44 protein-coding genes (1 of these 44 running past the window's edge) are annotated in these 57,671 nt (G+C 40.2%); 23 read left to right on the forward strand and 21 right to left on the reverse strand.

Features of this window, described 5'->3' with window-relative positions; all coding sequences use genetic code 11:
* Positions 1–253: 253 nt before the first annotated feature.
* From KO525_RS13105 to KO525_RS13115, 3 genes are all read left to right on the forward strand, one after another.
* On the forward strand, positions 254–577 hold the full coding sequence (locus KO525_RS13105; protein ID WP_215964278.1) for a hypothetical protein: 324 nt from the start codon (positions 254–256) through the stop codon (positions 575–577).
* A 25-nt stretch (positions 578–602) separates the two neighbouring features.
* Entirely contained in the window at positions 603–1,376 is a 774-nt protein-coding gene (locus KO525_RS13110; RefSeq protein ID WP_215964380.1) for a bifunctional 2-polyprenyl-6-hydroxyphenol methylase/3-demethylubiquinol 3-O-methyltransferase UbiG, read from the forward strand.
* Between the two features lie 87 nt (positions 1,377–1,463).
* Complete coding sequence (locus KO525_RS13115; RefSeq protein WP_215964279.1) at positions 1,464–1,739, forward strand: hypothetical protein; 276 nt, start codon at positions 1,464–1,466, stop codon at positions 1,737–1,739.
* A gap of 175 nt (positions 1,740–1,914) precedes the next feature.
* Here KO525_RS13115 and KO525_RS13120 read toward each other — a convergent pair whose 3' ends face one another.
* From KO525_RS13120 to KO525_RS13130, 3 genes are all read right to left on the reverse strand, one after another.
* A complete protein-coding gene (locus tag KO525_RS13120) occupies positions 1,915–3,003 on the reverse strand; it encodes a DUF917 domain-containing protein (RefSeq protein ID WP_215964280.1) in 1,089 nt (362 codons plus the stop codon).
* 119 nt (positions 3,004–3,122) lie between these two features.
* A complete protein-coding gene (locus KO525_RS13125) occupies positions 3,123–4,400 on the reverse strand; it encodes a cytosine permease (RefSeq protein WP_215964281.1) in 1,278 nt (425 codons plus the stop codon).
* A gap of 62 nt (positions 4,401–4,462) precedes the next feature.
* Complete coding sequence (locus tag KO525_RS13130) at positions 4,463–6,592, reverse strand: TonB-dependent receptor (RefSeq protein ID WP_215964282.1); 2,130 nt, start codon at positions 6,590–6,592, stop codon at positions 4,463–4,465.
* Positions 6,593–6,787: 195 nt separating this feature from the next.
* Here KO525_RS13130 and KO525_RS13135 point away from each other — a divergent pair, with 195 nt between their 5' ends.
* Positions 6,788–7,288: an Lrp/AsnC family transcriptional regulator gene (locus tag KO525_RS13135; RefSeq protein WP_215964283.1), complete on the forward strand. Its 501-nt coding sequence runs from the start codon at positions 6,788–6,790 to the stop codon at positions 7,286–7,288.
* A 216-nt stretch (positions 7,289–7,504) separates the two neighbouring features.
* On the opposite strand, the gene sugE is transcribed toward KO525_RS13135, so the two are convergent.
* Positions 7,505–7,822, reverse strand: coding sequence for a quaternary ammonium compound efflux SMR transporter SugE (gene sugE / locus KO525_RS13140; RefSeq protein WP_215964284.1), 318 nt, complete (start codon positions 7,820–7,822; stop codon positions 7,505–7,507).
* A gap of 387 nt (positions 7,823–8,209) precedes the next feature.
* On the opposite strand from sugE, the gene KO525_RS13145 reads away from it, so the two are divergent.
* Complete coding sequence (locus tag KO525_RS13145) at positions 8,210–10,153, forward strand: sulfatase-like hydrolase/transferase (protein ID WP_215964285.1); 1,944 nt, start codon at positions 8,210–8,212, stop codon at positions 10,151–10,153.
* Between the two features lie 387 nt (positions 10,154–10,540).
* Here KO525_RS13145 and KO525_RS13150 read toward each other — a convergent pair whose 3' ends face one another.
* The 7 genes from KO525_RS13150 to KO525_RS13180 all read right to left on the reverse strand — a co-directional run bounded on the left by KO525_RS13150 (position 10,541) and on the right by KO525_RS13180 (position 16,198).
* Positions 10,541–11,392: a universal stress protein gene (locus tag KO525_RS13150; protein WP_215964286.1), complete on the reverse strand. Its 852-nt coding sequence runs from the start codon at positions 11,390–11,392 to the stop codon at positions 10,541–10,543.
* A 10-nt stretch (positions 11,393–11,402) separates the two neighbouring features.
* The gene (locus KO525_RS13155) at positions 11,403–12,893 is read right to left on the reverse strand and encodes a SulP family inorganic anion transporter (protein ID WP_215964287.1); all 1,491 of its coding nucleotides are present in this window, start codon (positions 12,891–12,893) and stop codon (positions 11,403–11,405) included.
* A 402-nt stretch (positions 12,894–13,295) separates the two neighbouring features.
* A complete protein-coding gene (locus KO525_RS13160; protein ID WP_215964288.1) occupies positions 13,296–13,478 on the reverse strand; it encodes a DUF2496 domain-containing protein in 183 nt (60 codons plus the stop codon).
* A 2-nt stretch (positions 13,479–13,480) separates the two neighbouring features.
* Positions 13,481–13,753 (reverse strand): late competence development ComFB family protein, encoded by a 273-nt coding sequence (locus tag KO525_RS13165; RefSeq protein ID WP_215964289.1) that lies wholly within the window; start codon positions 13,751–13,753, stop codon positions 13,481–13,483.
* 129 nt (positions 13,754–13,882) lie between these two features.
* Positions 13,883–14,797 (reverse strand): histone deacetylase, encoded by a 915-nt coding sequence (locus KO525_RS13170; RefSeq protein ID WP_215964290.1) that lies wholly within the window; start codon positions 14,795–14,797, stop codon positions 13,883–13,885.
* Entirely contained in the window at positions 14,797–15,396 is a 600-nt protein-coding gene (locus KO525_RS13175; protein WP_215964291.1) for a primosomal replication protein, read from the reverse strand. The genes KO525_RS13170 and KO525_RS13175 overlap by 1 nt, the downstream gene beginning before the upstream one ends.
* A gap of 31 nt (positions 15,397–15,427) precedes the next feature.
* Positions 15,428–16,198: a TSUP family transporter gene (locus KO525_RS13180; protein WP_215964381.1), complete on the reverse strand. Its 771-nt coding sequence runs from the start codon at positions 16,196–16,198 to the stop codon at positions 15,428–15,430.
* A gap of 125 nt (positions 16,199–16,323) precedes the next feature.
* On the opposite strand from KO525_RS13180, the gene KO525_RS13185 reads away from it, so the two are divergent.
* The 10 genes from KO525_RS13185 to KO525_RS13230 all read left to right on the forward strand — a co-directional run bounded on the left by KO525_RS13185 (position 16,324) and on the right by KO525_RS13230 (position 29,843).
* Complete coding sequence (locus KO525_RS13185) at positions 16,324–18,756, forward strand: DNA polymerase II (RefSeq protein ID WP_215964292.1); 2,433 nt, start codon at positions 16,324–16,326, stop codon at positions 18,754–18,756.
* Between the two features lie 345 nt (positions 18,757–19,101).
* Positions 19,102–21,783 (forward strand): TonB-dependent receptor domain-containing protein, encoded by a 2,682-nt coding sequence (locus tag KO525_RS13190; protein WP_215964293.1) that lies wholly within the window; start codon positions 19,102–19,104, stop codon positions 21,781–21,783.
* Between the two features lie 126 nt (positions 21,784–21,909).
* Complete coding sequence (locus KO525_RS13195; protein WP_215964294.1) at positions 21,910–22,821, forward strand: class I SAM-dependent methyltransferase; 912 nt, start codon at positions 21,910–21,912, stop codon at positions 22,819–22,821.
* A gap of 45 nt (positions 22,822–22,866) precedes the next feature.
* Entirely contained in the window at positions 22,867–24,702 is a 1,836-nt protein-coding gene (locus KO525_RS13200; RefSeq protein WP_215964295.1) for a putative 2OG-Fe(II) oxygenase, read from the forward strand.
* A 179-nt stretch (positions 24,703–24,881) separates the two neighbouring features.
* A complete protein-coding gene (locus KO525_RS13205) occupies positions 24,882–25,649 on the forward strand; it encodes a DUF3450 domain-containing protein (protein WP_215964296.1) in 768 nt (255 codons plus the stop codon).
* A 6-nt stretch (positions 25,650–25,655) separates the two neighbouring features.
* The gene (locus KO525_RS13210; protein ID WP_215964297.1) at positions 25,656–27,017 is read left to right on the forward strand and encodes a MotA/TolQ/ExbB proton channel family protein; all 1,362 of its coding nucleotides are present in this window, start codon (positions 25,656–25,658) and stop codon (positions 27,015–27,017) included.
* Complete coding sequence (locus KO525_RS13215) at positions 27,017–27,541, forward strand: MotA/TolQ/ExbB proton channel family protein (protein ID WP_215964298.1); 525 nt, start codon at positions 27,017–27,019, stop codon at positions 27,539–27,541. The genes KO525_RS13210 and KO525_RS13215 overlap by 1 nt, the downstream gene beginning before the upstream one ends.
* An 11-nt stretch (positions 27,542–27,552) precedes the next feature.
* Positions 27,553–27,957, forward strand: coding sequence for a biopolymer transporter ExbD (locus tag KO525_RS13220; protein ID WP_215964299.1), 405 nt, complete (start codon positions 27,553–27,555; stop codon positions 27,955–27,957).
* 1 nt (position 27,958) lies between these two features.
* Positions 27,959–28,573 (forward strand): TonB family protein, encoded by a 615-nt coding sequence (locus KO525_RS13225; RefSeq protein WP_215964300.1) that lies wholly within the window; start codon positions 27,959–27,961, stop codon positions 28,571–28,573.
* A gap of 4 nt (positions 28,574–28,577) precedes the next feature.
* Positions 28,578–29,843 carry a tetratricopeptide repeat protein gene (locus tag KO525_RS13230; RefSeq protein ID WP_215964301.1) on the forward strand — a complete coding sequence of 422 codons (1,266 nt, stop codon included), beginning with the start codon at positions 28,578–28,580 and terminating at the stop codon, positions 29,841–29,843.
* A 266-nt stretch (positions 29,844–30,109) separates the two neighbouring features.
* Here the strand turns inward: KO525_RS13230 and KO525_RS13235 are convergent, their stop codons facing one another.
* Positions 30,110–30,616: a diguanylate cyclase gene (locus KO525_RS13235; protein WP_215964302.1), complete on the reverse strand. Its 507-nt coding sequence runs from the start codon at positions 30,614–30,616 to the stop codon at positions 30,110–30,112.
* A gap of 234 nt (positions 30,617–30,850) precedes the next feature.
* Between KO525_RS13235 and KO525_RS13240 the strand changes: the two genes are divergently transcribed.
* From KO525_RS13240 to KO525_RS13265, 6 genes are all read left to right on the forward strand, one after another.
* A complete protein-coding gene (locus KO525_RS13240) occupies positions 30,851–31,165 on the forward strand; it encodes a hypothetical protein (RefSeq protein WP_215964303.1) in 315 nt (104 codons plus the stop codon).
* A gap of 69 nt (positions 31,166–31,234) precedes the next feature.
* Positions 31,235–32,056 (forward strand): DUF692 domain-containing protein, encoded by an 822-nt coding sequence (locus tag KO525_RS13245; protein WP_368668271.1) that lies wholly within the window; start codon positions 31,235–31,237, stop codon positions 32,054–32,056.
* A 35-nt stretch (positions 32,057–32,091) separates the two neighbouring features.
* Positions 32,092–32,877 carry a DUF2063 domain-containing protein gene (locus KO525_RS13250; RefSeq protein WP_215964304.1) on the forward strand — a complete coding sequence of 262 codons (786 nt, stop codon included), beginning with the start codon at positions 32,092–32,094 and terminating at the stop codon, positions 32,875–32,877.
* 83 nt (positions 32,878–32,960) lie between these two features.
* Positions 32,961–33,494, forward strand: a complete 534-nt coding sequence (apt, locus tag KO525_RS13255) for an adenine phosphoribosyltransferase (protein ID WP_215964305.1) — start codon at positions 32,961–32,963, stop codon at positions 33,492–33,494.
* A 12-nt stretch (positions 33,495–33,506) separates the two neighbouring features.
* Complete coding sequence (dnaX, locus tag KO525_RS13260; RefSeq protein ID WP_215964306.1) at positions 33,507–35,855, forward strand: DNA polymerase III subunit gamma/tau; 2,349 nt, start codon at positions 33,507–33,509, stop codon at positions 35,853–35,855.
* 69 nt (positions 35,856–35,924) lie between these two features.
* Complete coding sequence (locus KO525_RS13265) at positions 35,925–36,251, forward strand: YbaB/EbfC family nucleoid-associated protein (RefSeq protein WP_215964307.1); 327 nt, start codon at positions 35,925–35,927, stop codon at positions 36,249–36,251.
* 112 nt (positions 36,252–36,363) lie between these two features.
* On the opposite strand, the gene KO525_RS13270 is transcribed toward KO525_RS13265, so the two are convergent.
* From KO525_RS13270 to KO525_RS13280, 3 genes are all read right to left on the reverse strand, one after another.
* Entirely contained in the window at positions 36,364–37,770 is a 1,407-nt protein-coding gene (locus tag KO525_RS13270; protein WP_215964308.1) for an endo-1,4-beta-xylanase, read from the reverse strand.
* 86 nt (positions 37,771–37,856) lie between these two features.
* Positions 37,857–39,383 (reverse strand): tryptophan halogenase family protein, encoded by a 1,527-nt coding sequence (locus KO525_RS13275; protein ID WP_215964309.1) that lies wholly within the window; start codon positions 39,381–39,383, stop codon positions 37,857–37,859.
* Between the two features lie 105 nt (positions 39,384–39,488).
* The gene (locus KO525_RS13280; protein ID WP_215964310.1) at positions 39,489–42,950 is read right to left on the reverse strand and encodes a TonB-dependent receptor; all 3,462 of its coding nucleotides are present in this window, start codon (positions 42,948–42,950) and stop codon (positions 39,489–39,491) included.
* Between the two features lie 393 nt (positions 42,951–43,343).
* Between KO525_RS13280 and KO525_RS13285 the strand changes: the two genes are divergently transcribed.
* Positions 43,344–45,353 carry a carbohydrate binding domain-containing protein gene (locus KO525_RS13285; RefSeq protein WP_215964311.1) on the forward strand — a complete coding sequence of 670 codons (2,010 nt, stop codon included), beginning with the start codon at positions 43,344–43,346 and terminating at the stop codon, positions 45,351–45,353.
* A gap of 97 nt (positions 45,354–45,450) precedes the next feature.
* A complete protein-coding gene (locus KO525_RS13290) occupies positions 45,451–46,602 on the forward strand; it encodes a putative glycoside hydrolase (RefSeq protein ID WP_215964312.1) in 1,152 nt (383 codons plus the stop codon).
* Between the two features lie 148 nt (positions 46,603–46,750).
* On the opposite strand, the gene KO525_RS13295 is transcribed toward KO525_RS13290, so the two are convergent.
* The 6 genes from KO525_RS13295 to KO525_RS13320 all read right to left on the reverse strand — a co-directional run.
* The gene (locus tag KO525_RS13295; RefSeq protein WP_215964313.1) at positions 46,751–49,027 is read right to left on the reverse strand and encodes a BspA family leucine-rich repeat surface protein; all 2,277 of its coding nucleotides are present in this window, start codon (positions 49,025–49,027) and stop codon (positions 46,751–46,753) included.
* A 277-nt stretch (positions 49,028–49,304) separates the two neighbouring features.
* Positions 49,305–50,801, reverse strand: coding sequence for a tryptophan halogenase family protein (locus tag KO525_RS13300; RefSeq protein ID WP_215964383.1), 1,497 nt, complete (start codon positions 50,799–50,801; stop codon positions 49,305–49,307).
* Between the two features lie 90 nt (positions 50,802–50,891).
* The gene (locus KO525_RS13305) at positions 50,892–51,926 is read right to left on the reverse strand and encodes a cupin-like domain-containing protein (RefSeq protein ID WP_215964314.1); all 1,035 of its coding nucleotides are present in this window, start codon (positions 51,924–51,926) and stop codon (positions 50,892–50,894) included.
* 57 nt (positions 51,927–51,983) lie between these two features.
* A complete protein-coding gene (locus tag KO525_RS13310; protein WP_215964315.1) occupies positions 51,984–52,718 on the reverse strand; it encodes a SapC family protein in 735 nt (244 codons plus the stop codon).
* Positions 52,719–52,855: 137 nt separating this feature from the next.
* On the reverse strand, positions 52,856–55,918 hold the full coding sequence (locus KO525_RS13315) for a TonB-dependent receptor (RefSeq protein ID WP_215964316.1): 3,063 nt from the start codon (positions 55,916–55,918) through the stop codon (positions 52,856–52,858).
* A 745-nt stretch (positions 55,919–56,663) separates the two neighbouring features.
* On the reverse strand, positions 56,664–57,671 hold the 3' portion of the coding sequence (locus KO525_RS13320) for a glycoside hydrolase family 43 protein (protein WP_215964317.1). Its footprint extends 21 nt past the window's final position; 1,008 of the gene's 1,029 nt are visible here — the last part of the coding sequence; its start codon lies off the right edge, out of view — the gene reads right to left on this strand; the stop codon is at positions 56,664–56,666.

Below are 57,671 nucleotides of genomic sequence, written 5' to 3' on the forward strand. Positions count from 1 at the left end.
AGAAAAACAAATTAGCGAGTAAAAAAGGCCAAAACGCTTTTGTTCATAGAAACAACAAGTTAACGATATAAATGGTTGCACAAGCGACACGGGATCGCTCGTGCTATTGACACGGTTTGTCTAATGGGTGACCCCACTGGTCGGTTTATTAACGTTGGTAAGTGGCAATGAATTAAATAATTTGCTACTAATATAATCATTGTTAAAAGAGGAAAGTTTCCTCTGTTTAAGCTGTCATACAGCATGAGAGTGAATGGACATAAAAGAGTATATTGAATGTTTCGACGAAATTTCCCACTTAAGTAGGGATAAACAGTTTACCGTGCTTGAACAGGCTCGAGACGAAATTCAATCAAACACTTCATTACCTAGTTTTGCATTTATTGCGTTTATTGTGCGAGTCAGTTTTATCTTTTTATTCTTAGGTGCCAATTATTTCCTCTGGGAGCTTTCGATTTTGAAATTTGTTGTTTCGGTGCTGTTAGGCTTACTATTTGCCAGAGTTCTTGTTTCTGAAATTAATAGCCGTTTAATGCAGAGAGGGCTTAAACGAGTACTGCGCAAAAACACCGTTTGACGACTAAATTGGTATACGGATGAAATTGGATTATTTGAGTATAAATAAACAAGCGTGGGACAGAAGAACGAAGGTTCATGTTGAGTCTGAGTTTTATGACGTTGCGTCATTTAAAAATGGGAAATGCTCGTTAAATCCAGTTGAGTTGAATCAAGTTGGAAATGTACAAGGAAAATCGCTACTTCATCTACAATGTCATTTTGGTCAGGATACCTTGTCATGGGCGCGCTTGGGGGCGGAAGTTACTGGTGTAGATTTATCTGCTGATGCAATCGAGCAGGCAAACTTTTTGAAGCAATCGTTGGGCCTAACAGCCAATTTTATAGAAAATGACGTTGTTCAATTCGGTCGTGAAAACTCCCAACAATTTGATATCGTATTTACGTCATACGGTGTGCTGTGCTGGTTATCCAATTTAACGGATTGGGCGCAAACGATTTATAGTTCATTAAAACCCGGTGGTGAGTTTCACCTAGTTGAGTTTCATGCTTTTAATGACTTGTTGTCGGGTTATTCTTATTTCCCTAATGATGCGCCTGATATCGAAGAAGAAGGTACTTATACCGAAAACTGCGACGGTAGTCGCTCAACCATTGTGACCTGGCCGCATTCCATTAGTGAAGTTATCAGTGCTTTAATTGTTGCGGGATTAACAATAGAGTCTTTTTCTGAATACCCTTTTAGCCCTTATAAATGCTTTGATGGCTTAGAGTTAGTACCAGATTTAGGGTATCAAATGTTGCATAAGGGTCAGCAGGTTCCATTATTGTATTCAATTAAAGCAAGAAAAACCGGATAAAACACTGTCGGTGAAAGCGACTGACACTAATTTTAGACGGCGATAATAAGCCCTTAAGGGCGATTTCAGTTGTTCACGAGGATTATAGTGTCAAATATTAACGTTGTATTAATTATTACAGTGGCTACATTTTATAGCGTGGTTACAAGCGCTTCACCAACATCTAATGAGTTTGTGCCTTGCAATAAATTAGCTGTGGCCACGTTGCAACAATGTTTAGATAATGATGCCGACCGCTGCTGGTTTAAATCAAAAACTAAATATAAGTCATGTCGAATAGAAGTGATTGAAAATCATGTTACTGACGCTGAAAAAATAACAGCGGAGAAACAACAAATAGATGACATTAAGAAGAATATTTAATGAAGCCGGTGGGGACGAGCTCTTCGACAATACTTGGTAAGTGAATATCTAATTGTGTTTATCTGGACATTCATGTGTTTACAAATGTTGAAATACCCTAAAATAATTTGGTTTTTTACTTGAGGGCAATCAAGGTTTGTGTTGTTGGTTTAACTATTATGGCTTAAATATACCGCTAGATAGCGGGATTGTAATCTGTTTGAAGACCCAGATATTTAGGGCCAAATACATTAAGACCTTTCTCTGTTGTGAATTCTTTTGGGGCCGGCAGAATAACAATTGCTACATTCATACCATTGACAAAGTTAGGGTTGGTAACGGGTTCTAATTTGTCCATGTCTAGGCAGCAAATTAAGTCTGGAATAGTGACATCAATTTTGCCATCAAGTGTTGCCGATAAGTTTTCGTTTTTAACATTAACCCGATATTGCCTACCTGCAAACTCACCTTCGCCAGCGATGTTAAATGAGCCAATTGTAAAGCCTTCGATAGTACTGAATTCGAAGTTAGTTACTACCCCTCTAAAACGTACTATTCCCTTACCAAATTCAGCGACGCGTGTCGCAATGTCTATGTTTTGCTCTTTGGCATATCGGTAGGCTTCGCCAATAGCCAAAGCTTTTGAAATTGTCCCCTTGATTACAGCATGTTTCATAATTGAAACCGGTAGGGCGTGATCGATAGCGGCTATGTCGTTACGACTAACCATAGCTAACGCACGGACAATGCTTTCAGCCCTTTGATCATCTATTACATTTTCGCAAATAAAACATTCACCAAATTCGTTTGCTGTAATAATTGGTGCGGCTGGTAAATTGTTTAGGTAATAAGTTGAATGTGTGATTTCAGGTACGGCTCTTCCTGCAGGATCTGCGTCCACTATCACGCCATCTATCATAGCAGCGAGATAAAATGATATTGCCGTATTGGAGCCACCTAACTCGCAGCAAATAGTGCCGTGAAACTGAGCACCTGTGTATTCCTGCAATCGTTTAAATGCAGTCATAATCGGTGGTTGCTTCGACTGGGGTAAACCTTGGTATGTATCATCTTGCTCAATCGCTAGTGCGCCTAACATATAAGGCGTACAAAGCATTTTGTCATCGTCTAACTGATCAATGTCGACAAGTTTGAACTCTTTTCCAGCGGCAAGTGCTTTTTCAATAAACTCAAAACCTTCAGCAAGTTCACCACCACCACCAGTGCCTAATATTGCACAGCCATAGAGGATGTCTGATATTTGTTGTCTGTTAAGGGTTTTCATATAACTCAGCTTATAAATTCTTAAATTGACAATATTCTACATAGCGCGAAAAAATTAAATGTTTGAAAATACGACATTGCACAAACGAAAATTTTTACTATTCACGTACTATAAAAACATTAATTAGTTTGATGATTAAATTGGCATAAGAACCAGTAAACACCTGCCGAAATAACAAAGGCGTCAATTGCTTCAACACCGGAAAAACTTATCCCACTTTGGTTTGATAAATAGGTCGCGACTACGCCAAACATCCAAGCCGTAATTGCCGAAACGTTGAAGTCTTTTATGTCGGAAAGCTTTTCAATCTTATAAATACGTTTTTGATTTATGATAAAAAAGTCAACCACATAGATAGCGGCGACTGGGGTAAATATGATGGCTAAACTGAACAAAAAGTCAGTGAATGAATCTAGTAGATTTAGAGTTGACGCTGCGGTTCCAAATAGACCGGCAATAACAACCAGTTTACGTTCGGCAATTTTGGTAAACACAGAACTTAATCCTAGGCCAATACTGTATAAATTAACAACATTGGTGACCCAGCTAGAGATAATGAGCAACGTAAATGCAAAAAATCCTAAACCTAAAGTGAGCATGACATTGAGTACGTCAGATTCCATTAATAAGATCCCTGACATCGCTGAAACAATATATACAAAGCTGCTTAGTCCAAGAAAAGGAAGAAAAGAAGAAATCGCCGTGTCTTTGTTTGTTTTGGCAAACCGTGTAAAGTCTGGCATCAAAACAACACTGACAATAAAACTTCCCACGACCGCTGAAACGGCTTCGCCAAAACTAAGTTCATAGGGAATGAAAGTTGAAGTACTTGTTGGTCCTTGCCAAGTTAAGGTTTGATACAACATAAACACTAAAATTAAGGCTAGGATAGGCACAAATAAATTGGAGACTTTTTCGAGTAAAGTAAAACCCCAAATTGTGGTAATGGTAATGATGATACCTAAGCAAATCTCTAACAACCAAACGGGCGGGGAAAGATCAAACTCCTGTTGTAACAGGGCTAAACTGACTTCACTAAAGAGGTCAATGTTTACGCCATACCACCCAAGTAAAGATAGAACAAAAGCAAAAGAAATTAAATTGGCTCCCTTTATGCCAAATACAAACTTCATTGTCATATAAGAGGTTAATCGGTTATAGCGGCCAAGTAACCCGGTGACATAACCTAATATTGATAAGATTAAGCCACCAAGAATGAAGGCCATAAGACTGTCTTTAAATCCTAATGAGGTGCCTATCTCTAACCCTGTTATTAAACCGGGAACTGCAAATGCCAAATTACCGTTAATCATACCAATGCCGACACCTCCAACTGTTTTATTTAGTGGAACCGGCGTCGTTGTATAATTTTGAATTACGTCATCGTGTTTTGCCATTTGGCCAACTTATTAATATAAAGTCCTCATAAGAGGACTTAAGTTTTCGTTAAAGTTCTTAGTTAAAAGCTATAGCTGGCTTCCATTACGATACTTCTAGGTTTGTTCGGTTGACGCGCTAAATCAGTCACACCATCGGCAAACAAAAAGATATCTTCAATAGTACGTTCATCAGTTAAGTTCTTTGCTGCTAATTTTATTGTCCATGAATCTGAACGAATACCAATTGAAGCATTAAAAAACTGATCCGAAGATGACGTTACATCCGGCATCTCGATATCGAACGACTTAGGGCCTTCACCATAAAAGTTGCCGTGAGCAAAAAGCTGCCAATTGGCATTCAGCTCGGTTTCATAGTCAGCTGAAAAAGAAAAGTTATAATCAGCCACATAAACCTGAGAGTATCCCTCTAATTCAGGACGGTCTGAAAATTCAACAATTTCCGAATTAACCTTACCTAAACTGGCTCGTAAATTTAAGTTCTGGCTAACTTTATATCCAAGTTCAAACTCAAATCCAGACGTTTCTACGGTGTCGATACCCAAGTTTTCTAAGGTGAAGGTATCAACATTAAACTGAGTAATTTGAGCATCTGACTGTGCGATGAAAAATGCCGCGCCGTTAATTGTCAATCCGTCAAATATAGTAGATTTGAACCCCGCCTCGTAGCTGTCGGAAACTTCTTTATCAAATGTTCGGCTAATCCCTTCGGCAGGCTCATTAAAGCCGCCACTTCTAAAACCTTTTGAGTAACCAGTATAAATGAGTACGTCTTTTTGTAGTTGATAACCAATTGTTATTTTAGGTTGCCATTGCGCAAAATTTTTTTCTGCAAAAGTATCTGCTTGGTAGTTCGGATCGTACGATTGACGGTCGTCTTGGTCAAAACGCAGAGCACCAGTGAGCTCCAGTTTGTCGGTAATGTCGTAGTTAATTTGACCCGCGATACCGTATGCTTTGCTTGAATTAATATCGGCAATTGTTAAGTAAATTTGGTCGGCTGGAAAATCAGCAGCAAACAGAGAAACATCGCCCTCAAAGTCATCATAAAAATTGACGGTATTGTCGCGTTCTCGATCTTGATAAAAAGCAGCGACAGACCAGCGAAGTTGTTTATCATTGTTTGATGTAAAACGAGATTCTAAGGTCGTTGATTCAACCTTAAAATGGCCTCCGGTTGCAAATGGCGCTCGGAACCAATCAGGTTCGTCAATATAGGTAGGATCTGCTGAATAGTCACCATCGTAAAAGTGTTCATCATCAGATGAATTGTAAGCTGCGATAATTTCGAAGGTACCGAGTTCGAACTCTTTATTTAATTTGGCGCTAAATTCAGTCACATCACGTTCGTCAATATTGTTAACGTTTTGTGAAGTCTCAATATCAAAATCTTCTTTGTTGTGCTCCGAGACATTTTGATAATAGGCAAATCCAGCTTCGGTTGTGGTGTAGCGTCCTTGAAGGCTTATTTCACTGCCATACAATCCTTCAAATTGTACTTTACCAAATACCCCTGTCTCTTCTAGAAAGTCGCTTTCTTTATTTAGGAAAGTATTTTTAATCTGTCCATCCGTGCCCTTTGTATATGCACCAACCCTAAAATAACCATCAGTATCTTTAGTTAAGCCACCAGAAATTGTCGTCCCTAAATGATATGAACCCGCATTACCAATTGAGGCTTTAACATTGCCTTCCAATTCGTCATAGCCATCTTTTGTGGTGATCAAAATCGCCCCACCGACAGCTCCACGTCCATATAAAGCGCCTTGAGCACCACGCATGACTTCAATGCGTTCAATATCCACCATTTCTTGGTTAATAAATTCAATATCAGAGGCCGTTATACCGTCGACTACATAAGCAATCGGAGGATCGCCAACTTGAGGAGTCACTAGCCCGCGAATCGTTATTCGAGACAAGCCAGGTCTAAAGTTGTCTAGTTGACCTAAGTTAGGCGTCAAATTTGCAATATCACTAAAGTTTTTAATATTAGCATTTTCAATTGTGTTGCCTGAAATTGCGGTGATTGAATCCGGTACGCTTTGAATGGTTTCAACGCGTCCACGAGCTGTTACTGTAATCTTCTCAATATCTTGCTCAGCAGAGGTTTCTTGTCCCTGAGCTAATGCGGGGGTTGATATTGAAAAACTAACAGAAGCGGCAAGTAGCGAAAGGCGATAGTTATTATTCATGTTCATTTCCAACTTAAGGCTGATTACTTGTGGTTATTTTTTATCTAATTAGTATTAAACGCCTTATTCACAAAATAATATTTTGTATTGCCCACTAATTCTGTACATTATTTAGCGCCTATTACGCTGCAGCTACAAAAAATTGCCATTTAAGCTGATACCATCTCGTCCTTACCATATGGAATAAGCAAACTTATGAAAAAATCTATTAAAATAGATACGTATAATAAAAAGATTTTGGCGACCTTGCATTTGCAAGCTGATTTAACCAATGTTGAATTAGCTGAAATCGTTAATTTGTCTCCTAGCGCTTGTTTTCAAAGAGTTAAATCTCTAAAAGAAGCGGGGTACTTCAGAACTTTTCATGCTGACGTCGACTTAGACCAAATTTGTGAACATATATTGGCCTATATAGAATTTACTTTAGACGATAATAGCGCGCCACAAATCCGAAGGTTTACTTCCGAACTTGAACAAATACCAGAAATTATGGACTGCATGCAATTAAGTGGAGATGTTGATTTTATCTCACTAAGTTGCTTTCCAAACCTTAAGGCGCTCAATGATACGTGCAATGTATTATCGGAAAATAGTTCTCTTTCAATTAAACGAATAAAAACGAGAATTGTTTTAGAAAGAACAAAATGGTTTTTAGGATACCCGTTGGAAAAGCTCAAGTGGTTAGATGAACATTAAGCCCATTTGAGTTGTGCAAACGCCGCAGCGTTAACGACTTCAAAAATAATGAGTTTAAATACCAACCCTCATAACCCAACTGGTTAATAATGAGGATTGGCATCAAAGCGAGTTTTATAAATGAAAGACATTAAATCCAAAATCGGAGGAATTTGGTTAACTCCCGCTCTAAAAGCGAGGACTGTTTATCTTTTTAATGTAAGTTCTTTAATCCAGTTAATTGTGGGCGAGCTTAAGACCGACAATTCCGGCGCATATTAACCCTAAGCTCACTAGCTTTAGTACGTCAGTCGACTCATCAAATAGCAATATGCCAAATACAGCAGTGCCGACAGCGCCAATACCTACCCATATCGCGTAGGCTGTGCCTACTGGAAGTATTTTCAATGCGATACCTAATAATAAGAAGCTGGCGATAAGCGAAAACATAGTGCCAACCGTCGGCCAAAGTTTTGTAAAACCGTCCGTATATTTTAATCCAATGGCCCAGCTAATCTCAAATAAGCCCGCAATGAATAAAATTATCCAACTCATAAATACCTCTCAAATAGTTATGGGGCCGTCCCCTAATGAAATTTGAGAGGTGAGGTCGTCCTCACTTCGTAACCGTATGAGCCTGCAGTATAACTCATGTTTAGTAAATTATTTAGATTAGAAACCTTTGCGAGTTTTTCAGCTATCTTCAATTTTGTTGCCTAGATATTAAGATTTTTCTCTGATTTAACTCGAAAAATGTAGGTCAAATTGATTTTAATACAATAGCATTTTTGTCTTTTTACCGGTTACTAAAGGGAGTGGCATCATTACGCTGCACGCAATAAAAATTTTCACCATTAAGTTTTATTATGGTTTTTGATTTGTGGATTGTTTTAAAACTAAGCATAAACAATTACGCTCCCCCAACTGGTATATAACTAATCCATGAAAAATTTTAAACGTGTTTTGAAAATTACGTCAGTTTTCTCGTCTCTGAGCTTGTTACTTATTTGTAAAATGGGTTTTACAGCGCAACGACCCAATATCTTATGGCTGACCTTTGAAGATACAAGTGCCTATGAATTAAGCCTCTATGGTAATAAAGATGCAAAACAGCCAAATATTGATGCTTTGGCAGCGAGTAGTCTGGTTTTCCAACAAGCGGCGTCAAATGCACCGTATTGTTCGCCAGCAAGGTCGACGTTAATTTCGGGAAATTATGCCACCAGTTATGGTGCCGACCATCATCGTGCCGCGGTTGATGCAAGTCCGAGCCGAATGTATTTCCCAAGCTTATTAAAGGATGCGGGTTACTTCACGAGTAATAACAAAAAACGTGACTATAACGTTAAGCTTTCTAAAACAGAGTTGGCACAAATTTGGTCTGAGTATGACAAAAAAGCGACATATAACAGCCCAAAACGAAAATCAGACCAACCCTTTTTCTCTGTTTTTAATGGCCATATGACACATATGAGTCGTTTGACGTCCTATACTACTGCACAACGTCGAGATTTTAGTCAATCTGCAGGTGTATCAAGCGAAGCTAAACCTGGCTACTTACCTGATTTACCAGAGGTAAATTCTGATCATCAATTTCACTTAGAAGGTGTTGTGGATGTTGATAGTTGGGTTAAGTTTTTTATAGATGATTTAAAAGCAAAAGGTCTGTATGAAGATACGATTATATTTGTTTATTCTGACCACGGCGGAAGTTCACCGATGGGCAAAGGATTTTTGTCATTTAGACACTCACTGCAAGTACCTTTGGTGATCCACGTGCCAACTAAATTTAAGCATCTCGTACCGACTAATGTTGAGGCGTTACAAAACAAGCAAGTCAGTTTTGTCGACTTTGGACCTACGGTATTAAGTTTAGCGGGCATACCAACCCCAAAAGAAATGCGTGGTCAGGCGTTTTTGGGCGAACTTGAAAACCATACAAGGCAATACAATCATAGCTTTAGAACCAATCAAGAAGACCATTTTGATCCCTGGCGTGGGGTGAGTGATGGTCGCTATCATTTTATGCAAACCTATTTGAAGCGCAAGCCTATAATGCTTAGAAATGATTTCCAATGGGGCATGCCGTCAAACATTGCACTGGATGAGTTTGCCAAGACCAAATCGGGTCAAGTGTTTAGAAGAAAATATTATAGTTTCAAACGCGGTGAGTATCTCTACGACACTAAAACCGACCCTTTGGAACAAACGCCGTTAAGAAATCTCACTGCGGAACAAATTGCGGTTCATAGCAAACTGACTGCGCAAGTGAGTCGTTTTATAAGAGAAACAAAAGACTTAGGCTTTGTGCCTGTGGAATTCAAGAAAGACAAACAATTTGAGCAATGGTTGGCTGCTGATTTCAATTACAATAAGCTTTATGATCTTGTCGAACTCGTCTCGACAGTTTCGTTAAATAATGTACCTGAGCTTACCAAACTGATTGATGACAAGTCGCCAGTTATCCGTTTCTGGGCGGTTCAGGGGTTTGCTGAACTTGCTGCTCAAGGTGTTTTGAAAAGTGTTCCAAAACGCTTTATTGAGGTGGCTAATAAAGATCATTCGGCGGTAAGTGCAGTTGCTCTTGAAACGTTAGTGTATTTAGAGCAAAAAGGAGCAGTGGAGGCATTGATTAAAAATGATTCTAAACTTCAAAAGCGTTCTGCCTTAGAGACAATTGCCTATCTTCGTCCAGAGTTATTGTTGTCACATGTAAGACGTCTCGAACAATCCAATTTAAATAAAACGACAGTAAAGGTGATTAAGTCGGCGCTTGGTGTTATTAAAGCCACCGCAATTGCCTCTAAAAAACAGCTTAAAGATGGGATCGCAGTGAACAAAGAGCGACGAGAACTCTACCCACTACCGAGTGTTAAGCAGAAATAAGAGTTATTTGTTGTAAGTCTTGAGGGCAGAAGCCACATAAATAGTACGTTTCTATGTAAGGTTTACGTATTTAATATGTGGCTTTTACCGTTTTTGGCGCGGGTTAACTGAGCATTAATAATATCGATTTTACTGAAAGCTTATGTTGAAAATTAGCAGTACATTAATCTAAGTGGCTAATATTGAGGGTGCAGTAATTCTGGAAAATGTATCTGGGCTCATTGCCTAAATTACCACCCAATCAACTGTTACTAACTCAACTGCTACTAACTCAACTGCTACTAACTCAACTTGCACGGGGTTTCCATTGCTCACCTTAACTCTTAAGTAACAATAAATGTGCCTTGTTTAAGACACATTTAATTACTCAAACTCTAGCTAGTAAGCTTAACGTAAAACAATTAAAGGCACGGCGATACGTTCAAGCATTTTAATTGTATTACTACCAACAAAAAATTGGCGTAGCTTTGAGTGGCCAAATGCCCCCATCACTACGAGGTCAATTGCATTTTCAACTTGATAGCGCAACAGCGTTTCATTGATATTACCTTCTAATACCGCCGTTGTTACGTTTAAGCCTTTGTCCTTGAGTCTTTTGGCCGCCGAGTTAAACTTATCTATTAACAGTGGTTCATTGTTTTTTATCGAAACGAGGTGGCAGTCTATTCCGTGCAATAACCCGCCGTCGATTACTTTTTGTAGCGCTCTATCAGCCGTTTCTCGTCCATCATAGGCGATCATAAATGACTTAGGTTCCACAAACTGTTCAGGCACAACAAATACGGGGTCGCTGGCTTTACGTAAAAGGGTTTCAAGATGTGAGCCTAACGCTTTAAAATCGCCTTCATGTTCGGCTCCTTTGCGTCCAATGACAATGAGACGTGTTTGGTCTTCAAGACTCATAATTGCATCGACAATATCTCCATGTCGTTGCGCTTTCTCAATGTTTACAACACCACTTGAGCGCGCTGCCATTGCCGCTGAATTTAGAAGTTCATCGCCCAATTTAACAGCAAGTCTGCTTTTTTGTTCATCGAGCTCAGTCATTTCCTTTAATAACTTGGACTGTGCACCAAGGCCAATCGCGCCACTGTAGTCATCGGCTCCATGTTGTTGCTTTTTTTCCAGTGTATGCAAAAAAGTTAGGGTTTTATCTAACTTTTTTGCTGCCCATGTTCCAGCATTTACAACCGATGTTGTTATAGCTGAACCATCAATACATGTAATTATTTTTTCCATTATAATTTCCTTAGTGTCCACCTAGTAACTTATCAACTTCATTTGGATCATTATGCACACCAAATTTGTCGACAACGGTCTCTGTTGCTTCATTCATGCCTATGATATTGACAGTCGCCCCTTCTCTTCGAAATTTGATGACGACCTTATCCAATGAAGATACTGAGGTAATATCCCAAAAATGTGCATGGGTTAAATCAATAATGACAGTACTAACTACTTCTTTAAAGTCGAAGTAATCGATAAATTGCTCCGCGGAGGCAAAGAAGACTTGGCCTTTAACTTCATAGGTGCGAATTCGTTGGTCTTCGTCAAAATTTGACTTAACCACCATGAAACGTCCAATTTTATTAGCGAAGAATAGTGTCGCAAGCAATACGCCAATAAAGACACCTATCGCAAGATTATGGGTCATAACGACCACAACAACGGTGGTTATCATAACAATATTTGATGACAGTGGATGTTTCTTCAGATCGGTAATTGACGTCCAGGAAAAAGTCCCTATCGAAACCATAATCATTACCGCAACCAAAGCTGCCATAGGAATAAGGCGTAACCATTCATCCAAAAAGACGACCATTACCAATAGAAAAGCGCCGGCAACAAAGGTTGATAATCGGCCTCGGCCCCCAGATTTAACGTTAATAATTGATTGACCAATCATGGCACAACCGGCCATGCCACCAAACAGTCCTGCGCCAATATTAGCTATGCCTTGACCTTTACACTCTTTATTTCTATCACTCGTGGTGTCTGTTAAGTCGTCAACGATTGTCGCTGTCATCATTGACTCAAGTAAACCGACAACGGCAAGGCCCGCAGAATAAGGGAAGATAATCGCTAGTGTTTCAAAGTTAAGAGGTACATCAGGCCATAAAAAAATAGGCAGAGTATCAGGCAGTTTCCCCATATCACTCACCGTTCGGATATCTAATCCCATGATCACGGATACTATCGTTAATGTAACAATACACACTAGAGGAGAAGGAATCGCTTTACCGATTACAGGTAAGTAGGGAAAAAGATAAATAATCATTAAGCCTGCGGTCGTCATGGCGTAAACATGCCATGTAACATTGGTCAGTTCGGGTAACTGGGCCATAAAGATCAAAATAGCGAGTGCGTTAACAAACCCTGTCACAACTGAGCGAGAAACAAAGCGCATCAACTCACCAAGGCGCAAAAATCCCGCCGCTATTTGCAATATACCGGTCAATAACGTTGCCGCGAGTAAATACTCAAGGCCATGTTCTTTGACTAGTGTAACCATAAGAAGCGCCATTGCACCTGTGGCTGCCGAGATCATACCCGGTCTTCCGCCGACGAAGGCAATTACGACAGCGATACAAAAAGATGCATACAATCCAACCTTAGGATCGACCCCTGCAATAATTGAGAAAGCGATAGCTTCAGGAATAAGGGCAAGCGCCACTACTATTCCCGCAAGCACATCACCGCGAATATTAGAGAGCCAGTCTCTTTTAATATGTTCAAGCATGAAAAATAACCTAATTGAAATTATCCTCTAAAATGAGGAATAAAAATTTAATGAAAGATGCAAACAAGTCTCGCGTTTGACGCGATAATCAGAGCTCTAAGACGAGCAAAAGGTAGGGGGATCTTATGGTGGCGTAAGTTTCAAAAAAACCTCTATACAATCAAAATTTTACTCATTGTATATTACTTAATCAGTAGTTCAATTCACATTTTATATTTATTGGTAATTAAATACGTAAAAGTTGCATAACTGCTGCTATTTTCTGAGATTAAACAAAAAAAATCCATCAATTGAATTTTAAGGTTATTAATTCACAGAGTTAGAAAAGTGAATCCTATTGGTAATTTTAAAACATGATAAATGGACATATATGATAATAATTATCAGCTATGTCCGTTTATTTTATTTCTGAATGGCTTTTTGTTGCAGATCTGACTTTACAAGTTCAATTGCGAGCAGGGCAACGTCAATATCGACTTTATTGTTTTCGAGAAGAAAAATTAAATCCACTGCCAGTTTCACGTGATCAGGAGCGTCCGCCAATGCATCGGTCTTAACCTGTTGTTCTAGTTGCTCTTCTAACACTTCTATTGATCTCGCCTTTCTCGTGAACTCATAAATTCAAGTGCACGTTCGATAGACTCTCGTACATTCATTTCCATTTCAAACCGTTCTGCAGCTGGTAGGTAGAAAGCCATGTCGACTTCATGGCGAATATATTTAGAAGGCAACTGGTTCAAAACGATACAACATAAATCGGACAAAAATTCATAATCAAATTTTTGATCTAACTTGTGTGCATTGATGTAATCAATTACCAGCTTTTCATAATAATTATGAATGTCGTCACTCATTTGCATAACGTGTCCTTAATTTAATGAAGATTAAAACCTTGTATCCGTTAACTTTAGCATCGAATAATTTGTTGTGACAATGCTTTGGCAATTTAGCCGCTATATTATAAGTTTTGGCAACCGATAAAGTGCGTGTTAAGTCGCGGTGAAGACATCAATAGCACTGCGAATGAGTTGCATGTGAACTTGGGTAAGTTTCGCGATATCTCGTTGATACCCACCACCAATTACCGCCATGATGGGTAAACCCAATTGTTTTGCGCGATTAAATACAAACTGATCACGCAAATAGATACCTTGGGTTGAAATGTTCAATAAGCCTAAGTCATCATCTTCATGGATATCAACTCCTGCGTCGTAAATGATATAGTCAGGTTTAAAACTTTGCACTGCAGCGTCGAACGTTTCTTCTATTATAGGAAGGTATTCTGTATCACCGATGTGGCGGTCTAAACCAAGATCCCAATCACTTTGTTGTTTGCGCGTCGGGAAGTTTTTTTCACAATGAATAGAAACCGTAAATATATTTGATTCATTTTCTGCGCACACTGCGGTGCCATCGCCCTGATGAACATCACAATCAAATATGAGGATGCGTTGAGCAAGATGATTATCTAAAAGGTATTTTGCAGCAATTGTAAGGTCATTAAATACACAAAAACCGGAGCCAAAGTCTGGGTGAGCATGATGGTAGCCCCCAGTACAATTGATGGCGATACTATGTTTTAAAGCTAGCTTAGCCGTCTCTAATGTCCCGTTAACGGCGGTTAAAGTTCGATTGACAAATTGTTGTGACCATTCAAATCCAATGCGTTTCATTGCTTTTGGTGATATTTGACCGCTGATGAAGTCTGCGACATATTGCTTAGTATGAATGGAACACAATAGGTCAGGACTGATATAACCCGGTACGGGGTTGCTGACGAGTTTATTAGGGTAAGTGGCAAATGCCGTATCGAATAACGCTTGGTATTTTTCGATTGGAAAACGGTGTCTTTTAGAGAGGTCGAGTTGGCTATAAATTGGATCGAAAACAACAGGAAGTTGCATTAATATTGCCTTTCGTCGAGTTTTTGAATTTGTTCTTCGATTTTACTGATTGCTTGACGGCAACGCCCCAATCGTTGGTGTGTGACTAGTACGTCATCTTGTAAAGTTTGGCGCTGAGCTTGCCCTGAATATTTATTAAGGGTTTGTTGTTTTTCGGCTACCATATCGACTAAACGTCGTTCAAATTCTTGTAATTTTGAAAGCTCTTCATAAAGTGAGCGACTCGATGCGCGGGCCTGTTTGGCAAATTGCTTCACTTTATTTATCTGTTTTCTATGTGTGGCGTTATACGTTTTACTTTTGGTATTAAGAACAACAGAGTTGAGTAGCCCACGAAAACAAGAAAACTGATCGGCGACTCGGACAGAAAGATGTTCCATCAGTTGTACGTTTTGAATTGACCCCAACTTTTTGACGTTATTTTCGAGTTCTAATACGTAGTCTTTTAATTCATCTGAACGTGTGTAAAAAGTTGTAGAATTAAACAGATCATTTTTAGCAAACCATTTCTCGGGTAAAATAGATATCGCATTGAGTTGCTCTTTTAACGACTCAAATTGTTGACACAATATTTGATAGTTATTTGTACTTGAATTCATACGAACCAAAAATCCTACTTATTCTTAACAATTAAAACCAAGCGTCAAATGCCAACTTCAATGCCATGCAACTCACAACCACGGTAAATAGTGGGCGAATAAATTTATTACCAAAGTGGATTGCTGAATGTGCGCCAGTATAGGCACCGATCATTAAAAACAAGCCCATGGAAATCCCAATAAACCAGTTAATGTAACCTAAATAGATAAATGTCACGAGGGAAAAGAAGTTACTAATAAAATTCATTGAACGGGCGACACCCGATGACAGCAATATATTCATTTTGTACAAATACAAATTACTGACTGTCCAAAAAGCGCCGGTACCAGGTCCAGCAAAACCGTCATAAAACCCGAGTGTGAATCCTTGGCTTGCCTGCTGAGTTTTTAATTTGGGTGTTTTATCAGGGAGTAAGTTGTGTTTCACTGCCGCTGTCCGATTAAATAAGGCGTAAAATGCACTAAAGCCGATTAAGATCGGAAGTAATTTGTTCAGTATATTTGGATCTAAATAAGAAACCGCAACAGTACCGACAATTGAGCCAATAGCAGTATACCAAAAACTTATTTTCCAAAACGAGGGATCAAAAAGTCGCTTCTTATAGAAGGTATAGGCCGCCGTTAGGGAACCAAAAGTAGCGGCAAGTTTATTTGTACCTAAGGCGACATGTGGTGGTAATCCACTGGCCAGTAGTGCTGGAACAGTAAGTAAACCACCGCCTCCAGCGATAGCGTCGATAAAGCCAGCGGCAAAGGCACATACGACTAAAATGAACAGTAGACTTGTCGACAACCCTGTCATTTCAGTCAACCAAATGGAAATCTCCAAACTATTTCTCCACGAAATCTACCTATTGCACCTTGATTGAAACAACAGCTTGTCTTATAAAAGCAGGATTATAACGTCATCTCAGTTGAAAATGTATCTTGGGCTCAAATCTAATCGGTTCACCTTATGCAATTTGTAAAGGTAGTTTACTAACACGCAATCAGTATGACCGTGACGGCCGTTGTATCTTTGAGCTTTGGATAAAGTCTAATGAGGCTAATATTCAGCTTATTATTACCGACGAACGTCCGGTCTGTTTTGCGACTCTACAAAACGTTAAGTTATTACAAACGGCATCAACTGCCTTGTATCCCTCTATTGAATTCACTCAGGTGAAACTTAAGACCTTTGCTGATGAAGACGTTTATGCAATTTACGTAAATTCACTTAGTGAGTTTTATCAGCTGCGACAATCAGCGACTCAACAAAGTATTGAACTACTAGAGGCAGATGTAAAACCGGTAGACCGCTATCTAATGGAGCGGTTTATTCAACTCGGTGTGACTTTTACGGGGGTTGAAGTGTCAAGTAAAGGCAATTATCAACGCTTTGAACAAGTAAAAGTAAAATCGAGTCGAGAAGCTTTCCCTATGCTTAAAGCGATGTCCATAGATATAGAGTGTGATGAAAATGGCTATCTTTTTTCTATTGGTATTCATGCTTTTGCCAAAGACAGTAATGATGAGGATTTTACTAAGGTCCTCTACAATATTGAAGATTTTGCCTCAGGTATTGAAACTGATAACTCGTTGCCCTACGTTGAATGGTTACAAGGTGAACGCGCGCTTTTGCAACGTTTAAATCAAATTGTAATGGAGCAAGACCCTGACTGTCTTATAGGTTGGAATTTTGTTGCCTTTGATATCCATGTGCTGTCACAAGCTGCGACACGAAATCATATAAAGCTTAAGTTCGGGCGAGATAATTCACGATTGAATTATTCAGCACGTCGCGCCGACGATGATTCGAGAATGCCTGCAAGGGCTTATGCGGCAGGAAGGGTAGTTCTAGATGGCATCGAAGTGATGAAAAACGCAACGTACCATTTTAATAGTTTTGCTCTAGATGCGGTCGCGTCCGAACTATTAGGTGAACGAAAACTCATTAGCAATGTTGACGGATTGGATAAACTGGCTGAAATTAAACGCCAATATAGAGAAGAGCCATTAGCCTTAGCCAAATATAATCTTCAAGATTGTGTTTTAGTATCGAAAATATTCAAACAAGAGAAGTTGCTCGAATTTTTACTCACACGCTCGCAATTAACCGGATTAGAGTTAGAACGTTTAGGTGGTTCGGTCGCGGCATTTACTAATTTATATCTCCCGCAAATTCATCGTAAAGGTTGGATAGCGCCTAACTTAGTTAATGCTGAGGACTATTTGCACAGTCCAGGCGGTTTTGTCATGGATTCGAAACCAGGCATGCACGACGACATCCTAGTTTTTGACTTTAAAAGTCTGTACCCGAGTATAATTAGAACCTTTAATGTTGATCCGATTGCTCTGCAAGAAGGGGTTAGGTTACCTGAAGCAGAGGCGATTCCAGGCTTTAGAGGCGGTCAATTTAGTCGTGAAACGAGTATATTGGCCACTATCGTAGATGATTTGTGGACTGCACGTGAAAAAGCTAAAAAGCAGAATAATACGGTTTGGTCTAATGCGATAAAAATCATTATGAATAGTTTTTATGGGGTATTAGGTTCTGCAGGATGTCGTTTTTATGATACGCGTTTAGCGAGCTCAATAACGATGAGGGGTCATTGGATTTTAGCCCAGTCTAAAATTTGGTTTGAAGAAAAAGGACTCGATGTTATTTATGGAGATACTGACTCTATATTTGTTAGCTTGCATGGCTCTAATTTTGAACCCAAAGATGCAGTTTCATTAGAACAAGAACTAAATACTTGGTGGGATATAAAAATTCAACGAGAGTTCAAATTACATAGCCGACTTGAAATTGAATTCGAATCGCATTTTAGTCCGTTTTTTATGCCAACGATTCGAGGCATGGAAAAAGGATCAAAGAAACGTTACGCGGGTATGAAACTGCAAAAGAATGCAGATCCAATATTGGTATTCAAAGGAATGGAATCAGTGCGCAGCGATTGGACCGATTTAGCTAAGGAATTTCAAACCAAACTGTTTCAATTGGTATTTAATAAACAACCCGTGACTGACTACCTTAGGTCGATAATTGCAGAGTTGTTTTCAGGTAACCTAGACAATAAACTGGTTTATAGAAAAAAAATTCGGCAACACCTCAACGAATATGTAAAAACAACTCCGCCTCAAATAAAAGCAGCCAAATTGGCAAATAATCTTTACGGCCACCCCAAATACCGTAGAGGTAGCGTTATACCTTACGTTGTGACGATAAAAGGGCCTCAAGAGTACACTAGCTGCGATAACCCTTTGCATTATCAACATTACCTGGAAAGGCAGCTTTTTCCAATTGCATCGGCAATACTAGAAAATATTTCCCCAAGTGAATTGTCTGTCTTTGACCGTCAGATGACGCTTAATTGGTAGCAACGCACCATATATTGTATATCATTTCACTTTTGTCGACTTTTTATTCACTAAATGAATAACTTATTCGTAACAAATAATTGCGCTTAATTATTTGTTATTAAAAAAAATATACATTTTATTACAAAATGTTACCAATCGCCTAAAAAGTATACTAATTTTGCGTTGCGGTGGTTGACCTGTGGAAATATAGAGGTAATATCGAGACCGTTTGCTGCCCTTTGATTGCGCTTTTATCAATTACTGATTGATTATTGTTCAATTACTGGTCGGAGCCGTTACGGCTAAAACTTATAATTCATAAAAAAATGAATCACTAATAAAGTGGTCCAGGGAGAAAACTTCATGTTTACAAATAACAAACTAGCTAAGTCTGTTCGCTTAGCAATCATGTTTGGTGCTGCAGCTACAGCACTACCTGCAACTCAAGCGTTCGCGGCTGAAGAAGAAGCTGAAGAAGTTGAACGTATTGAAGTTACGGGTTCTCGTATCAAACGTACCGACCTTGAAGGTGCTTCACCAGTTAACATCATTACTGCTGAAGACATGAAAGTTGAAGGTAACTTCACGGTAGCTGACGCACTACGCGGCAGTTCATTCAACTCGTTCGGTTCGTTCTCTGAGAAATCTGGTAGTTCTGCACAGTCTCAAGCAACATTAAACCTACGTGGTGCTGGTTCTAACCGTACGTTAATCTTGTTAGACGGTAAACGTCTTCCAGGTTCTCCTACTTTAGGCGGTCAATCTGCTAACCTTAACGCAATCCCTATGGCTGCTGTTGAACGTATCGAAATCTTAACAGATGGTGCTTCTTCAACTTACGGTTCTGACGCGATTGCTGGTGTTGTAAACATCATCTTGAAAAAAGATTACGAAGGTCTAACTGTTAATATCGGTTCTGGCTGGCGTACACGTGATACTGATGTTGGTGGTACTCCAACTTCAAACGAATTTTCAATCATTGCTGGTTACAGCAACGATAAAGGTAATATCACTTTCTCATTCGACCATCAAAAACGTGAAGGTATTTCTGATGGCCAACGTGCATTCACAGCTGCACGTGCTGAAGATTTAGATGGCGATGGCGACATCGAAATCTATTCTGATGAAACAGACGGTTGGTCTTACTACGGTGCAAGTGTGTTTGATCCAGCTTTCGATACACTATACTCATCTCCACTTTGTGATGATTTAATTGCTGAATACGGTGAAGATACATTTAAAGAATTTGACGGAACAACTGCATGGGGCCCAGGCTCTACAGTTTGTGGTTTCGCATATGCTAACGTATCTTATAACCGTGCTTCTATCGACCGTAACACTGTATTCGTAGACGCAAACTACGAAGTAGCTGAAGACGTTGAATTCTTCACTCGTGCAATGTTCGTTCAAAACAAATCTTTCGGACGTTATGCTCCTCCAGCGGCTCCATGGGAAAATATGTCAGCTGACAACCCACATAACCCTACTGGTTTAGATGGCGCTTACGGTCTATTCCGTTGGGTTGGTATCGGTAACCGTGACGGTAACGTTCATGATTACAACCAAGATTACTTAATGGGTCTACGTGGTTTCTCTACCATCGCTGGTTTGGATGTTGACTGGGAAGTTTACTACCATAAAAATGTAGCGGACAACAAATCTGTTGGTCAATACTACTTGTCATACGGTGGTCTAGCTTACAATGAGAAAAACGACATTGATTTAGGTTCAGAACAGGGTATAGCTAATATGAAAGCTACTACACTAACTGAAGATTCTTCAACGTTTGACCAATATTATGCTGGTGCTGGTTTTGATGCATTCGAACTACCTGGTGGCCAAGTGGCTCACTACATTGGTATGGAATACATGGAAATCAACTTCGCCTCTATCTATGACGGTCAGTCTGCTGCTGGTCTAGTTGGTGGTTCTGCTGGTAACTCTGCTGAAGGTATGCGTGATATCACTGCATTCTTCTACGAAGCAGCATTACCTGTAACTGACGATGTTGAAATGAACATTGCTGCTCGTTACGATGACTACTCTGACTTTGGTGATAACCTTGCACCAAAAGTATCTGTTCGTTGGCAAGCACTTGACAACTTAGTTGTACGTGCATCTTACTCAGAAGCGTTCCGCGCACCTGGTTTGGATGAACTTAATGCGGCGACTACGTTCTCTGCTGAAGCAGCAACGGATTACATCAGCAACCCTGATGCAGCTGAGCGTCAATATGATACTTACTACAAATCTAACTCTAACTTAGGTCCTGAAACATCTGAGTATATGAACTTTGGTGTTGCATACGACATTACTGATGACTTCGCTGTTAAAGTTGATTACTTCAACTTAGACATCTCAAACGTTGTTCAAACTAAAACTGTTAACGGTCTTATTAATGACCAAGCAAATGGTAACTTAACGCCATTAGCACCTGGTGCAAATACGGACAATGAAACGTTTTATCTAATCCGTGCCGGTGGTTCTTTAACTGGTAACATCCTAGAAGCTGGTACTGGTTACTTCAACGGTGTTGGTTTCGGAATTGAAGGTGTCGATTTAACGTTCACTGGTAATATCGAAACAGATTTTGGTGATTTCAGCGTTAATGCTGTAAACAGCTTTATCTTAGATTACGCTACAGACAACGGCGGCGACTCTGTAAACACAGCTGGCTGGTCTGGACAACCTGATCACCGTGCAGTATTTACATTCGGTTGGGCTCTAGATGGACATAGTGTTACTTGGAACACTAACTACATCGCAGATACTTCTGAAGATGAGCAGTTAATTACTAAAGATGAAGCTGGCGCTGACCTAGCTGAAGACGATTGGTACTACCAAACGGAAGGTAAACTTGACGCTTGGATTATCCACAGCCTTAACTACTCATACAACATGGGTGATTACGGTCGTGCATCACTTACTATCTCTAACTTAACAGACGAAGATCCAGTATTATCTTCAGCTGGTGTGTATGAGAACCCGGATTTATATAATAACTTCGGTCAAGACGTACGTGTAAGCTACACAATCAGCTTCTAATATTGATTTAAAAGCGAATAATATTGAAAAGCCGATTCTTTGAATCGGCTTTTTTTATGTATTATTATTATGAAATTAGACAGTTAGTCGTAAAGTGTAACTACAAATTTTAGATGATTGGACAATATGCAAACGCAAAAGTACTGGGATAATTATTGGCAACAGGGCCATATTACGTCATTTGGCAATGAAATTATGGGGACGTACAGTGGCGCGATAAAACACTTTTGGCAACGTTATTTAGGCGATACTCAACCGAACACAAGATTGCTAGATATGTGTTCTGGGAATGGCGCACTGCCTATGTTGTTTCTGCAGTTTCAGCCAAAATTATCGATAGTTGCTACGGACTTAGCACAACTAGATGAAGCGAAACTTGAGCAGCAAGTTAAGCGTCAATTTCCGGCATGCGAAATAGAATTTAAGAGCCGTGTTGATTGTACGGCACCAAATTTAAACGGGGACAAATTTGACATAGTGACGAGTCAATTTGGAATTGAATATGCGCCATTAGAGCAGGTTATTCCGGCGGCCTATGATTTGTTAAATAAGCACGGCAAATTTGCAATTATCACCCATGTTTATGATTCGCGTTTTATCAAGCAAAATACTGTAAGTTGGGCGTTTGTAGGGGAAGTTAGAAAATCTGGGTTAACTGACATACTTAGGGCGCAGATTGCATTGGAAGATAATAACTCACCTGAAAAAGTGAGGGTTTCACATCAATTACAAAAAGTGACAGCGAATCTTAAAGCATTTGATAATGTTGAATATGGCTTGCTCAATATAGATGGTTTTATACAGATGTCGTTAGGCATGCAAGACAGCAACAAACTTGAACAACTCATCGCATTATTTGATAACGAAATGTTAAATTATCATTCTAGGTTGTCTGAATTGGTAAAAGCATCACGTACAGAAGAGCAACTTTCAGAAATTGTTACTATGGCATCAAATTGTGGGTTTACTTTACAACAAAGTCATCGGGTACAAGATCAAACTGGCATTCTTGGACACGGATTTGTTTTTATAAAATAGCTTCTGTTTTATTATAGTTATAAATTACTAAAGTTCGAGGTATCCATGAACACCCCACACATTCGACAACAAATTGCTCAGTTCTTTCAATTTGTCAAACAGGGGAAGTACGGCGACGCTGCACAGTTTGCAAGCTTACCTCACATCCAGAGTATCAAAGACCCACAAGTCCAGCATGCGCGTGGGGTGACGTTCCTAAACATTGGCTATGAGCAACATGCACTAGACGCTTTTTTACTTTTTTTAACAATGGCGCCTGAACATCATCCTATTCACAATATTGTTGCCGATCTTAGCGCCAAGCAGGGCAAATATGAGCTGGCCAACACCCACTTTGCAAAAGCAACAAATTTGGCAAGTCATGTATATCAGTACTGGTTTAATTGGGGCCTTTGTTGGAGTCTTCAAAACCAACATGAGTTAGCGAAAGCGCATTTTCTTAAATCACTGGCAATTGAGCCAGGCTTTGCGAAAGCCCGTTTTGAACATGCAAAAGCCTGCCTTGCACTTAAAGATTATGTTGGCTCGGAGCAAGCTTTAACAACGCTTTTTAATCAAGAAACTCAGCAACCTCCTTGGAAATGGCATTATGTTTATGGTCAAGTACTTGAGGGACTTTGTCGAACTGAAGAGGCAAGTAAGCAATATCAGGCTGCCTTGAGCCTGAGCGTCAATGACCAAGAGTCAGATGTACTTTATGAATGTCTTGCATTGTTGCATGTGAAGCTTTGTGACAATGAACAAGCACTATCTTGGTTAACGAAAGGGGTTGAAAATCACCCGACTAGTCGAGTTCTGCATAAATTGTTGTCTAATTTAAAATATGAAATGAACACACCTAATCCCCTTCGTAATTATGAATCAGTCTCTGTGAACAACTTTAATACTGAGTTACAACATGATTATGTTTCATTATTGATGTCTCAAGGTAAACTCGATGCGGCAAAATCTGCACTAGCTAAATTTAAGCGTAATAAACCCAAAACCAATGCATTTACCAATCTCGATTGTCAAATAGCAATCAAAGAACATAGGTACGATGAGGTTTTGTCGGCCGTACCTACGACATTGGATATGAATAACCCCGGGGCCAGGCAACTTTGTGAGTATTATACTTTAGCTAATCTGGCATTAGGAGATTACGTTACTGCGGGTAAAAAAATCGATTTATTACTCGATGCAGATGCAACGAATCAATATTATTTGGCGTTAAAATCGACAGAATTAAAGTTAACTAATAAAGATGCCTATGAACAGCTGATAAATTTTCATTCATTAGTAAGTTTTTGTGAAATTTCTGTTACGGCCGATTATTCTTCAATTTTAGACTTTAATGAGCAACTTATGGCGGCATTGAAGTCTATCCATACGATGCAAAAACAACCATTAGGACAGTCAGGTAATGGTGGAACTCAAACCCCTGGTTACTTGTTTGACCATCCACATAAAGTTATTCAAGATTTAAAAATATCCCTCCGCAATTCATGCTCAGAACACCTTTCAAATATCAGTAAATTACCTTATTTGGAACATCCTGCGTTAACTCGGTTTAGTGATCAGTTTAATATAGTAACTGCGTGGTCTATGTGGCTTAGAGACGGCGGTTATCATGTTCCCCACTGTCACCCTAAGGGGTGGTTTAGTAGCGCATACTATGTCAACACACCGGAGTGCATCACTCAGGGCTCTGAACAGGGGCAAATTTACTTCGGGAAACCTGGAATTGTGACTTATGATGAGATAGTCGAAGACTATGCGTTAACACCTAAAGCGGGCCACCTAGCATTGTTTCCATCTTACTATTGGCATGCAACTAAGCCATTCGTTAGTGATACGCCTCGTGTGGTTGTCGCCTTTGATATCCTACCAGTAGTCAAGTGAACAATAAGTAGACGGTTCAGGTAGAATAACGAAAATATTAAGTAAATCGGGCGATTTTGTTAATTGACATTACAGATTATGTTTGGGACACTCGATGGTCGATATTCCGTGACTTTAGTCACTGAATGGAGAGTAAAAACTCTAAAAGAGAACTTAAACACATACATTGGTTGGGAACTATGTCAAAGATGAAATTAAGTCTAGTCGCGTCAGCGTTAGTAGGGGCGGTAGCATTTACCGGATCTGCTTTTGCAGCGGATCCACTAGAGAAAATTCACGCAGCAGAACGCGTTATTCACAAAGCAGCTGCTAAATCTCAAACGAAAATTGACGCGATTCAAGAACAGACTCAAGATCTGGTTATTGAATATCGTAGCGTCGTTGACGAAATGGAGATCAATAAAGTTTATAATGATCATGTTGCGAAATTAGTAGCAGCACAAAACGACGAAATTGCTTCTTTGGAAGAGCAAATCGCTGAGATCGAAAATACAAAACGAAATGTTGTTCCTCTGATGTATCGAATGATTGATATGTTGGAAAAATTCGTAAAAGCAGACATTCCGGTTAAATTGGAATTGCGCACACAACGTATTGAACGTTTACGTGCAACCATGGTAAACCCTAACGTAAGTACTTCTGAGAAATATCGTCAGGTACTTGAAGCTTACGAAATTGAAAAAGATTACGGTAGTGCTGTCGAAGCATGGCAAGCAACTGAAACGTTTGATGGCAAACAAATTACTGCTGACTTCGTTCACGTAGGTCGTATTTCATTAGTTGCACAGTCTAAAGATCTTAAGAATGCATGGGTGTGGAATAACACTTCTCGTTCTTGGGAAAAATTAGGTGACGAATACCTAAAAGATGTGACTAAGACAATCCGTATGGCTCGTAAACAAGCGCCATTAGATCTAATTAAACTACCAATTTTTGCTGCGGAGTAATAACACATGAAAAAGGTATTTAATTCATTGGTTTTAGCCGCTGCTTTAGCAACTGCAGGTATCGCAACTCAAGCGAATGCAGCAGGCGAGCTAGACAATTTATTGCAACAAGTTAAGAAAGACCGTATTTCAGAAGGTCAACTTAACAAGAAGCGTGAGCAAGAGTTTTCTTCTGCTCGTGCTGACAAACAAGCATTGTTGAAAAAAGGGCAAGACGAACTTAAAGCTGAGAAAGACCGTGGCGACCGTTTGCAAAAGCAATACGGACAAAATGAGAAAACGTTAGCTGTTCGTGCTCAAGAATTGAAAAATGCAGAAGGTACTTTGGGCGAAATGTTTGGTGTTGTACGTCGTGCAGCTACTAATACAATCGGTTCAATTACTGCATCTAACATTTCTTCACAGTATCCTGGTCGTGACAAACTTTTAGCAGAACTTGCTGAAGCTAAAAAACTTCCTACGACTCGTGAATTAGAAGAGTTATGGATTGCATTACAAACAGAAATGACTGAATCAGGTAAAGTAGTTAAGTTTGAAACTGAGGTTTCACAACTTGCTGGCGGCCAAACAGTTGAAACTGTTACTCGTGTTGGTTCATTCAACCTTGTATTAGACGACGGTAGCTACGTTATTTATAACGACGCAACTGGTAAAGTTCAACCTTTAGGTAAGTCTGCTGAATCTCACTTCCGTTCATCTGCTAAAGAATTAGCAAGTGCACCAGCGGGTTCATTTGTACCTTTCTATGTTGACCCTAGCCGTGGCGGTATCTTGCGTCTTAACACGCAAAAAGCAACTTTAGAAGACCGTTATCACCAAGGTGGTACTCCAGGTTACGTAATTACAGCGGTATTGGCTATTGGTTTCCTAATTGCCCTATTAAGCTTGTTCACTACGTTAACTGAAGGTTCTAAGATGAAGAAGCAGCTTAAAGATACTTCAAATCCATCTGAGAATAACGCGTTAGGTCGTATCTTAAAGATTTATCATGATAACCGTGGTTCAGATGTTGAAAATCTAGAACTTAAGTTGGATGAAGGTATTTTACGTGAAACGCCTCGCATCGAACGTGGTATCAACACAATCAAGATCCTTGCTGCTGTAGCGCCTTTGTTAGGTCTATTAGGTACGGTAATCGGTATGATTGAAACGTTCCAACAAATTACGTTATTCGGTACTGGTGACCCTAAACTAATGGCTGGTTCAATCTCTATGGCACTTGTAACAACTGCTATGGGTATCATTGCTGCACTACCACTAATCTTTACACACAGCATCGTTGCTGCACGTGCTAAAACTATCATTCACATCTTAGATGAGCAAAGCGCTGGTATCATTGCTGCTCATGCTGAGAAGGAGAAAGCCTAATGATATACCTGATGGGTCTATGGGAATCCGTCAGGGATTTTATTGGCACTGGCGGCTTTGTTTTATACTTTGTCGCAATCGCCCTACTTGTTATGTGGGCGTTAATGATGGAGCGTTGGTGGTTTTTGACAGTTGAGTTTCCAAAATTGCGTGATTCTATTATTGCAAGATGGGATGCTCGACCAGACACGACTTCATGGAGTGCACATAGGATCCGTGATGCTTGGGTTTCTGAGGCATCCGAACTATTAAACGCAAGAATGTTAATTATTAAAACTCTTGTTGCGATGTGTCCGCTGATTGGTCTATTAGGTACAGTAACCGGTATGATTACTGTATTTGACACAATGGCGTCGCAAGGTACTGGTAACCCTCGTTTGATGGCTTCTGGTATTTCAATGGCGACAATCCCGACAATGGCGGGAATGGTTGCTGCGCTATCTGGAATCTTCTTCAGTACGCGTCTTGAAACAAGAGTTAAAGTGGCAAAAGAAAAGCTAGTTGATAGCTTGCCACATCACTAGGAGATTGAACTATGGCACGTAAACAACGTTTTCGTGAAGATGATGATGCCGCAATTGATATGACTCCGATGCTAGACATCGTATTCATCATGTTGATATTCTTCATCGTTACAACGTCATTCGTGAAAGAAGCTGGTATTGAAGTAGTTAAGCCAAAAGCAGCTGCCTCAAAGCCAAACTCTAAAGGCAACATATTTATCGCGATCAAAGCTAACGGCGAAGTTTGGATGGACAAACGTCTAGTCGACATCGAACGTGTAGCTGCAAATATCGAGCGTATGTTGGCTGAACAACCGACTGAATCTATCATCGTGCAAGCAGATAAAGAATCTAAACACGGTGTTGTGGTTAAAGTAATGGACGCTATCAAGTCGGCTGGTGAACTAAAAATCATCATCGCAGCGGAGAAGAAATAGTATGTTGAGATTGATTGCATCACTTGCGGTTGGTGTAGTAATCACATTCGGCTTGTTTGTTGTTATGGCTGAGCTTATCTCTGGAGGTGCAAAATCCAAAGATGAGCAACGTGAGAACATCATCGTTGAAATAAATACTACTCCGCCGGAAAGTAAAGCGCAGCAGCGGAACCGTGTTCCGCCGCCGCCTCCGCCTCCGCCTAAGCAGCCGCCTAAGCCGCAAACGCCTGAACCTGAACCTGAAATTTCTGACAGCACCAGCATGGGTATTCGTATGCCTACTGTTGATGTCGGTGGTGCAAGTGCAGGACTAAGTGGTCCAGGTGCATTGGTTAGAGATGGCGACGCTACACCTATTGTACGAATTGAACCAAAATTCCCGACTAAAGCTGCCCGTGATGGTATTGAAGGTTGGGTTAAGTTGAGCTTTGAAATTAACAAACTTGGTGGTGTTGAGAATGTCGAAATTATCGACGCTGAACCCAAACGTGTTTTCGACCGCGAAGCAAGAAAAGCGCTACGTAAGTGGAAATACAAGCCAAAAATGGTTGATGGAAAACCTCAGCACCAAACTGGTTTAAGTGTACAACTAGACTTTAATTTGGGAGGAGGTTAGTAATATGAATAACACATTGAAACTAGTCCTTTCAGCTTCATTAGTTTTAGGTGCACTTGTTGCTCCTAAAGCTAAAGCAGCGGTTCCAGCTGAGAAAGCTGAATTAGTTCAGCAACTTAAGAAACAACGTGGTGGTAAAGCGTTAGGTCCGAGAATCGGTAAGAAAGTCCAAAAGGCTTTTGAGTTGTATTCAGCGGATGATATTAAAGGCGGTTTAGAAATCCTTTTAGAAGTTGATGCTAAAGATGATTTCGATAAAGCCTATATCGATCGTTTTATCGGTAATATGTATGCGCAGGAAGGTCAAGTTGACCTTGCGTTAAAACACCTTAATAGTGCTAAAGACATCGACGAATTACCGTTTGATGATCATAAAGGCGTGCTTAAGCTGATTGCCGATTTATCGATTCAAGAGAAAAAATATGAAGATGCGTTGGTAAATTATCAAGCGTTTCTTGATTTTTCTCATGACGAAGATCCGAACGTTTACTTGCGTATCGCAAATGCACATTATGAGTTGAAAAACTATGATGCGGTACTTGCACCAGCAAGAAAAGCGATCACTTTGTATGAAAAACCAAATCAAAACCCGTATGTGTTAGTTATGGCGTCTTACTACGAACGTAAGATGTATCCAGAAGCGACGAAAGCGGTTGAAGACTTGGTTAAAACTTTCCCTGACAATGCTAAGTGGTGGACTCAATTAGGCATGTTTTACATGTTAACTGAGGATTACCAACGTGGATTGTCAACAATGGAAGTTGCTCATAAGCAAGGTTTCTTAACTACGCAATCTCAAGTTAAACAGTTAGCACAACTTTACGCATCTAATGGCATTCCTTATAAAGCTGCCATTATTCAAGATGAGTTTATCGCTAGTGGATTGATTAAGAAAACAGAACAGACGTTGTCAGTTATGGCGAGTACCTATCAAAATGCAAAAGAGTATGCGAAAGCAGCGAAGTATTTTGGTGAAGCCGCTAAGATTGATAATGACGCAGACTTGTACCGTAAGCAAGGCACAGCGTATATGGTAATGGAACGTTTTGATAAAGCTGTAGAAGCTTTTGATAAAGCGCTTAAATTTGGCATAAAACGCAAAGGTCCTGTCTATATGGGTATAGCAGAAGCACAGTTTTATTTAGAAAACTGGAAAGAGTCCTACGCGGCTATCCAAGAAGCTAAAAAAGACAAAAACTCTGCTAAATCAGCTGCAGGCTGGGAAGGTTATATTAAAGACACAGCAAGCCGAAAAGGCACTGTTCTTTAAATACGTTTTCGTAAAAAAAAACCGCCTCAAGGCGGTTTTTTTGTATCTAAAGCAAACAAATTTTAGTTTAGCTATTTTTAGTATCCGACAGTCCAATATTTTTTAGTATCCGACAGTTCAATATTGTTCGCTATAAACACGACAAACCACAAACAGCCTTGCGGTGACTTTTATTTTTCGGGAGGATTAGCCCCGTCCTAAGTATTCAATTATACCAATCTTCACATTTAAATCGTCAGTTCAGTACGTTGGCCGAATCATGACAATTAATGTAATTTATAATATTGCAACTCGCATGCGTTTGGTCCCTTGCTTTCTGCTTTAAACGTTAAATCCTCTGTCAAATTAAACAGTTGTTCCAACTCTATGTCGTTATTAGGTAAAACGTTTAATGCACCGATAGAAAAGTTAATGTTAATACCTAGTTGGACGAGTTCGGAAACGCAATCAGTTAAGATCCTTTTAGCGACAGTCTCGGTGCCGTTTTCATCTAAATTAAAAAGCCCGATGGCAATTTCATTGTCGTGGAAGCGACAAACTAAATCAGTTGAACGTTTAGTTGAGTTTTCTACATGTTCGGAAACAACTTTAAACATTTTACGGTCGAGTTCTTGATTTACATTAAGATGGGTATGGATGATCATAATCGTGAGAGCGTCTTTTTCTCGCATCATTCTATTCCATTCTCGTTGGAATACCTCGGCGAAGTAGGCTTCACTATATAGACCGGATAGATTGTCACGAAATGATGTTTCTAATCTGCTAAAAATCATAGTGTTTCTTCATTTGTATTACTGGTATTTTTGATTATAGTTGCTAATTGTCATTTGTTGGTCAATAAAATATTAGAGTTTTGACTATTTTTATTGAAATAAAATGGATAACCGTCAGGTCATCTATGTAAGCAATGTTGAAAGGCGATATTATTTGTCGTTAACATTATCTATTATTAGCTCAACATAATCGTATTTTTGTAAAACAGCAAAATTCGAACTAAGGGGAACTCCATGAAATTGAATAAAAAAATGACACTCGCTGCAATCGGTGTGGCTGCACTCGGAACTTCAGTTGTCGGTAATGTCCATGCTGCGGGTTTTCAAGCAGTAGACATGAAAGGCGGCTATGAAGTCCAAACATTTGAAGCTAAATGCGGTGAAGGCAAATGCGGCGGCGATAAAGCGAAAAAAGAAGCTAAATGTGGCGAAGGCAAATGCGGCGGCGACAAAGCGAAAAAAGAAGCTAAATGTGGCGAAGGTAAGTGCGGTGGCCATAAAGCGAAAAAAAGCGATAAAGAGGCCAAATGTGGCGGTACTCAAGCTTAAGTAATTTAGGCAATAGTATTAGTAATGAAATAAGAGCCAGCTAGTCTGGCTTTTTTATTGAGGTGAAGTGTGGAAATATCTGGTTCGGGTTTAGGATTTAGACGTGGAATGGAAAACGACCTCACAACAATCGTTGAGTCGAATGTTAATTTTGTTGAGGTAGCGCCGGAAAACTGGATGAGACTCGGTGGCAAGTTTCAGCATACTCTGGCGGAAGTAAGTCGTAAAATACCATTAACGACTCATGGACTAAGTCTGTCAATAGGCAGTCCTGACCCATTGGATATTGAGTTCGTTCGTGAAGTTAAAACCTTTATGAACAAATTTAATGTCCGTCATTACACTGAGCATTTAAGTTATTGCTCAGCGAATGGCCATATGTACGACTTAATGCCGATCCCATTTACCGAAGAGGCTGTTCGCTATGTTGCGGCACGAATTCGACTCGTTCAGGACGTGTTAGAACAGCAAATAGCCATAGAAAATGTATCTTATTATTTAAAAACGGGTCAGGAGCTTTCTGAATCTGAGTTTTTGAACGCTGTGCTGGCGGAAGCGGATTGTAAATTACTATTTGACGTTAATAACGTATATGTCAATTCAATTAACCATAAGTACAATGCAAAAAGTTTTATTGACAAGGTTCCGTCAGAACGAATTTTGTATGGCCATATCGCTGGACATTATGATGAGGCCGTCGATCTCAAAGTCGATACTCACGGCGACGACGTTAAACCCGATGTATGGGCTTTACTTGAATACGCTTATGCAAAACACGGTGTTTTTCCTACGTTATTAGAGCGTGATTTTAATATACCTCCAATGTCTGAGTTATTAGTTGAAGTGGATATGATTACGGCGATTCAAAATAAATTTAAACGCACGTTATAACGCAATTATCAAAAGCACTAAGGGTGAGTTTTTAAATGACTAAGTTAACCGAGGCTCAGTTACATTTAGCGCAACAAATAAGAACGGGTGTTACGCAAAGCAATAATAAAGATGAACAAAGGCGCGTCGAGATCTATCAAGAGTTATTTTTCAATAATCTAGAGGATTTTTGTGCCACTACCTTTCCCGTTTTAAAAAGCACTATGGGCACAAAAAAGTGGCTTGCACTTGTTCGGTCATTTTTTATTGAACACCAATGCGAAACGCCTCACTTTATAGAAATAAGTGAGGAGTTTTTAACGTATCTTGCGCAATCACCTGGGACTTTAGACGAGCCATGGATGCTTGAACTTGCGCACTATGAATGGGTGGAGTTAGCAAGTGCAACTGCAATGGGTGACTCGGGAGAAGATGTGGTTTCCGATAGAGAAGCGGTTGTTGCTGAATTTGATCAAGAATTAGTAGCGGTTGGGCAATTTTCACAATACTTGGTTAGCATACCTGAATCTACTTGGCCACTAGCTTATAATTACCCAGTTCATACTATTTCGGCAGATAACAAGCCCTTAGAGCCGACACCTACGTACATTGTGGTTTATCGGGACCCAAGTTACGAAATTCAATTTGTTGGCACTGACGCGCTTACCGTCCACTTGATGACATTTATTCAGCAACATAACCAAGTGAGTTTCACGCAATGTATCGATTTTTTAACGTCGGACGCAATTCAACTAGAGCAGGGCGGTGCGCAACAATTTGTGCAACAGATGTTTGCCGAATTTAATCAACGTCGGGCGATAACGTTAACCTTACAAATTTAATCTTAAAGTTTTGTTCAGTTTAGTGTTTTGCCTTCTAATCCAATCTGTCATACTGCGATAAGTAAATATGAGTTGGATTAAAAATGTCAGACATAATAAAAGACAGTATTAAAACCATTCCTGACTACCCGAAACCGGGCATTCAATTTAGGGATGTGACCTCGTTAATGCAAAACCCTGTCGCGTTTTCGGCGACAATTGATAGGTTTGCAGCGCAATATCAAAATAGTGGGTTCACTGCTATTGTCGGAACGGAAGCGAGAGGTTTTATCTTCGGAGCACCATTAGCTTATAAAATGAACGTACCGTTTATCCCCGTTCGAAAACCCGGTAAGTTGCCTCGTGACGTTATTTCTCAGGCATACATACTAGAATACGGTGAAGATATTTTAGAATTACACACAGACGCCTTATCTGCCGATGATAAAGTATTAATGGTTGACGATTTATTAGCGACCGGTGGTACGATTGAAGCGACAACCAAGTTAATTCGAAAACTGGGTGCGCACGTTGAAGACGCGTGTTTTGTCGTTAACCTACCTGAGTTGGGCGGTGAGAAACGTCTGACTAACTTGTCAGTTAATAGTTTTTATTTAACTGAATTTGAAGGCGAATAAAGGTCTATATTAATGAGCTATCAGGTACTGGCAAGAAAATGGCGACCAGCAAAATTTGCTGAATTAGTTGGCCAAGAACATGTAAAGTCGGCGTTGATCAACGGTTTAACAAATCAAAGATTACATCACGCCTATCTTTTTACTGGTACCCGAGGCGTAGGCAAAACCTCTATAGCACGTATTTTTGCAAAAAGTCTTAATTGTGAAACGGGCATTACCGCGGAACCATGTGGTCAATGTGCGACTTGTGTTGATGTTGACGCCGGTCGGTTTGTCGATTTAATCGAGATTGACGCTGCATCACGAACCAAAGTTGGTGATACTCGTGAAATATTAGACAACGTACAATATGCACCTACTCGTGGTCGTTATAAAATATACCTTATCGACGAAGTTCATATGTTGTCCCGCCACAGTTTTAACGCTTTATTAAAAACGTTAGAAGAGCCACCAGAACACGTTAAGTTTTTACTCGCGACAACCGATCCTCAAAAACTACCCGTCACCATCCTGTCTCGTTGTTTGCAATTTAATTTGCAGGCCTTAGACATAGTGCAAATCGAGCAACAACTACAATCGATTTTACAGGCAGAGCATATTCAATACGAAGCACCTGCACTGACATTAATCGCAAAATATGCCCATGGTAGCATGCGAGACGGGTTGAGTTTAACCGACCAAGCGATTGCACAGTCGGGGGAAAACCTCACGCTGAGTATTGTCCAAAGTATGTTGGGTACCGTTGATATTGCCTGGAGCCAAAATGTCTTTACCGCGATTTTGACGGGCAATGGCGAACGTTTAATTGAAGTATTTAACCGACTTGAAAAACAGCGCCCAGACTTTATTAAAGTCCTTGATGATATGTTAACGCTTTGCCATCAGATAGCGATGGCTCAGGTGTTGCCAGCGGCGGCAAAATTGAGTGTCGAAAATGAGGCTTTTGTGCTAAAAGTTGCACAAAATATTCCTGCAGCTCAAATTCAAGTTTATTATCAATTGCTACTTCAAGGTAAGAAAGACTTACCGCTAGCGCCTGAGATCACCCGTGGTTTTGAAATGTTGTGTTTGCGATTATTGGCTTTTAAACCAGTTGAAGCAGCAAGTGTTACCACAAATGAGCAACCTCAGGTTGAGTCACAGGAAAGCGTAAAAAAAAACCTTGAATCTTCATTAAGTGATCTTTTAACTCAACCACTACCAGATGAAAATAAGCCTTTGGAAGTAAGTGAACAGTCACTTACATCAACTCATCAAGGTTCAGTTAATGCTGTACAAAAGCCGTATGAAACTCCAGAAATAAGCCCTAAAATTGTCACAGCGGTTGAACCTAAGGTTGAACAGAAAGTTGATCCTCAAGAATTAGCCGCTAATCAGCAACCCCCAGTTGATAATGAGCAGGGCAATGACCTTCAGTCTACGCAAACATTTAAAAATCAAGAACGTGGTCAGGAACAGAAGCAAACTTCAGCACAAGCAGCAACACAACCAATTGTTGACCCTATACTAGCAGGCTATGAAGACTACCAACATATCTCTAATCAAACGGCTGAACAAGAGCACGAACTACTCTCGCAACAAGCATTTTATCAAGATATGGCAGAAAGTCAGGGTTTTGACCCAAGTTCAGAGTTTCAGCAAGGGGCCGCTCATTTCCCTGAGCAATCATTAGGACATATAGAACCACCACCTCAAGAGCCGTCAGTAGTCGCACAAATGCCTCAATCAAACAGTGCACTTAACTCTACTTCAGAATTAGAAAACCCAGTAATGGCTATTTTGGCGAATCGTGGGTTACCAACAAATTTGGCTAATGTTGCATCGAGTGTGCAAACCGCTGCAATTGAAAAACTCGAGAGCAATAGTTCGGCGCAAGAACCTCAACAAAGCCAAGAGCAAGTCCCGGTTGAAAAAGTCATTGAAGAGAAATTAGAAGAACTACCTGACCTAAAACCAATTGAGCACGACGAAGTTAAGTTCGCCCATGAAGTAGACGAATGGGCGCGGATGATAGAGGTGTCAGATTTAGCCGGATTAGGACGACAGTTGGCCCGCAATGGCGAAGTTAAAATTGACGGCAATCAAATTGAATTAACAGTTAAACAAGAATTTGCGCATTTGTTAAACGAACGATCAGAAGCAGAACTCACAGACGTGGTTTCAAGATTGTCACCAGCGTCTAATTTTGTTATCAATAAAAGTGAAATTACCCAAGCGTCACCCGCTGATATACAGAAAAACATTAATGTAAATCGACAAGAGCGTGCCGAACAAAGTATTGCCGAGGATGGTTTTGTGCAAACCTTGTTAAACGAATTTGGCGGCAAGATAATCCCAGGTACGATAAATCCGGTTTCTTAGTTCACAAACTTGAAACCAAAATTTTTGACCACATTAACAGTGGAATAACGACATTCAGAGGACAGACCTATGTTTAAAGGTGGAATGGGCAACATCATGAAGCAAGCCCAACAAATGCAAGAAAAGATGCAAAAGATGCAACAAGAAATCGCTAAGATGGAAGTTGTTGGCGAGTCGGGAGCAGGTCTGGTTAAAGTTACTATGTTGGGCAGCCACAATGTTAAACGTGTGGAAATTGACGACTCTTTAATGGAAGACGACAAGGAAATGATTGAAGACTTGTTAGCTGCTGCGGTAAACGATGCAGTGCGTCGTGTTGAAGAGATGAATACAGAACAAATGGCGAAAGTCTCTGGCGGCATGGGCATGCCTCCTGGTATGAAGATGCCGTTTTAATAGTATTAATTAGGCAGTGAATTTCCAGCTGTTTTGACAGTTAGAATAAAAAGCCGACGTAGGAATTGATTTTCTACGTCGGCTTTTTTGTGGGTGCAATACCATCTTATTTTTATGCTTTACGTTTTGTGATTACAAGCCTTGTTAAGAATAGCGATAATAGTAAAGACCATGACATTGAGCCGCCAGAACTAGAAGATGATTCTGGCTCTAGTTCAGGCGTCACAGCTTCTGTGATATCGATAATGTTGACTGTAACGGTCACTGCTAATGTCGAGCCAAAGTCACCCGTAGCCGACACCGATAAAGTGTAAGAGCTAGTTGATTCATAATCTAAACTACCAGTAGAACTTAATGTAATGTTACCTTCATCATCAATAACAAATGGAGATGTATTGTTATTAATAGTGAAGCCAGTAATCACATTTGTCGTGTCGGTAAAGGAGAGTTGGCCGACAGATGCTAACGCTGCTGCATCTTCTTTAATGGTAAACATTTGGTCGGCATTTATGGTTGGGATATCGTCGTTGATATAGGATTTAAGCCATAGTAAAGCTGGGCGTTCATTACCACTTTTGTCTATTAAGTAGGCGCCTTCAGCATCACGCCACAAGCCTGGACGCCAGCCCCACAAGGTAATGCCTTTTACGGCAGAATGGTCCCAAAAGATAGGGAATAGGCGTTTATATGACGCTAACTGGACAGCGTCGTCGGTGCCATCTATATCCAGCTCTGTGACATAAATATCTAATCCGGTTGCGGCAAGTAAGTCTAGGTTATTTTTGAGATTTGAGCTCGCCCCTGTTGTTGAGAATGCGTGTGCTTGAAAGCCTACACTGTCAATTAGGTCACGTTCTTTTAGCAAGTTAACTATTTTTACATATTCTTTTGTGAGATTGGTTTCATTGATAATGCCGTATTCATTGATCAATAAATTACTGTCTGGAAAGTAATGACGGGCGAGTTCGAAGGATTTTATGATCCAGTCGTAACCTGTTGTTCCGTCGCCGCCTAATGCTTCGCTGTAATTTGCCGCCGGGGACGAACTAAATCTTGGGTTGTCACCATTTGGTGGCGCATTCAGCGGCTCATTAACAACCTCGATAAAATCAATGTCACTATATCTATTTGCCAACGCAGCAAACCATTCTTCAATCTCTGCAAGTTGTTCGTCTTTAGGGAGTGTATCCATCCAACCGGGTTGTTGGTTTCCCCAGATTAATACATGAAGTTTAAAAGGGATATCGTTGTTTACTGCCAGCGCATAAGCCTTATCTAGCTCGTTCCAGTTCATAACGTCACGAGTTCGTTCTACACTGCCCCATTTTCCGGCGTTTTCAGGTGTAACTTGATTCCAGTAGTCGGCAAAGTCTTGCACCTGCGCTCCGGCATAGACATTACCTAGAAATTTAGCATTACCCTCGGCGATTGGTGGCTTTGAAAGTGCATTGGCATTTAGCGCCAATAACAAACATGAGGCTGAAACTAAACCTAACGTCTTTTTGATGTTTTTTAACATACGAATAAACTCTTACTGCGTTGTTGATTGAATTCCATGATTTCGTATTTACAGTAAGAGTGCTATTGCGTTTGACCCGCATAGTATTATGATTTTTCGTTGTCCATTTTTGGTGCCAAGCAGTGCTGATGAATAAATTCCTGTTGTGTTGGCATAACCTCAACAGACTTTGTAATAACACTTTGAATAAAGGTTAATCTTCGTTCAAGTTCTTCCTCTGGAATTGAATCTACAAGCGGGTGGTAACCCTTAGGGTGGATACGTTGCCCATGAAAAACTTCAAGCCAACTTGTTGGGTTAAACAATTCCATATTATTGCGAATGATATTGCCGTTAGCACTAAATTGATCAATTTTTTGTTGCAGACTATCCGGGATCGACATTGTTCGGCAGTGGTTCCAAAATGCCGAGTCATCACGTTCTGTGGCTTTATAATGAAGGATGATAAAGTCTCTGATACTGCAATATTCAAAGTCGGTTTGTTGGTTGTAGGCATCGATGTCATGTTGATTAAATTCGAGATCAGGGAAAAAGACCATAAGCCTAGCAATCGCGGTTTGCACTAAATGAATATTAGTGGACTCTATGGGTTCAAAGAAACCGCTAGATAAACCGATAGCAACACAGTTTTTGTTCCATGATTTTTTACGTCGTCCGGTGGAAAATTTTAATAATCTTGGTTCGGCCAGCGGTTTGCCATCCAAGTTATTCATTAATATATTGCGTGCTTCCTCGTTACTCATAAACTTACTGCTAAATACATGACCATTACCTGTACGATGTTGAAGGGGAATGCGCCATTGCCATCCAGCCGTATGGGCTGTCGAAGAGGTGTAGGGCTTTAACGGCTCAGTACGTTCGCACGGCACGGCCCATGCGCTATCGCAGGGTAGCCAATGGCTCCAGTCGTCAAATCCCGTTTTTAAAGCTTCTTCTATCAGTACGGCTCTGCCACCTGAGCAGTCGATAAATAAATCACCTGCTACCACTTCGCCACTTTCTAGTACAAGTGATTCAATAAACCCGTCACTTTCGCGAAGACGCGTTTCAACCACTTTTCCTTCTGAGCGTATAACGCCGCGTTGTTCAGAGTACTCACGTAAAAATTTCGCATATAATCCGGCGTCAAATTGGTAGGCGTACGCAATGTTCGACAAGGGCGAATTGCCAGCGTCGATTGACCGCATAAACTTATTTTGATGACCTGCGATGGTGTTTAAGGAATAGGCTCCAATATCCGGTACTTTGTTTTTCTGGCGCATTTTCCACCAATAATGAAAAAACGGAATACCGTCAATGTTCTGGCCAATTTCACCAAAAGCATGGGTATATTTGTCGCCAATTTGACCCCAGTTAACAAACTCAATTCCGAGTTTGAATGTACCTTGAGTGCGTTTAATAAATTCATTTTCGTCGATACCTAAAGTCCGATTAAATATTTGGATTTGCGGTATCGTTGCTTCGCCAACACCTACTGTGGAAATATCATCAGACTCGATTAAGCGGATATTGCAGTAGTTTTGTTTTAGTAATTTGCCCATGGTGGCAGCTGTCATCCAACCTGCAGTACCACCACCTAAAATAATAATGTTTTTGATTCTTTTATCGGACACGTTTGAAACCTTTAGTAATTCTATTAAATGAATTTTTTCATTATTTATAACACAAAAAGCACACCCTAGGGTGTGCTTCCATGAACAACTAATTCAATGTTTGAATTAGAACGTACCTCTAACAATGAAAGAGTAACGTCGGTCATTAACTAACCATGAGCGATGTAGTTTCAACTTGTTATCAACTTGCATATACGTTTCAGTTTGCGTATTTAACAAGTTAACACCTTGAACACCGATTTTAAGTTGGTCATTGATTTGATAGAAAATCGAACCGTCCATATACCCAGAGTCACCCGTCCAAACCGGTAATTTACTGATTGTATCGCGCGACGTTACAAGGTACTCAGAGCGCCAGTTGTAAGCAACACGAGCTGACCAATCGTCTTTTTCATACATCAAAATTAAGTTCGCTGTATGTTCAGATTGACCTTGCAGTGGTAGTGACGATTGCAATGCATAGCTCTCGCTACCTACGTTGCCGTATACATACTCTAAGTTACCGTCACCGTTTGTATCACGTTTGTCGGCATCATCTATCTTACCATCTTGGTTAAGGTCTTGAGCATCACCAATATCTGTGCTGTCTAAGTTAGCGTTTGGCGTTCCTTCCGTTTTAATATACGTATAGTTTGCTTGCATTCCTAAGCCGCTCCACGCACCTGGCAACATATCGAAGAATTGTTGATAGTTAATTTCAACACCTTTCATCGAACCTTTGCCGCCATTTGTCGGGCCACTTACGTCAACTTGCTGAGTAACGCCTGTTTCTGGATTGGTAAATTCTCTTACCGTGCCGCCATTAATAAAGAAGTTGGTTAGATCTTTATAAAAGAACGAGGTGGTTAAAGAACCAACGTCATCGTAATACCATTCGAATGACGCATCCCACTGTACTGATTCCATTGGTTTTAAGAATGGGTTACCTGATGATGCTGTCCAACCGTTAATTCGGGCACTTTCAGGGTCGATCATTAAGTTTTGTTCTAAATCATTGCCGCTCGCATCAACCGGTAAACCGGTTGTAGAATCTGATGGGGCGTCTGGATGCGGATTTTCTGCATTCCAATAGGCCGGCAATCTGTCGGCTTCTAAGTTATGACCCAAAACACCAATCGTTGTATTGTTTCTCAAGTTACCAATATCTGGCAATGCAATGGCTTTTGACACGGCAAAACGTGCAAGTAGATCGTCTGTTAATTCAACTTTAATGTTAAAGCTTGGTAAATATTTAGTGTAACTTTGTGATGCTTCATTAGGCACTAATGCACCATTTGCAAAGTTTCTAAAATCTTCAGACATATAGTTAATTGTTTGTTCTAAGAACCGAGAACTTGTTGCAAATAAATTGTAATCTTCAGGATTATAATTTAATGGATCCCAACCTTCAGGTGCAGGATATTGAGTCAGCTGCTCAGGAAATGACGTAGTACCACGAGTGGTATTTTCAATTCGAACTGCACGCAAACCAATGTTACCGGCAACACGATATTCCCAGTCGTCATTTTCGAAATCTAAACGAATATAGGCTGCTGTATTGCCTTCAGATGTATAACTGATCTCTTGTGGTAAGAATTGGTTCGTTAATGAACGGCTTGAACAGTCATCTTCGTATATACGAGATGCGGCTGGTCTAAAGTCGCCACAACGGTCTGAGTACATTGGCTCTAAGATAACCCCCCAATTTTCGTAATTGTTGGTCATCGCATTTGCCGGATGAAGGGCAGTATTTCCACCTTGAATTGTGGCAGTACCGCCGCGGAAGAAATTACTCCAATCGACAACTTCATGAACTTGACCAAGCTGTGCTCTACCGGCAATATCATCAATTAGCGGATCATCTAAATAAACCGGATTAGCCCAAAGTGCACCTAATGAGCCCCAGTTGTACTTACTGTATTTGACTCTTTGTTCACGTTCAGCACGACGAACACCAAATTTCAATTGAACAAAGTAGTCACTGTCGAGCGAATAAGTTGCATCAATACTTAGCGCATTTGATACCCCTTTACTGCGTTCGTAATGGTCCATCGCCGCAGCAAAATGGTATGAAGTTAATTCATTAAAGTAGTTGTCACCACGATAGTCGACACCAATAGCATCCACTTCTTCTTGCGTTGCAGCTGACCAAGGATTGATCATTTCAAGATTTGGGGTACTACCAGTGGTATCCCAATTTTGATTCGCGTGGGTCATAAACATAAGTTTCATGTCATCATCTGTTTTTTCAGCAACAATGTGTTGGAAATCAAAAACGAGTGACAAGTTGTCCGTCGGCGTGTATTCAACTTTAAGTGAAATGTCGTCGACTTCTGTACGTTGCTGCTTAATTCGGTTACCAGTATTGAATCTGAAACCAAAGTTTTGAACTTCACCACCAGGCGAACGTTCGGCGTCGCCGCGCCAACCACCAGATGTATCGGTGATACTGCCGCTTTCATAAACACCGTCGTCATCAAATTCAAACTCAGTACCTGGAATTGCGCCTGCTCTATAATCGCCAGGTTGCCATTCTGAATTTATGTTATGTTCATTCCAAGATAAGACAGAATCAGAACGCAAAAACTGCACAGTTGCTTTAAGTGAGCTATCTTCACTTTGCCATTGTAGTGCTGTTGCAATACCTGTTCTTTCACGAGTATCTTGTTTCATGCTTAAGTTAGCACTTGTTGGTACTAAGACACCTTCATCACCAATTTGTACACCGGTTGGCGCATATTTGGCAAACGAACCGTCATAGATATATGGGTTCGCGACTTCCATCCCGTTTAAACTACTTAACGGTCTGAATTCAAATACATTATTTTGAATGCCGTGGCTGTCAGCTTCTAATCGAGACTTAGAAAAGTTAATTAAAAAACCAAATTCACCAAGTTCACCTTTATCCCAGCGATCGCTGTATAATCCCGAGAAGGTTGGGGTGGTTTCTTTAGCAATATCACCACGTGTCCAATCGGCAGAAAACGCCAATTGGCGACCCGCTTGGTCAAATGGACGACGGGTGCGCAAACTAATTGTTCCGGCAATGCCGCCTTCAATCATGTCAGCCGTTTGGTTTTTGTATATATCAACACCGGCCATCATTTCAGGTGGAACGTCTTGGAAGCTTAATCCACGGCCTGAGTCGGCGGTAAAAGAATCTCGACCATTAAATTCGCTTCGAGTTTGAGTCATTCCTCGGACGACTGCACCAGAACCTTCAGAGCTAAAGTGATCAGGGTCGTTTGATGCCGCAAAACGTTCAATCGATACGCCAGGTAAACGTTGCATTGCTTCTAAAACGCTTCGGTCAGGTAAAGAACCGATATCGTCAGATGTAATGGAATCGACAAATGTTTCAGCATTACGTTTTAAATTTTGCGCGTTAAGTAAGTTGCTCCTCATGCCCTTTACTTCGATGACTTCTACATTGTCTTCAGCTTCTGTTTTTTTCTCTTCTTCTTGACTGTAGACATTTGTACTTAAGCTCATAATAGCGATGGCTATTAATGACTTTTTAAATATAGGTATTTGTCTTTGAATACCCTTTGAATTACGACCAACGTGCCCCATGCTTTTGCTCCACATTTTAGCTTTATTATTTATTATGACGGATACATTTTATTCATATTTTGCAGGTGACATTTATTGTCTCTACTTTTAGCAAATTATCGCTAACGCCCAACAGAGCTTAACAGATAAACCTTTAATACAAATTTCTTAGGTGTATTTAGGTACTTATTTACCAAATAGTCAATTGAACTATAAGAAAACGCAAATTAAAAACAATATATCGCAAGATATACTTATTTTTGTCACTCGCTGGGGATGTAATTTACCGACAAAATTAGGTCGATTTATTATGTTTTTGAGTTTGAAACTTGTCTTTTTTTTTAATCCTGATTATCGCTATACCTTTTCTAAATTCATCTCTATATAGTTTGAAAAGACATAATTATAATAATATTTGTGAGTAGAAAAATGATAAGTACAAATTATAAAATTGGTTTATTGAGTTCTTTAATCGCATTGTCAATTACAGGTTGTTCTCTAGAATTGGAAGATGAGGAAATTAATGTAACCCCGCGTTATGCTGATGTGGTTATTGCACCAGTTAGTGATGACGTAGACACTGGAGCGGGCTCTGACAAATTATCGTTAGATAATGCAGACTTGGAAACCGGTAGCACCGACCCATGGTTCGGGAACGGTCCAGCTGTGTTGACCATCGAACAAACTGAAGTCAAAGCAGGGTCATTTAGTTTAAAAGTAACCGATAGAACAGATGGATGGAATGGTGCCGCTATTTCCTTTGGCGACAAGCTAATTGTCGGCCACACTTACTCTGTTTCTGTTTGGGTTAAAATGGCAAATGTTGACTCATCTAATGTTTCATTGACAGTCAAAGTCGCGGACGACGATGGTGATCATTATAACGGTATAGGGTCAACGATAGCGACAAACACCGATTGGGTTGAGCTAACGGGTGAATATACTCATGCGCCAATAGGAACTGAAACTGCAGAACCTTACATTTATATCGAAGGTGCAGACGCTGGCGTTGAATATTATGTCGATTCGTTAGTGGTTATCGATAATGATTTCGAACCAGGTGGCGCTGTAGATACGAGCGTCGCACTTGATAACTCAGGTTTTGAGTCTGGCGTTCAAGCCCCGTGGACAACTCAAGGCGATGCGATGTTAACGCTTGAGCCGACAGAAGTTAAAGAAGGGAGTTTTAGTGCGTTGATAACCGGTCGTTCTTCAGGCTGGCATGCTCCTATCTATACAATTACAGACAAATTAGTTGTTGGCGACACATATTACTTTTCAATATGGGTGAAGTTAGTCGAAGAGACAGCGGAAAACATGAAGTTAAGTTTAAAAGTTGTTGATGACAGCGGCGATAACTACATAACAATTGCCAATGCATCGGTTGATAATACGGCATGGGTTGAATTAACCGCCGAATATATTCACGCGTCAGATGGTCCTGAAACACAAGTGATTGTTTATGTTGAAAGCGACTCTCCAACAGCATCTTATTATATAGACTCACTAAAAATTGATGGTGAGGCCGTAGTCGTTCCAACCAATATTTTACCAAATGGTGACTTTGAATTGGGTGCCGGTGACAGTTTTGAAAACTGGGGGGCTTGGAATGGTTCAGTAAATGTTACTGCTGAAACAACTGATGTTCATGGTGGTAACCGCGGTGTGAAAGTGGTTGGTACCGGCACGAATCCTTGGGATGTACAATTAGGAAGTGACGCTGTAGAAACAGTTGTTGGCAATGAATATGTGCTTTCAATGTGGATTAAAGGGGAAGAAGACGGAGGTGTAGTTCGCTTCTCTACAAGCAGTGAAGCTGGTGCACTTTATGGTGCTGATGAAACGATTGGGACATCATGGCAACAAGTGACCTGGACATTTGCAGCGAACGATGTTGCAACTCAAGTTGTTCTGGATTTAGGAGCGTCTGCAGTTACTTATCTAATTGATGATGTTGAACTTATTCCTGTTGCAGCCGAACCGGCTTACATGTTATCGGCTGATACAGTCTTGTTAAACGGTGACTTAGAACTAGGTACAGAAAATGACTTTGATAATTGGGGCAAGTGGAACAATGGTGATGGCATTGTGCAAGAACTTACTGAAGTTCACAGTGGTGCACGTTCAGCCAAAGTGACTAATGGCAGTGACTTTAACGCCGAGTATCAATCGCAACTTGTTAGTGATGAAACCACTTTAGTTGTCGGCACTACTTATAGTGCATCGGTTTGGATAAAAGGAACCGTTGATGGCGAAGTTCGTTTTTCTACCAATGAAACTACGCCGCAATATGGCGCTACAGCTATGGTTACCGCTGATTGGTCTCAAGTCGTTTGGGAGTTTACCGCAACTGAGGAAGTGACTAGGCTCGTTTTTGACTTAGGTAAAACGCCAGACGCAGTTTATTACGTCGATGACTTTGAATTAGTGGCTAAATAGTCAATTGGCTATTTAGCCCTAATACATAATCATAAAAACTCTTAATTTATTAGTAAATTAAGAGTTTTTTTACTTTATCAAGAGAAGAGATGATCTTATGAATCAATACAAACAAAAGTTAAAGCGCGCAGCTCAAAATATTTCATTGGCTATAATGTTTGGCATTTCTTGCTTAATAACTGCGCACGCCGCTGATTTCTCAATTACGGTAAAAACCAAGACAATAAATGGCGACCAGTACAACAACGTTGCCACAAAAAGTATTACGGGAGACCACTGGGAGCTAATTTCAGGGCACTATAAACATAGTAACGACAAAGACCTTGCCAGTCCGTATCTGTATATCGAAGGGCCCAACAAAGGCATCAATTATTATATCGACAGCCTCGTAGTGGTAGATTTAAATTCAGAGCTATCTGGCTCGGCAGAGAATCTAACCGATAATTCAGGTTTGGAAACCGGATCTGTGTCACCTTGGTTTAAAAATGGTGATATAAAATTAGCCCTTGAAAATGCAATTGTTAACGATGGTAAGTACAGTTTAAAGGTCAGTCAACGAACCGATAATTGGAATGGGGCCGCAATCGCGTTTAATAGAGCTCTAATCAGCGGTCATACTTATAAAATATCAGCTTGGGTTAAATTAGCTAAATCTGAGGCCACAGTAAAAACCGTGCAAAAAAGCAATCCTTCCTCAGTAAACAGTAATTATGTTTATTTTACCGACGGTAAACCAACAGGCGAATGGGGAATAGTGCTCGGCGATAGCAGTGACTGGACAAAAGGCATCAAAAATAACACCGGGTCATCAGCCGATAAGCAACTAGCGGTAAAACCTGCAACGTATAAAGTGGCTAATGATGCGATAAATATCAAGTGGGCTCGTAAAAAAGGCAAGGGGCAGTTTGCGATTTACGGTGCAAACATTGATCTATCTTCGTTGCAAGATTCAGTGGCTTTAACGATGGAAGTTAAAGTCATCAGAAAACCTAAAAAGAGCGTCCAGTTTGGTCTAGACTGCGGATATCCATGCCGTGGTGAAATGAACATTCAAAAAATGTTTAGAGGTCTACCAAAAGGTGAATGGGTGACGTTTCCTATTCCACTCAACTGTTTTGTCGCCCAGGGGCTTGATGCCAGTAGAATAAATGGCCCATTATTGATCGCGTCCGACGGTTCATTTGAAATTGAAATCGCGGATGTACGCATGGAGCAATTACCTGAGGGCGCACCAACCTGCGCAAACTAGATAGCTTTTAATTAGATTCGCTGAGTATTGACGTTATGTTCAATACTCAGCATCAGAGGTTTAATAAACCAACCAACATCAACTCACTTATTAACATCAAAGCGTTTGACGGTAGATGTTAGGCGTTCAATAAACATCAAACTTAACGTTAATTAAAGGGGTTGAACTCAGGCGGTAGCGTGCCGCAACTAAGGGTAAACATAGCACCTTCTTCATAGGGTTCGCCGAGTACGGTTTTCTTAACTTGGGATACTACCCAACCACTGATATCTTGCTTAAAGCTAGAGTTACAGAACATTTTATTCATAGACCAGACACTAGACACATCCCACGAACCAATATTTTGGTTGAATTTAGATTCGGCAAACATGCTATACGCTCGATTCAGATTAGAGACATCCCAAGAACTAATATCTTGATTGAAAACAGAACGTTGAAACATACTTTCCATATATTTTACATTAGAGACATCCCATAAGCTGATGTCTAGGTTAAAAACTGACCCTAAAAACATTGAACTCATATCAGTTACAATAGAAACGTCCCAAGAGCTTATGTCTTTATTAAAAACAGAATCTTGGAACATACCGTCCATATATTTCACATTAGAGACATCCCAATTTCCAATGTCCTGATTGAATACTGAGCTTTCGAACATTCTAGCCATACTTTTTACATTAGAAACATCCCAATTTCCAATGTCCTGATTGAATGCAGAGCTTCTGAACATTCCAGCCATAAGCTCTACATTAGAGACATCCCAATTTCCAATGTCCTGATTGAATGCAGAGCTTCTGAACATTCCACCCATATATTTCACATTAGAGATATCCCAAGAGCTGATGTCTTGATTAAAAGGGGTAGCTGAAAACATTCCACCCATATTTTCTACATTAGAGATATCCCAAGAGCTGATGTCTTGATTAAAAGGGGTAGCTGAAAACATTCCACCCATATTAGTTACATTAACGACATCCCAATTGCTAATGTCTTGATTAAAAAGGGTAGCTGAAAACATTGCACTCATATCAGTTACATTAGCGACATCCCAAGAGCTGATGTCTTGATTAAAAGGGGTAGCTGAAAACATTGCACTCATATCAGTTACATTAGCGACATCCCAAGAGCCGATGTCTTGATCAAAAGGGCTAGCTGAAAACATTTCACTCATATCAGTCACGTTAAAGACAACCCAAGGACGAATGTTTTGATTGAATTCTGAGTCTTTGAACATTTCACTCATATCAGTCACATTAAATACATCCCACGAACCTATGTTTTGATTGAACTTTGATCCTTTGAACATTTCACTCATATCAGTCACATTAGATACATCCCACGAACCTATGTGCTGATTGAACTTTGATTCTTTGAACATTTCACTCATATTAGTCACATTAGCGACATCCCAAGAGTCGATATCTTGATTAAATTCTGAGTTTTTGAACATTTCACCCATATTAGTCACATTAGAGACATCCCACGAGCCTATGTCCTGATTAAATTCTGAGTTTTTGAACATTTCACTCATATTCGCCACATTAGAGACATCCCACGACCCAATGTCCTGGTTGAACTTAGAATCTTTGAACATTTCACTCATATCAGTCACATTAGAGACATCCCAAGCGCCAATATCTTGATCGAAACTTGACTCGTTGAACATTAATTTCATGCTAGTCATACTAGAGACATCCCAAGAATTAATGTTTTGATTAAACAGTGAAGAAGTAAACATCCTGCTAGCACTTTTCAAATTAGAGACATCCCATGAATTAATGTCTCGATTGAATGCTGAGTAGGCAAACATTTCGTTCATATTCACCACATTTGAAACGTTCCAATCACCAATATCTTGTTTGAATTGACTATTATAAAACATACGCTCCATATTAGTCACATTAGAAACATCCCAAGAGCCGATATCTTGGTTAAATCTTTCATTGGAAAACATTTCACTCATATCAGTCACTTTAGAAACATCCCAAGCGCTAATATCTTGATTAAAATCTGCTGAATTGAACATTCCCGACATGTTTGTTACATTTGATACGTCCCAGGATGTAATATCAGGAACGTATTGTGCATTTATAAACATCCATTTCAAGTTAGTGACTTTGGTCGTTATAACGGTATGTAAATCGGCTTTATCATAGTCTCGAATGGTTTTGTCATCTACTATGGTGTATTCGACCCCATTGATTAATTGAGTTTTCCCCACACTTGCTTCATCAACTGCAACAATGGTTATGCCATTCTCTGCGAGGTAGGCATAGGCAGATAGTTCAGGGTTATGTGGGAAGGGATCCAAACTGTCGATAACGCCATCGTTGTCAGAATCGATATCAGTTTCTTGGTCCGGCTTACTGTCAGAGGAGCAGCCAAAAAGGAACAGGGGAATTGCAATTAACCATAGTATTTTCAAAGTCATAATCCTTTATTATTATCATTAAAAATTATACTAGGCAGTGTGTAGAAGTTAGTCAATAGTACACGCGGTGCATTAGTTTCGGTTGTTAGTTGTTAGTTGTTAGTTGTTTGTTTTTTGTCAATATTACTTTACGTCGTAAAGACGGCATCTTTTCGATGGTTATATTAAATAACTGTGGCTCATAATTGCCTTACTTAACCAAGTAACGGGGGCATGTCTATTTAGACTAATCCTGTTGCAATATTGTGACTGCATTTAGGATTGGCATAAGTTAGTTTTTAATTTCTGGTGCTTGGCAATAATGTTTAACAAACTCCTGATGAGTGGGCAGTTGGTCTACTGCCGATGTAATTGAATGCTTCAACCCTGTCAGGAACTTTTCTAGCTCTTGGTCACTCATCGTTTTAACCATGTGGTGGTACTGTTTAGGGGCTATGCCTTGCCCCAACATCACTTGAACCCAAGAGTCGACTCTGAATAACTCACCGTCTGACTGAAACGCACGACCACCGTCTTTAAATAAATTAATCCTGTGTGACAAGGTCTTAGGTACTTCCATATCTTTGCAATAACGCCAAAACGGGCTGTCGTCACGTTGCGTTACGTGATAATGCAAAATGATAAAGTCGCGTATTTTTTCAAGCTCCACTGCAGCTTGTTGGTTGTATTCATCAATAACTTCATCTGTGATGCCACCAAAGGGAAATAGCTTCATTAAGCGAATGGTTGCCATCATAAAAAGATGGATACTGGTTGATTCCAAAGGCTCAACAAACCCACTGGAAAGTCCCATTGCAATACAGTTTTTATTCCAATTTTTCCGTCGTCGACCGGTTCGGTATTTGATCACTTTGGGTTTGGTAATTGGCGGTCCATCAATGTTATCTAAAAGTTGTTTTATGGCTTCTTCATCCGACATATATTGACTGCAAAACACTAATCCATTACCTACTCTATGTTGTAATGGAATTTGCCACTGCCAGCCCGCGCTGTGGGCAATAGACCGCGTATACGGAACTGCAGGACCTGTCGACGCGGTTTGCACAGCGACAGCACTATCACATGGCAACCAATGTGACCAATCTTCGTACCCTGTGTGCAGCGCTTTTTCGATGAGTAAACCTCGAAAACCTGTACAGTCAATAAATAGGTCACCTTCGATGGCTTGACCGGAGCCCAATGTAATAGCGCTTATGCCGCCAGTTGTTTGGTCTTTCAGTACATCTACAATTTTACCTTCGATGCGAGTAATACCTCTATCTTCACTGAATTTTCGTAAAAATCGACCGTATAAAGTTGCATCCATATGATAGGCATAGTTTATTTTTGACTTAGCCGAGGTGGCAAATTTGCCTGCTTTGGCTGCTTGTAATTCATAACAATAGTCACCAAATGGCGCATCGATGCCTTTTTCTAACCCATGTAGCCAAAAGTCATGGAATTCACCCAAGTAAAAGTCTTTACCTGTGATCCCAAATGAATGTATGTATTTATCACCAATTTGGCCCCAATTTTCAAATGAAATACCTAACTTGAAGGTGGCTTGCGTGGCTCGCATCACTTCCTGTTCGTCGATACCTAAAAACTTATGGAAGGTCCTCATGGGCGGTATGGTCGCTTCACCTACGCCTATCGTGCCGATGTCATCCGATTCGACTAGGACAATGTCGAGTACTTTTCCAAGTTGTTTAGTTAAGGCTGCTGCGGCTATCCATCCGGAGGTTCCGCCACCTGCGATGACGACTTTTTTAATTGGTTTTGTTGCCATGTTTTTATTATACGAAGTCAAAATGAGTTCCAACGTTTAAAGTGAGCTTTAACTTAACCTATGTTAGCAAAGTTAGGAAATTCGCTCGGGTTATCGATTAAGCTTATTTAACAATTGCGCTCTGAGTTTTCTTGCCTGTAATTCGTCTATTTTTCCCAACGAACCTCTTGCCTGCTCTGGCAGGTGTTCACCCGCGTGAGTTGACTCGGAAAAAATATAATAATCAAAGACTTGCTGCCACGCCTTTTTCTCTGTTAATGGTCGATCTTTAATGCTGAGTAGGGCATGTTGTAATACGTTCATTGCTTCACCAAAGTAGTTAGGTACGTTGTTCCACCAGTAGTTAATAAGTACGTTAAACTTACTTAAGCCTTCAACTTGATGCCACCACATACGGGGCAAATACAAGGCATCCCCGGGGGTCAATTCAGCAATTTGTCCCGCTGCAATGGCGTCTTTAAAACGTGGGTATTTGTCAACGTCGGGCTCGTTAAAATCAACCATACTGATAGCAGGACCACCTGGGTTTAACTCAAGTGGGCCTGGGTAAAGGTTATGTATTTGTTCAGGAGGGAATAATGTGAATCGACGATTACCCACAACACAACACGCAATATTGTCTGACGTATCATAATGGCAAGCGGCGAGGGTGGCATTGCCGAGCCAAATTTTCATCTCGGGTTTTGACATCAAACCGCTGTTGATGTGTTTTGAAATATCGAGATCGTTATTTTCCCTGAGCGAAGGTAAGTGTTTATCAACAAAGCTTGAGGCAATATAATACGACGGAGTTTGAGGGGCATTCAGAGTTGCCATTATCAAGTCTAAAACCTCGCTAATTGGCATTTTTTGAGATTGATAATCGAGCTTACTAATGTCGTTATTATAAAAAAAACGACCTTGGATTTCGGGTCTACCAATACATGCAATGGCGGGTTTGCCATTGTCGGCAGATTTTAAATAATCTATTGCTTGGCTATTTGAAGCTTGGCCCGCCTTATATAATTCCCAGTTATTAACCAATCCTCTTAAAATAACAGGCTCGGAGGAATTCAGTATATGCTCAGGGATTTGACCTGAAGTACCGACATCAATGCTGTTTGTTTTGTTTGTTATATTTTGCATACCCTAACTTGCCACAAGTCTTGTTCTATTACATCGAAATTAATAGATGCTGCCGAATTATTCTATTAATTGGTTTTTCAAATTGATTAATTTTTGAATGTTAGAAATTGAGGCAATGATTAAAAAGGCACTTTGTAAAAAGCCTGACCGATTTAGCTTTTCAAGACTTGCGCCATCGAGGTTTTGGAGTTTCTCTTCACTAATTGTGTAGTTGCCATTGAGTTGGTATTTTTCACCGTTATCTAACGTAAATTCAATTGTAATGGGTTCTATTAAACTGAGCTCTTCAAATGCCGCAAACATGACATTGGTCAATTTCGCGCCCTCGGTAATTCGCTTTAATGAACTTGCGCTGTTTTCCAAGTACTGACTGTTACCGCCATGCTCTAAAAATAAGGCTGTTCCGTCAGAAATATTTATTCGTGTGCTGTCCATATCAATATGGATCACTGGTGCTTTTTCGTCACCACCATCGGCTGATTGGTCTTGATAACCAATTAAAAAGGGTTCACGGGCGATAATAGCCGGGACATATTCTGCATTCCATCCAGTGGCTGTTGTAGTGTCTAAAAACAGGTTTTCGTTTTTTTCGAAGCCTAATATAACGGTAGATAGGAACTTGTTAGTTTCAGGGTCTTTGCGAAATAAAATAGGGTACTCTTTTTGAATGTCTTCAATCTCATTAGGGAAGATAATTGTACTCGCAATGTTATTGCCGTGAGCAGCGCTATAGCGAGGATCAATTTTTAAATCTTTGTGGGTTACGTTGTTTAGCAATACATGGTTGGCCATTGTTATTATTATTCCTGTATTTATAGGGCAAATCGGTTTGATTCCGCGTGCATTAATCTCGTTGTTGGGAAAAGAAAGCCGCTAAATTTAGCGGCCTTCTATACGTTCAAACTGTTTCTAAGTAATTAGATTACGTATTAGAAAGAGTAACGTGCGCCCACTTGATAACGTGCCCCTAACTCTGTTAAGTACCAAAGTTGGGTTTTGTTACGTGCATGCGAACGGCTGTTTTCTTCAGTAAGGTTAATCCCTTCGAAGAATACGGTTAAGTCGTCGTTCACTTCATAACTTACGTTAAGGTCAATTTGAGAGTAAGCTTCAACGTAACGCGGGTTATTTGAACTACCTTTGTTAACTTCCGCTAAGTACTCGTCACGCCAGTTGTAGGCAATACGTGCTTGCCAACCATCTTTCTCGTACATCGCGACAACGTTAGCTGTATCGCTCAAACCAATTAACGCAAACTGAGATACATCTGGATCCGCTTCGTTATCAAACTTAATATCGCCACGAACTAACGTATAGTTAGCTTGTACACCAAAGCCAGTATCACCAAAGAAGTGTTGGACCGCAAATTCAGCACCATAAATCTTAGCTTCTTTGTTATTGTCAGGTGTATTGGTGCGGAAAATCATTTCAGGGTCGCCAGCAACTGCTGTTAGATCCCATCCCGGAGTTTCTGCAAGTTGTGCTGCTTGAGCATCAGAACCATCATAATCCGCTGCGCCGTTCGGGAATACTTCTGGGTGCTCTAACAATACCATCATGTTATATAACGAACTGTCGTCTAGCGCCCAACCACCGTCTATTACAGCTTGTGCTGCTGCTTTTGCGCGTGCTCCGCCTGTAACGTCTAAGATACCAAAGTGACCGCTGTCAACTTGCTTGCTACCAATAAATTTAGCCACGTTCTTTTGGAAGAAACCAGTAGAAATGTAACTTGCTTCGTCAAAGTACCATTCTAAAGACAAATCAACGTTAGAAGATTCTAAAGGCAATAAGCCTGGGTTAGATGCGCTAGCTGTTGGTTTTGCGCCAAGTAGTGTTGAACCACCGCCGCCGCCAAAGTTACTAGCAGAAACCCCTAAGCTTCCTAATCCAGCGCGAGCGATTGTTTTACTGAATGAGAAACGACCTTTTAAATCATCTGTGATATCAATATCGAAATCAAATGTTGGTAAAAGGTTGTCATAGCTGTTTGTTGCCGAAAATGGCGCAGCAGGAATGTTACTGTCTACATAAGGTACTACGTCATCGTTATCTTCCCAGCTGAAAAATATTGTGCCTACCAAAGAACTCGATTCAACTTCAGTCTTTTCAAAACGTAGACCAGTCAATACGTGGAAAGGCATGCCATTTAGTTCACCGCCAACTGCAATTTGCATATAAGCAGCCGTTGTTGATTCAATAACACGGTTACTTGCAGACAAAGATGCTTCAGATTCAGTCGGGATACCTGGATACAGATTAAGTGCTGCATCATATATTGCAGAAGGGCTACCAATAAAACCATAACCTGGGGTAGATGACGTTGGGTAATCGTTAAATTCGCCCGCTAAGTCAAATGGTTGAAGTATATCGCCAAACTCACCTGGGTTTGCAACACCCCAGTTACCAAGCGCAATATTGTTACCAGCCGTTTGCATAGAAAGTGAATCCATTTCACTGACTTCCACACCAAAGTCAAAGCGACCGTCGTCAAATTCATACGTACCATCAAACTTAACTTGAGATATGTCTGTTTCTTGTGATGCATTTCTAATACGAGCGATAGACGAACCAACATCGCCTGCGTCTACCATGCCGTTATTATTTGCGCCACGGATACTGTCATCGTAAACGTTGCTAAACGTTGGCAAGTCAGCGCCCCAGAACCATTCTGTTTGTGTTTTAATTGGAGCACCTAGACCAACAGCAAGTTCACCACTGTTACGAGGGCCAACACCACGACTGTGCATATTTGACTGATGGGCATCAAGTCGTAAAATCAAGCTGTCATTAACTTCGAATTCAAAGTTAACACCTAGTGAGGTGAGGGTATTTAAGTTTTCACGTAATTGTTGCTCGTAGCCTTCATCCGAACCGCCAGAATAGGCTTCTTTAGCATAAATTGGTGTTGCTACCGCAGAGTCGTCAAAAATGACTTGTTGTACGTTGTCACCATTCTGCATCCAGTTGGTGATTTCACCACGGTGCTCAGTAAGTTGGTTTTCAGCGAATGTATAATCAAGTGTACCGGTAATTCTATCGGTAGGTCTAAATTGTAATGTTAATTGGGCGTTATCTCGAACACGTTGGGTGTTTGAAAATGCATAACGGATGTCATTTGGACGAGCGTATAATTGACCATCTTCAGGTTCATTTTGATAAATGTCTCCGGTATTATTATACAAACCGCCTGGGTTATTTAGGTCATTCCAGTATCCGATGTTCCAGTTGTTTACGGTCGCTCCAGTGTAACCAGAATCACGCTCTTGGTGACTGACTGATAAGCTAACACCATAAATTGAATCGTCATCGCTATAGCTGATCAAGCCTGAAAGTTCAGGTGTAATGTCGCTGCCAGTTCTGTTTGTTGTATCTGCTACAGCTTTAACGCCTACATTGGCTTTAAACCCGACGGTATCGAGTGGTCTTGCTGTATTAATATTGATTGTTGCGCCAATACCGCCAGTGGCAATATTTGCTTTACCTGTTTTATAAACTTCAACAGACTTTACGCTTTCTGATGCAAGGTTGGCAAAATCAAATGCTCGCGTACCACCGCCTCGAGTCGTTCCATCAGCACCTGAACCGGCACCATAAGTTGTTGCCGCAGGCATCATTCGACCGTTTAAAGTCACCATGTTGTTATCACCCGCAAAACCACGGACAGTAACTTCCGACCCTTCGCCGTTTACACGACTGATAGAAACACCAGTAATACGTTGTAGTGATTCAGCTAAGTTAGTATCTGGGAATTTACCCATATCCTCTGATGAAATTGCGTCTACAACGCCCTCTGCATCTCGTTTTAAACGCGTTGACTCTTGAATACTTGAACGCATACCAGTAACAGAAATGACTTCAATTGAGGCCTCTGCTGCTGCGTTATCGTCGGCTGCAATTGCGACACCCGCATAGAAGCTTGATGCAATGCTAGCGGCTAGTAGTGATTTTGCAAAAGTTTGATTCTTACGCTGTGATTGTAAATGTTTCATTTTAATTCCCACTTTGTATTGTTGTGATTTTTTTAAGTGTTCGTCCATTTATATTCATGACTGAATAACAAAAGATACATTTTTAATCCCTCAATCCTTGAGCGAGTTGTTTCCCGGACAACTTTCCCTCAAAAAATGCATCATTCGCACAAATACAACCCAATTTGTAAGCGGTTACATATGGACATTTAGTAATCTATTACAAATCGCTTTTTAACGATAATACTAAATTAAACATTCCATTTATGTTAATCCGCAAATTAGATTTTGGTTTTTCGTAATGTTGTTTTTTGTTTTTATATTTCAATGGTTTACTTTCATTGTTGAAATTTGGTTTGTTTCTGGAAATTAGTTTGGCTTGTCGTTTTAAACTCATGTGTCCAGACGAAACTGCACCCGTTTTAGGTGTTTTTTGAGTCGTCACAAAATAGAAAGAATACATGATGGTTAAAAGCGTTTTTGGATTGCTATATTGGATATGAATAATGTCAAAATAGTCATTCCTCACTCTCAAAAAAAACAGGTGTTTGGTCTATGACTTTTTAGTCAAATAACCTGATATGAATGTAAATTGTTCACGACTTTACTGCCGTTACGTTGGTGTTTACTCAGGTTCGTCTCAACATGTGTTTGTAAAGCGTGGTTAGTTGAAATTTCGAACCAGGTATCTACAAGTAAGTCATTTTTTAAATAGAAAATAAGTGATTGGCTCACTTATTTTCTATTAGCCACAATGGGTTACAGGTTATTTGTTGTAAGGCGCAATCGGAATTATGGTGCCATCATCATTGTAATTAATTTCTGCCATTTTGATTGACCGTAAATGTGTTACGCCTTTTGAAAGCACACAGTCATGGTAAAACAAATACGATTTATCATCGATTTCACAAATGGAGTGATGCGTTGTCCAGCCCTCTACAGGGGTTAGGATGTGCCCTTGATAGGTGAATGGTCCGTATGGATTGTCACCGATGGCATAACAAATCAAATGGCTATTGCCTGTTGAATAAGAGAAGTAGTACTTGCCATTATGTTTGTGCATCCAAGACGCTTCAAAAAATCGACGTTGGTGATCACCGGCTAATAATACATCGCCATTTTCATCTAATATTTTTAGCTCTTTAGGTGTTTCATCACATTCCAGCATATCGTCAGTTAAGCGCGCTACAATAGGCCCTAACTGCGGTTCATCGTCCGCAGGTTCACCTTTGGATGCATCATAGACATTGTTTCGATAGTTTTGTAACTGGCCGCCCCAGATACCGCCCCAGTACATGTAATGACGGCCATCATCATCTTCAAAAACAGCAGGGTCGATTGAATAACTTTCTTTAATCGGGTTTGGTTGGGCGATAAATGGCCCTGTAGGTGAGTCACTTACCGCTACGCCGATTTGAAAAATACCATCGGCTTTTTTCGCCGGAAAATATAAGTAATATTTGCCGTCTTTGCAGGCTGCGTCTGGTGCCCACATTTGACGTTCGGCCCAGTCTACATCGTCAACGTGCAGCGCCACACCGTGATCTACAGCTTCACTATTAACATCGTCCATGGAGATTACATGGTAATCTTCCATCGCGAAGTGATCACCGTTATCGTTAAACTCGATGCCAGCTTCAATATCATGTGAAGGGTAGATATAAATTTTACCGTTAAAAACATGGGCCGAAGGGTCAGCGGTATAAATATGTTTAACGAGAGGTTGAGAAATCGCTTTCTTCTCAAGTTGTTCATAATCTACTTGTTCAATAGT

It is taken from the genome of Psychrosphaera sp. B3R10, from assembly GCF_018861025.1.
In the GTDB taxonomy this organism is placed as follows: domain Bacteria; phylum Pseudomonadota; class Gammaproteobacteria; order Enterobacterales; family Alteromonadaceae; genus Psychrosphaera; species Psychrosphaera algicola.

What these genes read in the sequence shown, in the direction of transcription:
- KO525_RS13235 (WP_215964302.1), bottom strand. Translation starts at nt 30,616, where the DNA reads ATGATTTTTAGCAGATTAGAAACATCATTTCGTGACAATCTATCCGGT.
- KO525_RS13280 (WP_215964310.1), bottom strand. Translation starts at nt 42,950, where the DNA reads ATGTGGAGCAAAAGCATGGGGCACGTTGGTCGTAATTCAAAGGGTATT.
- KO525_RS13310 (WP_215964315.1), bottom strand. Translation starts at nt 52,718, where the DNA reads ATGGCCAACCATGTATTGCTAAACAACGTAACCCACAAAGATTTAAAA.
- KO525_RS13215 (WP_215964298.1), top strand. Translation starts at nt 27,017, where the DNA reads ATGATATACCTGATGGGTCTATGGGAATCCGTCAGGGATTTTATTGGC.
- KO525_RS13125 (WP_215964281.1), bottom strand. Translation starts at nt 4,400, where the DNA reads ATGGCAAAACACGATGACGTAATTCAAAATTATACAACGACGCCGGTT.
- KO525_RS13145 (WP_215964285.1), top strand. Translation starts at nt 8,210, where the DNA reads ATGAAAAATTTTAAACGTGTTTTGAAAATTACGTCAGTTTTCTCGTCT.
- KO525_RS13150 (WP_215964286.1), bottom strand. Translation starts at nt 11,392, where the DNA reads ATGGAAAAAATAATTACATGTATTGATGGTTCAGCTATAACAACATCG.
- KO525_RS13195 (WP_215964294.1), top strand. Translation starts at nt 21,910, where the DNA reads ATGCAAACGCAAAAGTACTGGGATAATTATTGGCAACAGGGCCATATT.
- KO525_RS13300 (WP_215964383.1), bottom strand. Translation starts at nt 50,801, where the DNA reads ATGGCAACAAAACCAATTAAAAAAGTCGTCATCGCAGGTGGCGGAACC.
- KO525_RS13270 (WP_215964308.1), bottom strand. Translation starts at nt 37,770, where the DNA reads ATGTTAAAAAACATCAAAAAGACGTTAGGTTTAGTTTCAGCCTCATGT.
- KO525_RS13200 (WP_215964295.1), top strand. Translation starts at nt 22,867, where the DNA reads ATGAACACCCCACACATTCGACAACAAATTGCTCAGTTCTTTCAATTT.
- KO525_RS13105 (WP_215964278.1), top strand. Translation starts at nt 254, where the DNA reads ATGGACATAAAAGAGTATATTGAATGTTTCGACGAAATTTCCCACTTA.
- KO525_RS13180 (WP_215964381.1), bottom strand. Translation starts at nt 16,198, where the DNA reads ATGACAGGGTTGTCGACAAGTCTACTGTTCATTTTAGTCGTATGTGCC.
- KO525_RS13205 (WP_215964296.1), top strand. Translation starts at nt 24,882, where the DNA reads ATGTCAAAGATGAAATTAAGTCTAGTCGCGTCAGCGTTAGTAGGGGCG.
- KO525_RS13170 (WP_215964290.1), bottom strand. Translation starts at nt 14,797, where the DNA reads ATGCAACTTCCTGTTGTTTTCGATCCAATTTATAGCCAACTCGACCTC.
- KO525_RS13155 (WP_215964287.1), bottom strand. Translation starts at nt 12,893, where the DNA reads ATGCTTGAACATATTAAAAGAGACTGGCTCTCTAATATTCGCGGTGAT.
- KO525_RS13220 (WP_215964299.1), top strand. Translation starts at nt 27,553, where the DNA reads ATGGCACGTAAACAACGTTTTCGTGAAGATGATGATGCCGCAATTGAT.
- KO525_RS13190 (WP_215964293.1), top strand. Translation starts at nt 19,102, where the DNA reads ATGTTTACAAATAACAAACTAGCTAAGTCTGTTCGCTTAGCAATCATG.
- KO525_RS13210 (WP_215964297.1), top strand. Translation starts at nt 25,656, where the DNA reads ATGAAAAAGGTATTTAATTCATTGGTTTTAGCCGCTGCTTTAGCAACT.
- KO525_RS13315 (WP_215964316.1), bottom strand. Translation starts at nt 55,918, where the DNA reads ATGAAACATTTACAATCACAGCGTAAGAATCAAACTTTTGCAAAATCA.
- KO525_RS13250 (WP_215964304.1), top strand. Translation starts at nt 32,092, where the DNA reads ATGACTAAGTTAACCGAGGCTCAGTTACATTTAGCGCAACAAATAAGA.
- KO525_RS13165 (WP_215964289.1), bottom strand. Translation starts at nt 13,753, where the DNA reads ATGCAAATGAGTGACGACATTCATAATTATTATGAAAAGCTGGTAATT.
- KO525_RS13120 (WP_215964280.1), bottom strand. Translation starts at nt 3,003, where the DNA reads ATGAAAACCCTTAACAGACAACAAATATCAGACATCCTCTATGGCTGT.
- sugE (WP_215964284.1), bottom strand. Translation starts at nt 7,822, where the DNA reads ATGAGTTGGATAATTTTATTCATTGCGGGCTTATTTGAGATTAGCTGG.
- dnaX (WP_215964306.1), top strand. Translation starts at nt 33,507, where the DNA reads ATGAGCTATCAGGTACTGGCAAGAAAATGGCGACCAGCAAAATTTGCT.
- apt (WP_215964305.1), top strand. Translation starts at nt 32,961, where the DNA reads ATGTCAGACATAATAAAAGACAGTATTAAAACCATTCCTGACTACCCG.
- KO525_RS13305 (WP_215964314.1), bottom strand. Translation starts at nt 51,926, where the DNA reads ATGCAAAATATAACAAACAAAACAAACAGCATTGATGTCGGTACTTCA.
- KO525_RS13175 (WP_215964291.1), bottom strand. Translation starts at nt 15,396, where the DNA reads ATGAATTCAAGTACAAATAACTATCAAATATTGTGTCAACAATTTGAG.
- KO525_RS13135 (WP_215964283.1), top strand. Translation starts at nt 6,788, where the DNA reads ATGAAAAAATCTATTAAAATAGATACGTATAATAAAAAGATTTTGGCG.
- KO525_RS13230 (WP_215964301.1), top strand. Translation starts at nt 28,578, where the DNA reads ATGAATAACACATTGAAACTAGTCCTTTCAGCTTCATTAGTTTTAGGT.
- KO525_RS13130 (WP_215964282.1), bottom strand. Translation starts at nt 6,592, where the DNA reads ATGAATAATAACTATCGCCTTTCGCTACTTGCCGCTTCTGTTAGTTTT.
- KO525_RS13225 (WP_215964300.1), top strand. Translation starts at nt 27,959, where the DNA reads ATGTTGAGATTGATTGCATCACTTGCGGTTGGTGTAGTAATCACATTC.
- KO525_RS13285 (WP_215964311.1), top strand. Translation starts at nt 43,344, where the DNA reads ATGATAAGTACAAATTATAAAATTGGTTTATTGAGTTCTTTAATCGCA.
- KO525_RS13290 (WP_215964312.1), top strand. Translation starts at nt 45,451, where the DNA reads ATGAATCAATACAAACAAAAGTTAAAGCGCGCAGCTCAAAATATTTCA.
- KO525_RS13240 (WP_215964303.1), top strand. Translation starts at nt 30,851, where the DNA reads ATGAAATTGAATAAAAAAATGACACTCGCTGCAATCGGTGTGGCTGCA.
- KO525_RS13265 (WP_215964307.1), top strand. Translation starts at nt 35,925, where the DNA reads ATGTTTAAAGGTGGAATGGGCAACATCATGAAGCAAGCCCAACAAATG.